Origin of the sequence: Acinetobacter sedimenti (genome assembly GCF_022601685.1) — a bacterium.
GTDB lineage: Bacteria > Pseudomonadota > Gammaproteobacteria > Pseudomonadales > Moraxellaceae > Acinetobacter > Acinetobacter sedimenti.
The window spans coordinates 1-57,671 of the sequence record NZ_JAKUML010000016.1; the positions used below are offsets into that span (position 1 = coordinate 1).

Consider the following 57,671-nt stretch of genomic DNA (forward strand, 5'->3'; position numbering starts at 1 on the left):
ATATTGAGATGTTCTACAATTCAAAACGTAGACATGGTTCCAATGGTCAACGTTCTCCATTAGATTATGAAAAGGCCATCAAAAGATGGTTATGTGTGTCTAGAATTTTGGTGGCTATTCAACCTTTAGATAGATTAGAGTCTTTGTGTTGTCATCATATCTTCATCATTTTGCGATCAAAGCTTCATGTTGGTGGTTTAGATTTTTCCTATTTAATTTATCTATATCGAATGATGAGAAATCTATGCCAAATCTAGTGACACGCCGTGCTTTGATTCAGAAAAGTTTAATGGGCTTTGGGGCTTTATCCATTGCCAGCAGTTTAGTGGGTTGTAATGACGATGATAATAATTCCGAAAATGCACCAAAAGTTGAGTTTTTACATGGCGTTGCCAGTGGTGATCCATTACAAGATCGAGTGATTTTATGGACGCGTATTAGTCCTGAAGATTTAGCACTGCGTCTAAATGTGACTTGGGAAGTTGCTCGTGATGAAGATTTTTCCCAAATCATCGCCACAGGCAAAGTCGAAACCAGTATCGCAGTGGATTTTACAGTGAAGGTGGATGCAACTGGTTTGGATGCAGGTGAAAGTTATTTTTACCGGTTTTTATGCGGTTCAGCGATTTCACCAATAGGTCAAACCAAGACCTTAGCGACACAAACGGATCAAGTTAGCTTTGCTGTGTGTTCATGCTCAAACTATCCAGCAGGTTATTTTCATGTCTATGCCGAGATGGCAAAGCAAGATGTTGATGTGGTGATTCATCTTGGCGATTATATTTATGAATATGGCGCAGATGGCTATGCAACAGAAGATGCGGTGGCTCTTGGTCGTACACTCGCAGAAGATAATAATACAGAAATCGTCAAATTAGACGACTATCGTAAGCGTTATGCGCTATATCGTGGCGATGAAGATTTGCAAGCAGTGCATGCACGTCATCCATTTATCGTGGTGTGGGATGATCATGAATTAACCAATGATACATGGCGTGAAGGTGCAGAAAATCACCAAGAAAATGAAGGTGACTTTTTCGAGCGTAAGCTTGCCGCACTACAAGCCTATTTTGAATGGATGCCAATTCGTCCGATCTCCGAAGATGATCACTTAAATATATATCGTCAGTTTAATTTTGGTGAGCTGGTACAGCTCAATATGCTCGATACACGTATTTTGGCACGTGATGCGCAACTGGATTATGCCGATTATATTACTGCATCGGGTGTGGAGTTTGCCAAGTTCCAAGCGGATTTAACAGCGCAAGATCGCACTTTGCTCGGGCATACCCAACGTGGCTGGCTACAACAACAATTAGCAACTTCAACGGCAACATGGAACGTGTTAGGGCAGCAAGTTTTGATGGCGAAGATGTTGATCCCTGCTGAATTGCTGATGTCATTAAGTGCAATTACCAGTGGTAATGTTACCGCAGAAACCTTGTCTGCAATGAATACGCAAATTAACGAATTGGTCACGATCAAAATGCGAATCGTACAAGGCGATCCAAGCGTAACAGTACAAGAGAAGGCTCGGGTCAATACCGTTGCGCCGTACAATCTTGATGCGTGGGATGGTTATTATTATGAACGTGAAGTGCTGTATGCGACGTTGATGCAATTAAATAAAAAAGTCGTGGTGTTGGCAGGTGATACGCATAATGCGTGGAGCAGTTATCTATATAGTCAAGCGATGCAGTCACAACCATCCAGCTATGTGGGTGTGGAGCTTGCAACCAGTTCGGTATCGTCACCGGGAATGGAAAAATATTTAAATATTCCGCAGGCACAGTTGCAACAGTTTGAAATGGCATTTACTACCTTGATTGATGAGTTGGCATATACCAATCTGAATCAGCGTGGTTATCTGACCGTGACATTTGATCATGCGCAAATGCAAGCCAATTGGATCTTTGTTGATACCATTAAAGATAAAGAGTATTCGGTGGATAGCAGTCGTGCACATCAGTTGACTTTAGATGTAGATTTGAATTTAAAAACTGATTCTGCACAGGTTGCATAACAATCAACACACTTTTGCGCTGCTGCTTTGTTAAGCTTGCTTGAAGTATGCGATGTACTTCATCACTCGGCTACCTCGTATCCGTGCAAAATTGCACTAACTGCAAGGTCTTTGAATTATTGATTTCAGTCAAATTCGTTTGGCTGATTTTTTATTAAAATTGCTATAAATTACAGCGATTTAAAAGATAATAATAAATTTCAGGCATAAAAAACTAGCCGTTAAGCTAGTCATTTTACATCAAACTTTATTTTTTAAATCTGATGTCACCATAAAATGGTGCCCGGGGCCGGACTCGAACCGGCACGCTTTGAGGGCGGGGGATTTTAAATCCCCTGTGTCTACCTATTTCACCACCCGGGCGTACATTCTAATGTTAGCAATTTATTTAATGTCTTTATGCTTAGACTGACCAATTTTGGAGGCGGAGGTCGGAATCGAACCGGCGTACACGGAGTTGCAGTCCGCTGCATGACCACTCTGCCACCCCGCCTTATTGGTGAAGCTCATATTAGCAACCTTTGAGAAAAAAACAATACTATCGGCTGAGAATATGCACAGAAAAACAACATCTAAGCGCATTTTAGAAAGTTTTTCATGTATGATTTGCTCATTAAAATTTTTGTTGAATCGTGGAGACAGGCTGTGGCATTGGTATTGGATGGTCGTGCGTTAGCAAATAAAATTGAAGCAGATTTATTGACTCGTGTAGAGGCATTAAAAACCGAAACTGGTCGTACACCAATTTTAGCGACCATCTTAGTTGGCGATGATGGTGCATCGGCAACGTATGTACGCATGAAAGGTAATGCTTGTCGTCGTGTGGGTATGGATTCTTTAAAAATCGAATTGCCACAAAACACCACCACTGAACAGCTTTTAGCAGAAATTGAAAAACTTAATGCCAATCCTGATGTACACGGTATTTTGCTACAGCATCCAGTACCTGAGCAAATTGACGAACGTGCGTGCTTTGATGCAATCAGCCTTGAAAAAGATGTTGATGGCGTAACTTGTCTTGGCTTCGGTCGTATGGCGATGGGTGAGCCTGCGTATGGTTCTGCAACGCCACAAGGCATCATGACGATTTTAAAAGAATATGGCATCGAAATCGCTGGTAAACATGCAGTAGTTGTTGGTCGTTCGGCGATCTTGGGTAAACCAATGGCAATGATGTTGCTTCAAGCCAATGCGACAGTGACGATTTGCCATTCACGTACGCAAAACCTTGCTGAGCTAGTGAAGCAAGCTGATATCGTCGTCGGCGCAGTGGGTAAAGCAGAGCTGATTCAGAAAGACTGGATAAAACAAGATGCAGTCGTTGTTGATGCAGGTTTCCATCCACGTGACGGTGGTGGCGTTGGTGATATCGAATTACAAGGCATTGAAGCAGTTGCTTCTGCGTATACACCTGTACCAGGTGGTGTTGGGCCAATGACCATTACTACATTAATTCGCCAAACAGTAGAAGCTGCTGAAAAAGCATTTGGCTAATTAGTGAAGACGATTACTCATCTGAGCGCACCACAGCAACTGTTGGATGCACTCCATCAAGTCATTCCAAATTGTGAGTTAACCGCACAATATTTACCTGATACGCCAATCCAGTTGTGGTTGATCCCGCCTGTATTTTCTAATGATCGCTTAGATGATGAAGTCATCCGCAAGATTTGGAATGAAACGCCGTACTGGATTTTCTGCTGGGCGTCAGGTTTGGCGATGGCGCAGTGGCTGTTAGCAGAGCCACATCATGTCAAAGATAAAGTGGTTTTGGACTTTGGTGCAGGCTCAGGTGTAGTGGCGATTGCTGCTAAGCTAGCAGGTGCGAAGCGAGTGATTTGTTGTGATATTGATTTGGTCAGTCTTGATTCATGTCGTGAGAATGCCAAACTGAATCAAGTTAAATTAGAATATTTAGATGATTTGTATCAAGCCGAACAGGTCGATGTACTTTTAGCCGCAGATGTTTTATACGACCAATGCAATCGCTTCTTTCTCGATGAATTTCTAAAATTTGCACCAAAAGTGTGGGTTGCAGATAGTCGAGTGAAAAATTTTAGCCATCCAAACTACATAAAAATTGATGAACGAAGTGCGACGACTTGGCCAGACCTTGATGAAGCCAAAGAGTTTCGCAATGTCAGTTTTTATAAGACGCTATAAATTTTATCAATAGCGTCTTTTTTCATGTATTAATGGTATTTTTTCTGTTTTGGCTTTTAAGCACTACAAGTATAAAGAATGACGTTAAGCGTTCTTGGTTGAGTTTCCAACCCTTGACGAGAAGCATACTCATCAGTGCCTGATAGACTTGGCGTATTAGATAATCCAAATGTTGCACGCGTTTGACCGATATCCACGCCTTGAGCACTTGTATTGGTCACTTGTGTGTTGACCTCGCTACTTCCCAAAATATTGATCATATACGTTTTATCAGAACCAAGCACTTTTTGGCATGCGCTTTGAAGTTTGGCTTGAATTTTTGCTTGGTCAGCATTCGCGGAGAGTGTGTATTTGAGGGTTGTGGTTTGTTTGCTTTGAGAAATGATTTCGTAGCCTGATTTGCCATTGAATTGTTGCGCTGTGGTCTGACAGCCAAAAAAGAGTACAGGGCTGATAAATGTGAAAAGATATGCTAATTTATTCATGTCAATTGATCCCTGCTTCATGATATGACGTTTTGAGTATGACATATCTTGGACGATGATAAAATAATGCTTCAAGGGAAATAATTTTTAAAACAAACATAATTTTTAAGGAGCACCATAATGCACCCGATTGCTTCAATACATGACAATATTTGCAAACTATATGATGGCGTATTTTGGGTACGTGGCAGTGCACAGTTAATGCCTTTGATGCAAATCAATCGAAATATGATCATTATTTCAGTTGAGAATGAGCTGACCTTGATCAATCCTGTACGACTTGATTCGCATGGTTTATCACAACTTGATGCGCTAGGGCGAGTTGTGCGAGTGATACGATTGGGCGACTTTCATGGCATAGATGATGCGTTTTATGTGGATCGTTATCAATGTGAATTTTGGGCGCAAGCGGGGCAATCGACTTATAAAACACCTCAAATCACACATTTGATCGAAACAGAAACGCCAAGTCCATTGCCTAATTCTGAATTTTTTATATTTGAGTCGGCACGTTATCCAGAAGCTGCACTACTGCTCAAAGCACATCAACTTTTAATCACTACGGATAGTGTGCAATATTATAGTGATCAGCACTTATTCTCATTTTTAGCACGTAAAACATTTTCATTGGTGTTTAAGCAAGGCATGAATATTGGCCCTTTTTGGCTAAAACGGGTCACACCCAAAAGTCGTTCATTGCACGGAGATTTCCAAAAGTTACTTCAGCTTGATTTTGATGCGTTGATCGCTGCGCATGGTAATTTAAAGCGTTCTGGAGCAAAGCAAGCGGTGAGGGAAGTCGTTGAAAAAATATTTAAGACGGTTTCGACTATAGATTAAGCATTTAGTTATTTAGAGTCTTGACGAAGTGCTTTGAAAATATAATAATGCGCCCACAGTTTACGGCTATGTAGCTCAGTTGGTTAGAGCACCGCACTCATAATGCGGGGGTCACAAGTTCAAGTCTCGTCATAGCCACCATTTTTATAGGTCATACTCCCATGTATGACCTTTTTTTTTGCTTAAAATTTTATAAGATCGTTTGAGGTTATTTTGCAGACGAATTTAGTGCTCAGTGATTTGCTTTTAGGATTTGTTGTTTAAAACCTGATTGATTTCATTAATCGTCTGTTCAGCTTGGAAAAAAGGTTGAATCATTTGATCAATAAAAGCATCTAACAGATTTAACTCATCTAAACGCTTCAAAATACTTGGTGCAAAGCGTTCTGCTTCAAGTTGTATGTCTTCTATTTTCAAGCCAGTAGCAAGGAACAACTCATAAATTGTTTCTTCTGCGAATGTGTCGTAGAAGTAATGAATGCCTTCATTGATGATCTGCTGAAAAGTATCGTTATGACGAAAATCCTTCCAAAACTCATAACTTAGAATAAATAACTCTTCACTATCTAGTGGCGACGCCATATTGCTAAATTCGGCAACAGATTTGTATTTAATACTTTCCCATAGGCTCATACCCAGTGTGAGATATTCTTCTTTTTCTAAATGAAATAAAAATAAAAGCTGTTGCTGAAAAAGTTGAGCGGCTCTGATTTCGATTTGCTCTTCGAGCTTCTGTGCTTGTGTATGGAAAAAACGCTGTAATGAAACAGGCAGTCGATCTAGTGTTTTTTCAGACACTTGATGTAGATTTTTAGGACTAAAGTGCTCGATATTTTGATTAATCCAGTAAGCGCACAGGCTTCGGATTTGAGGGGTATGTTCGATCTGAGTTCTGATGTAATCAAATACTTCATCAAGTTCTAATATCTTGCGAATCCAATGCTCTATTTGTTGGTCACTGGCGAAATCAGCCAAAGGTGCAGTGGTTTCATTGAGCTTAATATGGATGTTCTGCGCAATCTCACCGATTACAGTGAGAAGAGCAGGTTTAAAATTGATTTTATAGACTTGGCTTTGTACGACACCGACCAGTTGCTCAACGTCAATGATTTGATTGAGCGTAACGGTGTCACTGGTCTGAAAAAAATAAGCAATACGTTCTCGTTGCATTTGTTGGGCATTTTCACCCAACAACATGTCTTTGAAATATTGCTTTTGCAAGCGATAGAGTTGATCTGCGATTTGCTGTGCTTCAGACACCTGCTTTCCATCCATTGACAATCGGGTAGCGACGCTCCCGACCAAATGCACGAGAGCTGATACGTGGTCCAATTGCACCTTGACGACGTTTGTATTCGTTTCGATCTACAAGTTTAATGACTTTACTCACCACGTCTGCGTCAAAGCCTTTACCCACGATGCTATCTTGACTCAAATCTTCTTCGATGTACATATACAAAATCGAATCTAAAACATCATAAGCAGGCAACGAGTCTTGATCTTTCTGATCTGGTCGAAGCTCAGCCGACGGCGGACGAGTGATGACACGCTCAGGAATCACAGGTGTTTTGGCGATCGAATTACGGTGTTTTGCCAATTCAAAAACAATCGTCTTATAGACGTCTTTGAGCGGGGCAAAGCCACCGACCATATCGCCATACAATGTGCAGTAGCCAACTGCGAGTTCAGACTTATTGCCTGTTGCAAGGACGAGATTACCAAATTTGTTTGACAATGCCATCAGTAAAGTACCACGTGAGCGAGCTTGTAGGTTTTCTTCTGTGGTATCCATTGGGCTGTCGCCGAAGAATGGATAAAGCGTCTGCATAAAGCCATTCACAATCGGGTTAATCTCTGCGATGCCAAAGGTAATTCCTAGACGCTGTGCTTGCTCGGCTGCATCTTCAACACTCATCTGAGCAGTATAGGTATACGGCATCATCACTGCTTGTACACGATCTGCACCTAGGGCATCCACAGCGATTGCCAAAGTCAATGCTGAATCAATACCGCCAGATAGCCCAAGCACCACACCTGGAAAGCCTGAATTATTGACATAATCACGAACAGCCATGACCAAAAGTTGATAAATCTCAGGAATGGTATCTAATGCAGGTTCAAACTTTTGCTGTAGATATTGTTTTTTTTCAGCGTCAAAGTCAACTATGAGCAAATCGGATTCTGTGAGTTTGGCACGTGCCGCCACATCACCATTTTGATTAATGACTGTTGATGCGCCATCAAAAATCAAATCATCCTGCCCACCGACTTGGTTGACATAGACGATGCGTAGATCATTTTCGGCAGCAAGTTTGCTGACCAATTGTTGACGTTGTTGAGGTTTGCTTGCCTCATATGGTGAAGCATTGAGTACCAAGATCGTTTCAGCACCGAGTGATTTGAGTTGCTTGGTGTTTTTCTCAACCCAAATATCTTCGCAGATGAGAACGCCGAATTTGTGACCTTGATGTTCAAAGATCAGATATTGATGACCGATTTCAAAATAGCGTTGTTCATCAAATACGCTATAGTTCGGCAAATTCTGTTTGTGATAGCGACCGATGATTAGACCATTATGGAGCAATGCCGCAGCGTTGTAGCGCTTACCTTCTTCATCAACATGCACATAGCCAACAACGATCAAAATATTCTTCGCCTGAGCAAGATGCTTTAGACCTTGTTCGATACGTCCTGTTAGACTAGGGCGCAGTAATAAATCTTCAGGCGGGTAGCCGATCAATGCAAGTTCAGGGAAAACAATGATATTTGCACCTTTCTCGGCAGCTTGATGTGCTTGTTGCAACATGTTTTCAGCGTTTTGCTGAATATCACCGACCAGTGGAGAGAACTGGGCGAGAGCAATTTTAAAATTACGCATTCTAAAAAGTTTCCTATCTTTCAGGATGATTATTTGTGGTTTGGACAAATTTTCTTATCTTGTATTGTCCTAAAACCACCTTAGCAAAAAAATAAAACATGGTACTAAGCATATCTAAGTAAAATGGATACGCAAACAGTGTACAGTTTAATCATTAAAATCCATGCTATTGTATGAGAAAATTCACTTTAAATCCTAGTGTTTTAGGTGGTTTTTTGTTTAAACCAACTATCATTTCGAAAAAATAGCAAAACTTAAGTGGAATACAATTTTACGATGTCAACAATGCTCAGTCAGTGGTTTGTGAGTAAGCGACGACAGCTTACTTCTGGTGAAATTGATTTTGCCAAAACGATTTTTGCCAATCATATAGATTATGCGAAGGTGGAGATCGTTGTGCATCGTTTGGTGATGCCACATTATGCGATCAGTCCAAATGGTCATATTTATTTTAATCGACAGGACTGGAAAGCGGATTTTTCAAAGGAAAGTCTTGAGCTGCAATCTTGGTTGATTCATGAGCTGACGCATGTATGGCAAGTGCAACAGGGCATTTCTGTCATCAAAAAAGCACTATTCGATCGTCGCTATCAATATGTGATCAAGCTTGGTAAGTCCTTTCTCAACTATGGTATTGAGCAACAAGCGCAGATGGTGCAGGATTATTTTATACGGATAAACAGAGGTGAGGAGTGCGAGTCACTTCGACAATGTATCCCTTTTTTACCCAACTCTTTAAACATTAATTCGAAAAAATAAAAACTAAAGAAGCTCCAAAAATCATCTTGAATGAGATTTGAGCATAAAAAAGGCGCCCTTATTGGACGCTTTTTTTATTTCACTGTACAGCTATAACTTAGATGTCACGCTGAGCAGGACCAGTGTACAACTGACGTGGACGACCGATCTTGTATGGTGCAGAGTGCATTTCTAACCAGTGGCTGATCCAACCAACTGTACGTGCAAGTGCAAAGATTACGGTGAACATTTCTGTTGGAATACCGATTGCTTTCAAGATGATACCTGAGTAGAAGTCAACGTTTGGATAAAGTTTACGTTCTACGAAGTACGGATCGTTGAGTGCAATGCGCTCAAGTTCCATCGCCAATTCAAGCTGTGGATCATTGATGCCAAGCGCTTCAAGTACTTCGTCACATGTTTGTTTCATGACTTTAGCACGTGGGTCAAAGTTTTTGTAAACACGGTGACCGAAGCCCATCAATTTCACTTCTTTGCGTTTCACTTTTTCCATGAACTCAGCAACATTGTCTTTTGTGCCGATTTCATCAAGCATACGAAGAACAGCTTCGTTTGCACCACCGTGCGCAGGTCCCCAAAGTGCAGCAATACCAGAAGCGATACACGCATATGGGTTTGCACCAGTCGAACCAGCTAGACGTACAGTCGAAGTTGACGCGTTTTGCTCATGGTCTGCATGCAAAGTAAAGATACGATCCATTGCTTTTGCAAGCACAGGATTGACTTTGTAGTCTTTGTCAGCAGGGGTAGAGAACATCATATATAGGAAGTTCTCGGCATAGTTCAAGTCATTGTTTGGATAAACAAATGGTTGACCAATCGTATATTTGTAGCTCCACGCTGCCAAAGTTGGAATTTTAGCAACAAGACGTACCGCTGTAATATCACGGTGGTCGATATTTTCGATATCCAAGCTGTTGTGATAGAACGCAGAAAGCGCACCAACAACACCCACCATAATCGCCATCGGATGTGCATCACGACGGAAACCGTTGAAGAAACGGCTAACTTGGTCGTGAACCATCGTGTGGTTACGGATTTTCTTTTCAAAAGATTGCTTTTGCTCAGCAGTTGGGAGTTCACCATTAAGCAATAGATAGCAAGTATCTAGGTAATCAGCTTTAGTTGCCAATTGGTCAATTGGGTAACCACGGTGTAGGAGAACACCTTTGTCACCATCAATGTATGTAATTTTAGATTCGCAGGCTGAAGTTGCCATGAAACCAGGATCAAAAGTGAAATGACCTTCTTTCAAAATACCGCTTACATCAATGACATCGGGACCTAATGTACCGCTGTAAATTGGAAGTTCAATTTTTTTGCCATCAAGCTCTAATATGGCTTTTTTGCCAGTAGTTTCAGACATTCAAAATCTCTCCTGTCCTGGTGAAAGTATAAAATCTGATCCGAAATGTGCGTTGTTATACAAAGTCAATCAGACTGTTGCAAAAAACAGTATAAGCTTAGTGAGTGTTCACATTTTGTCAATTCTCAATACATAGAAAATATGACAATTTCATCTCAAAAACGGTTGTTTTGTCTAAAAAAAACACAAATAAGAGCGTACTTGAACAGATTAGTCACTTCGCTTGCTTACTTTTTGGGTGCTGTTTGTACATTTGCAGTAGGCAAGCTTACTGCAAAATGCCAAGAATTGATTCAAACAATTGTAAGGAGATTTATCCTGATCAAAAGCTACTGATCAATATAAAAGCATAAAACAAACAAGTTTATACCGAAAAAGTAGCACATTAAAACATTCAACTTTTGTCTAGGGTATATGTATTTTGAAATGTGCGAATTTAGCCATAAAATGTGGAATTTAATGCAATTTATAATAATGAAAATAATTCTCAATACGGTAATTTTAAACAAGTTTTTCGTTTGTTCGTTTGTATTTTTATGTCCTGCGTTCTATAATTCCCTGTCGTTTAGATGTGGCAAGCTTTGCCTTAAAAATGCCAGCTTTCCTTTGGAATTACTTCAACTAACTCCACTTTTATAATTGAATTATTAATTTGGGGTGTTTACTTACAGGATGCCCGCTGTGAAAAGCAACAGACCTGTCAATTTGTCCATGGGTCAAGTTTTAGCTGTAAACTTAAAATCACCCGTGGCTATTGCATCAATTTTACACCGTCTATCAGGTGTCATCGTATTTTTACTGGTACCAGTTCTACTTTGGATCTTGGATAAATCACTTTCATCCCCAGAAGGATTTGACTACGTGAAGAATGTTGTGTTCGGCAACATCTTTGTACGTTTGATTGTATGGGTGTTTGCTGCAGGTCTAATTTTTCACTTTATCGCTGGCGTTAAGCATTTGCTTGCCGATCTTGGCGTGGCTGAAGAGCTAAAAAGTGGTCGTATTGCAGCGACAATCGCTTTAATTTTGTCTGTGATTGGAATTCTCGCAGCATTTGTATGGATTGTGATCTAATATGAAAAGTGCTACAGGTTTAACAGGCTCAGGCTCTCGAGATTGGTTTATCCAACGTGTGAGTGCCGTGATTTTGGCAATCTATACGGTTGTGATGTTTGGTTGGATTCTCTGCAATGGCGGATTTAGCTATGAGCAATGGTCTGGATTTATGATGACATTGCCGATGAAGATTTTATCTTTATTGTCGATTTTGGTATTGGTTGCACATGCTTGGATCGGGATGTGGCAGGTTTTTACGGACTATGTCACGACTCGTCAAATGGGTCCATCTGCATCAGGTTTACGCCTCGTATTAACGTCTGCAGTGATTATTGCAGTATTTGTATATGCGATCTGGGGTATCCAGATTTTCTGGGCGAATTGATAGGAAGAGATCATGGGCGCAAATACCCCTAAAATAGATTATTCAAATATTCAAACACTATCTTTCGATGCAGTCATCGTTGGTGGTGGTGGTTCTGGTATGCGTGCTTCTTATCAGCTTGCTCAAGCAGGTTTGAAAGTTGCCGTTTTGACCAAAGTTTTCCCAACACGTTCACATACAGTTGCCGCTCAGGGTGGTATCGGTGCATCTCTTGGTAATATGCAAGAAGATAATTGGCACTATCACTTCTATGACACGGTCAAAGGTTCTGACTGGTTAGGTGACCAAGATGCGATCGAGTTTATGTGTCGTGAAGCACCGCATGTTGTGTATGAGTTAGAGCATCTTGGTATGCCTTTTGACCGTAATGAAGATGGTACGATTTATCAACGTCCATTCGGTGGTCACTCTGCAAACTATGGTGAAAAAGCTGTACCACGTGCATGTGCTGCAGCTGACCGTACAGGTCACGCACTACTTCATACGCTATATCAAAGCAATGTGAAAATGGGTACACAGTTCTTCGTTGAATGGATCGCATTGGATTTGATCCGTAATGAAGATGGTGATGTACTTGGTGTGACTGCGTACGATCAAGAAACTGGTAATATTGCGGTATTCCAAGCCAAAGCAACATTGTTTGCAACTGGTGGTGCAGGTCGTGTATACCGTGCATCTACCAATGCCTATATTAATACGGGTGATGGTCTAGGTATGGCTGCTCGTGCAGGTATTCCATTGCAAGATATGGAATTCTGGCAGTTCCATCCGACAGGTGTAGCAGGCGCTGGCGTACTGTTGACTGAAGGTTGTCGTGGTGAGGGTGGTGTACTTCGTAATGACTCTGGTGAGCCATTCATGGAGCGTTATGCACCGACACTGAAAGACTTGGCGCCACGTGACTTCGTATCACGTTCTATGGACCAAGAGATCAAAGAAGGTCGTGGTTGTGGTCCAAATAAAGACTACATCTTGCTTGATTTGACACACTTGGGTGCAGATACCATCATGAAGCGTCTACCATCTGTATTTGAGATTGGTAAAAAATTCGCAAACGTAGACTGTACTAAAGAACCAATCCCTGTTGTACCAACTATTCACTATCAAATGGGTGGTATTCCGACCAATAAACACGGTCAAGTGGTTGTGCCTCATGGTGTTGAAGAGGGTGAATTCTCTGCACACTATAATAAAGAAACCAAAGAATATACTTACAAAGGTACACGTGACTACGTGAAACCTGTAAAAGGTCTTTATGCGATCGGTGAGTGTTCATGCGTATCTGTACATGGAGCAAACCGTCTAGGTACCAACTCATTGCTTGATCTTGTGGTATTTGGTAAAGCGGCGGGTGAAACCATTATTGATTACGTGACTAAGCATCACGGTGATGAGTATACGCCATTACCTAACGATGTTTTAGAACAAACTTTGGCACGTGTACGTAAGCTAGATGAGTCAACTGAAGGTGAGAATGCACAAGAAGTTGCCGATGCGATTCGTAACATTGTTCAAGATCACGCTGGTGTATTCCGTACTCAAGCGTTGCTTGATGAAGGTGTGAAGCAAATTCTTGCGATCGAACCACGTGTACGCAATATTCACTTGAAAGACAAATCTAAAGTATTTAACACGGCACGGGTCGAAGCTTTAGAGGTTGAGAACTTGTATGAAGTGGCGAAAGCGACTTTGATCTCTGCAGCTGCTCGTAAAGAATGCCGTGGTGCGCATACAGTTGTTGACTATGAACTTCCTGCTGATCACCCAGACTATTCTTATGGTCGTCGTGATGATGAGTGGATGAAGCATACTTTATGGTATTCGTCTGACAATCGTCTAGAGTACAAGCCAGTTCGCTTTAGCCCGTTGTCGGTTGAAGCGATTGAACCTAAGCCACGTACATTCTAATTGGGAGAATTCAGATGAGTAGAGGTACACGTACATTTCATATCTACCGCTATGATCCTGATAAGGATAAAGCACCATACATGCAAACCTTTAAGCTTGAGCTTTTAGATAGTCACCGTATGTTACTTGACGCCTTGTTGGCGCTGAAAGTACAAGATGAAACTTTGACTTTCCGCCGTTCATGCCGTGAAGGGATTTGTGGTTCTGATGGTGTCAATATCAATGGTAAAAATGGTTTGGCTTGTCTTTGGAACTTGAATGATCTACCAAATGAGATCACGATTCGTCCATTGCCAGGTTTGCCAGTGATCAAAGATCTTGTTGTGGATATGAATCAGTTCTACGATCAATACAACAAAATTCAGCCATTCTTGATCAATGATCAGCCTGCACCACCGAAAGAGCGTCTACAATCTCAAGCAGATCGTGAGCATCTTGATGGTCTATATGAATGTATTCTTTGTGCTTGTTGTTCAACAGCTTGCCCATCGTTCTGGTGGAACCCAGACAAGTTCTTAGGTCCTTCTGCACTGTTGAATGCGTACCGCTTTATCATTGACTCTCGTGATACAGCGACTCAAGATCGTTTGTCACGTCTTGATGATCCATTCAGCTTGTTCCGTTGTAAGGGCATCATGAACTGCGTATCAGTCTGTCCTAAAGGCTTGAATCCAACTAAAGCGATCGGTCATATCCGTAGCATGTTGCTTGATCAAGCTGGTTAAGATTGTAATTAATATCTTAAAAACGCATCTTCGGATGCGTTTTTTTGTTTTGAGATAGTCTTAATGTGAATTTCTGTGAGCTGTGTGGTATGAAAGATCAAAGCGAAAAGGTTGAAAATGCCAATCGCAAGGCGCAATATATTTATTAACTTAATGAAATTTCTGTAAAAAATTTATCATTTTAGAACTTAAACTATAATTAGAGCGTTAAAAACCTATTATTTTGCACATTCTTGTCTAGATTTAACCGATGTAAAAGATCATTTCCGTCATCCTCATTTACCTTTCTCTATGACAGAATGATTGCTGAAAGATTAAAGCAAAATGGAAGTATTGATGAGTATTCGTATCACAGGGACTGGAGTGTATACACCAAAAGATCAGATCAGTAATGAGGAGTTGGTCGAAAGCCTGAATACTTATGTCGCACGATATAATCGGCAATACGCAGTCGAAATAGAGCAGGGAACAAAAAAAGAATTATTGCCATCGACGGTGGAATTTATTGAAAAAGCATCAGGGATTAAATCTCGTTATGTGGTCGAAAAATCGGGCATTTTAGATATTGATCGCATGATGCCAGTGCTGACTGAACGTGACAATGAAGAACTTTCATTGCAAGCAGAAATGGGCGTCGAAGCAGCAAAACAAGCCATGAAAAATGCCAATATTTCAGCCAAGGAAATAGATGTGGTGATCTTTGCGAGTTTAAGTATTCAACGTGCTTATCCTGCCATCGGCATTGAAATCCAAAATGCCTTAGGGATCAAAGGCTATGCTTTTGATATGAATGTTGCCTGTGCATCGGCGACTTTTGCGATCAAGCATGCCGTTGATGCGTTGAAAAGCGGCTCAAAAGCTGTGCTCATGGTCAATGTTGAAGTGATGTCGGGGCAGGTCGATTTTAGTGCGAGAGATAGCCATTTTATTTTTGGTGATGTGGCAACAGCGGCGATAATAGAGCAAACAACGAATAAAAGTGGCTTTGAAGTTTTAGATTGTTTCTTAGAAACGGTTTATTCCAATAATATTCGCAATAATTTCGGCTATTTAAATACTAGTGAAGATGCGGTGCGAGATGATCGTGTCTTCCGTCAAGATGGTCGTAAGGTTTTTAAAGATATTGTGCCAATGGTTGCTGATCGTATTGCAATGCAATTGCAACGTAATGGGTTGTCGGTAGATCAAATCAAACGCTTTTGGCTACATCAAGCCAATATTAATATGAATAATCTGATGCTGAAGATGCTTGCAGGAAAAACACTTGATCCTGCACGAATGCCAATGGTGTTAGCTGAGTATGCCAATACCTCATCCGCAGGAGTGATCATTGCCATGCACCAAAGTGCCGATCAAGTGGATGTCGGCGAGTATGCACTATTAAGTTCGTTCGGTGCGGGTTACGCGATGGGTTCTGTGATTGTTAAAAAAGTATAGAAAAACCTTGCAGTAGCAATAATGCCAGTCAGTTAAGCATTTGTAATATTGCAGAAGCAAGGTTTATTCGTGGTTTACTGCGATGAGTCTTTCTAGCGAGTAGACATGTAGTTTTATGGTTTTAGTTTAGCTCGCAATATAATTCTGCAATTGCTCGATCAAGGATTGCTGATCTTGAATAATACCTTTGACCAAATCACCAATAGATACCAAACCGATCAATTGCTCATTTTCAACGACAGGTAAATGACGCAAATGTCGATCGGTCATCAGATTTAAGCATTCTTGGACAGTATTTTTACGCTCAATAGTCAGTACTTTGCTAGTCATGATATCTGCTACGCAGGTGTCATAAGATGAGCGTTCCATCAATGCGACTTTACGTGCATAGTCACGTTCGGACACGATGCCTACTACACGATCTTGTTCGGTAACGATCAGTGCGCCAATGCCTTTGTCTGCCATCAGGCTAATCGCCTCTAATACAGTGGCTTCGGGAGTAATGGTAAAAGTGACGTGTTGTGGTTTACTTTGTAAGATGTGTTCTACGGTAAGCATGATCCTGCAATCCCTCATTTATTGTCTTGCTATCACATAGCTATAACGCAATTTGGGAAACTTGCAAAGCAAATAATTATGAAAATTTATTTCTGTAGAGAAGTATTTTGAGAACAATCTGAATTTGTAGGCAATAAAAAAGTGAGCGTTATGCTCACTTTTTAATGTTTTTGACTCAAAGCCAAGCCAAGCTATCAAAGCGATTAGTGGTGATGACCACCTTCACCATGTACGTGACCGTGATCAAGTTCTTCTTGAGTCGCTGCACGTACTTCGACGATTTCAACATCAAAAGTCAAGTCTTGACCTGCAAGCGGGTGATTACCATCAATGATTACAACGTCATCTTCTACTGATTTTACGACAACGAATTGTACGCCACCATCTTGAGCTTGCGCTTGGAACTGCATTCCAGGCTCGATATTGTCTACGCCTTGGAACATTTCACGTGGTACTTCTTGAACCATCTCTGCAACGTATTCACCGTAGCCTTCAGCTGCAGGTACGTTTACAACAAGTTTTTCCCCAGCACTTTTACCTGTAAGCGCATTTTCTAGACCCGGAATAATGTTGCCAGCGCCATGAAGATAAGCAAGGGGATGGGCAGCGTCTGATTGATCTAGTACTTGACCTTCACCATTGGTTAGTGTGTAGCTGAATTTTACTACGTGGTCATTTGCAATAACTGTCATTGTCGGTCTATCCGCTTGTTAAGTTGTAAAGCTCATTATTTTAAAGCCTTAAATGTAAAAAGGCGAAGAAATTTACATAAAAAATCAAGATTTGTGCAAGGAAGTGTAAAAAAGCATCAAAATGGTTTGGTGCTTTCCAATGGGTTGGAATGTTTAAGCTTGCGTTTAGTGCAATTTCACCAATGGTGCAGTGCCTTTGCCAAACAAGTCACGAGCTGTGAGCAAGCCTGCTTTGGTATAGCCATAAATCGCTGCTTGATGGACACGATACAGCGAGTGGTACATGGTTTTTGCGACCAAACCTTCGACATGAATATTGCCGAGTAATTCACCGACTGCGGTATTTTGCGTTAATGATACCAAAGAGCCTTTGTCATTGAATTGGAACATAGGCAATTGACGACCACGTACTTTGGCGATGATTGCATCGACGAGGAAGTTGGCTTGTTGGCTCGCAACTTGAGCACGTGGTGCAAGTACAGGCTTATTCGCGAGTGGTTGGCAGTGCGCACAGTCACCGAATGCAAAAATACTTGAATCATCAATACTTTGTAATGTGGCATAGACTTTGATACGACCGATACGATCGAGGCTAACACCGAAGTTTTGTGTCACCGCAGGCGCTTTGATCCCTGCTGCCCAAACTTTCAGATTGGCATCGAATACCATACCGTCTTGGCAGTAAACATGATCTGCATCAATTTTTTCAACACGATGCTTAGTGAGCACTTGAATGCCATATTTTTGCAATTGTTTCAGCGCACCATCTGCAACTTTTTCAGAAAGTGCAGGGAGGATACGATCAGCTGCCTCAATGACGTTGATTTTTACTTTATTTGGATCAATGCCATCTAAGCCATAGCGGTGGAAATCTTGAGCAGCCTGATGAAGCTCAGCAGCAAGCTCAACACCAGTTGCACCTGCACCAATGATGGTAATGTTAAGTGGTTTCTCACGTGGCATCGCATGCGCCTGCAAGTACAAGTTCAACAAATCACGTTGGAAAGCATCAGCTTGAGCACGATTGTCTAAGAAATGGCAATGTTCTTTTGCACCCGCAGTGCCAAAGTCATTTGAAGTTGAACCGATCGAAAGCAATAAAGTGTCATAGCTAATACGACGCTCATCAGCAAGTTTCATATTGCCTTGCGTGAGTGGTGCAAGGATGATTTCTTTACGATCACGGTCAACAGACTGTAAATAGCCGAGTTGAAATTTGTAATGATTTTTCTTGGCATGTGCAAAATAATTCACTTCTTCATTGGCAGGGTTGAGTGTTCCTGCAGCGATTTCATGAAGTAATGGTTTCCAAATATGGGTAAGGTTTGCATCAACCAAAGTGATTTGAATGCGCTTTTTGCGACCGATACGTTGTCCGAGTTGCGTTGCAAGCTCTAAACCGCCTGCACCACCACCAACGATGACAATACGATGTTTTTCAGCCATTGTGATAGCTCCGAGAGAGTTAAAAATTCGAATAAAAAGTAAATGCTGAGAGATTGAATTCCGACAGTTTTAATAGGATTAAAAATTAACTCATAATGGCATGGAACGTAGCGATTGTCATTTACTGATTGGTCAGTATTTTGATGTAAAAAGTGCCAACTTTTTCACACATGGCAAATCGCTATATGCGCTTCTAATTGATTTGTTTTATCTTAGGATTATTCTGCTTTTTAAAGTGATTCAATTATGGCAATTGGATTGGGTAGGTGACTGCTTTCGGTATATCTGTTTGCCATGCAGAAAATAAATTTTCAAACCAAATTAAAAATTTTTGCCACCATGTTGCTTCTTCAATCTCGACCATTTCTGTGACAGGAATATACTGAATCGTCTGTCCAAATTGTTGCACTTCGATATTTGCAAGTGCGAGGGCTTGACTCGAAATTGGTGCATTGAGGCGTGGCTGTAACAGCTTAATTTGATAATTGAATTGCTGCGGTGTACTCATCGGCTCTAGGGTAGATTGACCAATATGGTCAAACCCAAGATGCGTTAATTGATGCTGATTAATCGTATCTTGATCAACGATAAAACGAAGCGCACCATTATTGAAATGACGTAAGTCTAATGTAATTGCAGGTTGTTCCAGCAAGCTCAGTGTATGCGCATTAGATGCAGGCATTTTGACTGGATAATTGGTGACGACACCATTACTCACTGGAATATCAGCAATGATACGACTTAAGCCTAAATTTGCTTTTGTTGGAATGGTGGTTTCTAGTGTGCGATTTTGCGTATAGATAAATCCTGCATTAAGCAATTTATAAGCTTCATCTGCACGTGCTTGTTTTGATGGCGTGCCCATCACCACGACGACTAAGCGACGATCAAGCAAAGTGTTCATATCTTTGCGTTGTGCTGTGAGTGCCAAGCTGTAGCCAGCAGCTTTGGTATAGCCAGTTTTTAAACCATCAACACTCAGGTCTTTTTTTAGCAGAATATTGGTGGCTTCATGATAAATATCTTTGTAGCGAAACTCGGGTTGTTTGGAATATTGCAAAAACTCAGGCGTATCATTAACAATCGCCGAAGACAAGATCGCCATATCATGCGCAGAGGACAAATGATCTTGCATTGTAATGCCTGATGGATTGCTAAAATGAGTGTGTTGCATCCCAAGCTGATTTGCCATCACATTCATCTGATCGAGAAAGCTTGGTACATCACCTGCGATCAATGAGGCAAGGGTAAGTGCCGCATCATTTGCCGACATGATAATTAAACCAGCAAGTAACTCATGTACACTAATTTGCTGATTTGGCTCAAGTTTGAGTTGTGATTCATCCCATTGCACGGTATTAACGATTTCAGGGACGGTGACTTGCTGATTGAGCTGAATTTGCCCATTTTCAATGGCTTTTAAAGTCAGATAAGCAACCATCATCTTAGTCAATGATGCAGGTGCTCGCGGTACATCGGCATTGTGCTGTGCAATGATTTGCTTGGATTGTGGATCGTAAATCATCCATGCTTCTGCATTGACGGTTTTAGGATCAATATTAAGAAGATCTGCCCAAGCAAATTGGCTAAATTGTGCGCTAAACACAATAGTCGTGATTTGAAGCAATTTACCCCACCGACTGTGTTGTTTGTGCTGATTTGGATTTTCTATTTCCACCTTCTTATTATTTTTTAAATGAAAGCGATGTGAAAGCGTAAAAATAGAATCAGTGAACACGAAACAATCCAGAATATTGGGGATAAAAATATGCGCCCAATCCTAGCCCTTTTTGATAGACAGAGCTAGTGATTCTTCATAATTATTGAATAGGCATAGTACAAACAATCATTATTCGAAAGAGATGAAAATTAAAAGTATGAATTATTCCGCCACACGCTTTCTCAAGTAATGTACTTCATCGATTAAATCGAGCATGAGTGCAACAGCAGTCAAACTGGCATCAAAATCACGTTGTAAGCGATAAGCTCGTCGGGCACGAAGCAAATCTTCGCCAAGATAACGATGTTGACGAGGGCTGACATTCACCGCTTGTAAAATGTCATGTTCGAACAGGGCCAAAACCCAACCATCGTTTTGACCGCAAGCCTGCACGAACTGATGGAAGTCCAAAGCCTGATCGTGTTCAACGATCTCGCAATCACAAGTTTCTAAGATATGAATGTCTCGAATTTGAATATTTGCCATGGTTTACCTCAAAAAATTTTAATCTATTATTTAGCTGTCCATTTCGCTTTAAGCTCTCGGCTGAAAGTCTTTAAAGGCTTCCGCAAAGGCCTGATAGGCTTCACGCTGTGTATCTGTATTTGCTTTAGGTGTGACGATATTTAAAATCAAATACAGATGACCTGCACCTTGTGCATTCGGAATGCCTTTGTCTTTTAAACGTAGCTTTTGTCCATTTCGAGCATCTTTTGGAATACCGATTTGAACACGTCCAGCAGGGGTATTCACCTCAACTTTTTCACCGAGCACAGCTTCCCACGGCGCAATATCAACCGTGCTATACACATCCGCACCTTCAACATATTGGCGCTGGTCTTCTTGGTAAGTGATCTCGATATAGAGGTCGCCATTCTTGCCACCGTTCACCCCTGCTTGTCCTTGACCAGAGAGGCGGATTTGTTGATCTTCTTTCATGCCTTTTGGAATTTTGACATTCAAGGTTTTACGTTGAATTTCAGGTTGACCTTGTGCATTGAAACCTTGAATCTGCAAGCTGATTTGTTGTGTTGAACCTGTATAAGCAACCTCTAAAGGCACTTCGATCTTGGCATGTTGATCTTCACCTTGGAAATTGGTTTGCTGACGACGACCGCCACCAAAGCCTGCACCAAAGCGACCAAAAATATCTTCAAAGCCTGAAAATTGCTCTGCGCCACCGTCAGCATTGCCATTAAAATCATAGTAGTAGGATTGCCCATCTGCTCCACGAAAGCCATTCGCTCCTGCGAAATCTGAATAAGCGTTTTGGTTAAAGCCGTTTTGACCAAAACCACCTTGTCCAAATCCATGCGGATTATCGAGCATCTGATCATATTCAGTCCGTTTTTCGGCATTGCTCAGCGTATCGTAGGCGACATTAATCGCCTGCATTTTTGCTTCGGCATCGGCTTCTTTGCTGACATCAGGGTGGTATTTACGAGCGAGTTTGCGATAGCTTTTTTTGATCTCATCCGCAGTCGCAGAACGCTCTACACCGAGGGCTTGATAGTAGTTTTCTGTCATATATTTCTTCTCTTAATTTGTTAAGTGTTGCTGAAATATATGGGGTTGATTGTTTATTTTTAAAGCAAAATTTTTAGAGAAAAAGAATTTCTACATGCAAACACGCAAGCCAGTGTTAAACTGATCGCTTACATTGAAGGACAGGGCAAAATGATCCACTACCAACTTGAGTTTGATGATTTTTCACAACATTTAATCCATGTCACCATTCGCTTCCTCGCCAATCCACAGCAACAGCTTTGGCTTCCGACGTGGATTCCAGGTAGCTATTTAGTCCGTGAATTTTCCAAACATATCGAGTCGGTCAATGCCTATGATGAAGATGGTCGCCTGCTCAAAATTTCAAAAACTCATAAAAATAAATGGCAACTATTCAATACCGATCATGAGCTGATCACGGTGGAATATAAAGTCTATGCCTATGATTTGTCGGTGCGTGGCAGTTATGTCGATCAAACAAGGCTCTATGTCAATCCAACGACGGTGTGTCTTGGGCTAACTGATCAAGAGCATGCACCGCATGAACTCGAATTATTTGTTCCTGAATCATTGCAGCATTTCACCTACGCAGGGGCATTGCCGTCCAAGTCATTGGTCAAGGGGCGTTACACCTTAAAAGCCAAAGATTATGCGCATTTGATCGATAGTCCGTTTGAGCTAGCGGTGCAAGATCGTTTTGAATTTGAAGCAGGCGGTATCAAACATGACTTTGTCATTTCAGGAAAGCACACAGCCAATCTCGAACGCCTAAAAACCGATGTGGTAAAAATCTGTCAAACTGAAATTGATATGTTCGGTTCTGCGCCATTTCAACATTACACCTTTCTCACTATGGCGACAGGCAATCTATATGGTGGCTTGGAACATTGCGAAAGTACCAGTCTAATTTGCCCACGGGATGATTTGCCTAAAGCTGATGAAGCGGAACAACCGAGCAAGGATTATCAGCGTTATTTGGGCTTATGTAGTCATGAATATTTTCATTCATGGTTGGTGAAATTTATCCGTCCTGAAAATTATATCAATCCTGATTTGCACCAAGAAGGTTACACCTCGTTATTGTGGGTATTTGAAGGATTTACCTCGTATTATGATGATTTGATTTTGTTGCGTAGTGGTGTGATTTCTCAAGCGGATTATCTGAAATTACTCACCGATCAAATCAACCGTTATCTACAAAATCCAGGTCGAAAAATCCAATCGGTGAGCGAGTCGAGCTTCGATGCGTGGATTAAGTTTTATCGTCAGGATGAAAATACAAATAATGCAGGCACGAGCTACTATAACAAAGGCGCATTGGTGGCATTGTGCTTAGATTTGGGTCTGCGCAGTCATGGCTCAAGTTTGGATGAACTGATGCGTGCGTTATATGCCAAGACGCAACAAGATCACAATCTCGCCAGTAACCAAGTCAATGAACGAACCATTTTTGAGCTGTGCAAAACTTTGACGGGACAAGACTGGTCAGATCGCTTGGGCTTCTTGATCAACAGTACTGAAGAGTTACCATTACAAGAAGTGTTGTCACAGTTTGGTGTTGATTTGCAAGAAAATAGTGATGATGCCAAAGAAAGCAAAACCTTACCATTTGGTGCAAAAGTTCAAGAAAAACCTGAAGGATTATTACTCCAACAAGTTTTGCGTGATTCAAGCTGTGCCAAAGCAGGATTGTCGGCGCAGGATGTGGTGATTGCGATTGATGACATCAAAGCTACAGCAAAAGTCTGGTCTGCAAAAGCCAAGACGAATACAGCTACGCAATGCTATGCTTTCCGTCGTGATGAGTTGATGACGTTTGAACTGACTGCGCAAGATTATCCATTGTCGCAAGTTGAGTTAAAAGTCAGTGATCAAGCTAAAGCGGATGCGTGGTTATTGAATTATTAACGATTTGAATCATAGGAATAGCCCATGACGGAATTGTATTTTGCCGAAGACGGCATTCCACGTTGTAGGTGGTGTAGCCAAGTACCTGAATTTTTGGCATATCACGATGAGGAGTGGGGCTTTCCTGTGGCGGATGATCGTCGGCTATTTGAAAAAGTCTGCTTAGAAAGTTTTCAGTCGGGACTCAGTTGGCGCACCATCTTGCTGAAACGTGAAAACTTCCGTCAGGCGTTTTGTAATTTTGATTATCAGCAAGTGGCAAAGTTTACCGAGCAAGATGTAGAAAGGTTGCTACAAAATGCAGGCATCATTCGACATCGAGGCAAGATCGAAGCGACGATTAATAATGCTAAGCAGGTGCAAGCGATCATTGATGAATTTGGCTCATTGGCGAGTTATTTTTGGCAATATGAAGTACGACCTGATAGCGCAATGTCATCGCAAACACAAAGTACCAGTATTGAATCCATTGCTCTATCTAAAGATTTGAAGAAACGTGGTTGGAAGTTTGTCGGTGCAACGACCATGTATGCGCTGATGCAAGCAATGGGCTTGGTTAATGATCATGTTGAGGAGTGTCATAGCCGTGAGAAAGTCGCAGAAGCTCGCCGTGTTTTTGCGAAGCCATAAGATTGTAAAACGATAAGATCATCCAAACATGACTGACCATATTGAAACGCATCCGCTCGAACCTTTTCTACCAAGCAATGCTAGGCTACTGATGTTGGGCAGTTTTCCACCACCGAAAACTCGTTGGAAAATGGATTTTTATTATCCAAATTTTCAAAATGATATGTGGCGAATTGCTGGTGCGGTCTTTTTTGACGATAAAGACTATTTCATCGATCTTGAAAATAAAGCTTTCAAAGAACAACTGCTGAAAGACTTTTTGAATGAAAAAGGCATTGCGATTTTCGATACAGCGTATCAAGTGATCAGGCAGAAAAATAATGCTTCGGATAAATTTTTAGAAATCGTGCAAGTGACGGATTTAGGCGAGTTATTAAGTCAAATTCCACAATGTAACAATATCCTGACGACAGGGGAGAAAGCGACTGTAACTTTGTTGACACAATTTTCAACGCAGACTCAAGCCCCTAAAATTGGACAAATGCGCATTGGGGAGATCAGCGTAGGAAATGCGATTAGAAATATGGCGCTGTACCGATTACCCTCGACATCGAGGGCATATCCATTACCATTTACACAGAAAGTAGAGCATTATCGCCAGTTTTTTCAGCATATCGGAATGCTTTAAAAACCGAAATCAGAGCAGTTAAGCAGGTTCTTCACAGTACAAATCATAAAATGTTTGCATCAATACTAATACTTTTGGGTCAGCGATCTGATAGAAAATCTGCTTTCCATCACGACGAGTACTCACCATTTCAGATTTGCGCAATACGGTAAGCTGTTGCGAAAGCGTAGGTTGGTGGATTTCAGTCAATTTTTCAATGGTTTGTACGTTAATTTCACCATCGATCAAGTGGCGTAAAATCTTTAAGCGATCGGGGTTTGATAACACCTTTAAATGATTGGTTACCACTTCTATGTCTTGGTCGGTTACATCAAAAACGATATCAGGCATCAAAGTTTCAAATTCCTCTTTTAAATGTGAATGAATTATAAGTAGGCTCAAAATTCATATAGATAAAGCGACATTTTGGGCAGTTAGGAGTGATGCATGAGAAAGCCTCATGGAATTTAAATTCATCTAAAAAGCCGAGATCACAAACAAATAATAGTTGCGATCTGCATAATATGCTTACACTAATATTAAAGCCCGAAGTTACCTGAAAATAAGCAGTAGATTGGTTTTGCTTGGTGTGCTTCTTGTTAATGAATTGTTTCAAAAGATGTTAAAGGTTAATGCAAAGTAATCAAAAAAAATCATAATTGTGAAAGTTGTCAAATTTCTATTCATAAAATAGAAATTGCAAATGATTGTTCTTAATAAGAAAAGATTTTCAACTCTATGTTCTTAAGATAGACTTAGATTCAACTTGTAATTTTAACTTTAAGTTTAAAAGCAAAAATAAGGATATAACATGTCTCCACTGACGCAGACTACGACTAAGCAAAAATTAGCCACAAACAAAACCCCAATTATTTTGATTCCAGGGACATGGTGTACCGCAAAGATTTGGGGTGATTTTGTCCCTGCATTAGAAGCATTGGGTTTGCAGGTGTTGACTCCAAATTTACGTTATCACGGTTTGCCTTATGATGAGGTAGCGAAGAAAGTTGGTAATGTGAGTCTGACGGATTTTGTCGATGATTTAAGCGCATTGCTTTTGTCTCTAGATACTCCGCCAATTATTTTAGGGCATTCTTTGGGTGGCCTCTTGGCACAACTACTTGCAGCAAGACATCCTGATAAGCATAAAGGTGTGATTCTGCTCGGTACAGCGCCGATGGCGGGAATTTTTGCTTTCTATCCAGAAACTACCGCAGTGTTTTATAAACATTATATGAAATGGAAATTTTGGGAAAAAACGCTGTATGCAGAAAAATCAAAGTTTGAAAAATATGTGATGAACAATCAAACCCAAGAAGATGTAGATGCGACTTTTGCACAGCTTGTCCCAGAGTCAGGGCGTGTCTATTATGAAATGGGTTTTTGGTACTTAGATAGTAAAAAAGCATCGACAGTCGATACAGATCAAATTCAAACGCCTGTACTCGTCATCACAGGTACCGACGATAAAATCGTGAATGCTAATGTTTCTCGTGCAACTGCAAAGCGATATGCAAATTCAACATTGTGTGTATTTGAAGGTTCAGATCATATGTATGCGATGGGCGAGTTTATGCCGATCACTGTCAATGCGATTAAATCATGGATCGCTGAAAATCATTTGCTGTAAATTGCAAAACTATATTTTGGTAAAGACTAAGCATAAAAATAGCCAGTATCAAACTGGCTATTTTGTCGTTAATCTTGCTAGATTATGCTGAATTTATTCAGCACGTAATAAATCATTCAAACTGGTTTTTGCACGTGTTTGCGCATCTACCTTCTTCACGATGATTGCAGCATATAAGCTATAAGTTCCGCATTTTGACGGCAAGCTACCAGAAACAACAACTGATCCAGCAGGTACACGACCATAGTGGATTTCGCCAGTTTCACGGTCATAAATACGAGTAGATTGACCGATATAAACCCCCATTGAAATCACTGAACCTTCTTCAACAATTACACCTTCAACGATTTCAGAACGCGCACCAATAAAGCAATTGTCTTCAATAATCGTTGGATTAGCTTGTAGTGGCTCAAGTACACCACCGATACCTACACCACCTGATAAATGTACATTTTTACCAATTTGCGCACATGAGCCTACAGTTGCCCAAGTATCAACCATAGTGCCTTCATCAACATAAGCACCAATATTGACATAAGAAGGCATCAATACGACATTCTTAGCTTGGAATGAGCCTTTACGAGCGACAGCAGGTGGGACTACACGTACACCTGCTTGTTGAAATTGTGCTTCTGTCCAACCTTTAAACTTGGTATCCACTTTGTCATAGAATTGCAGATCACAAGATTCGATTGGCTTGTTATCGTTTAGTTTGAAAGAAAGCAATACCGCTTTTTTTAACCATTGATTAACAACCCACTCACCATTTTTCTTTTCTGCAACACGCAGGGTACCATTATCCAATCCTGCAAGTGCCTCATTTACTGCATTGCGAATGTCTTCAGGGCAGTTCGTACTTGAGTAATTTGCACGGTCTTCAAAAGCTTGTTCAATGATTGTAGCGAGTTGCGACATTATAATTTTCCTAAACTAAAGTGAAAAATAAAGGCTAAAAAATGATGAGCCATAGTGTACACTAAGCAATAAATTAGGCATAGCTTAAATATTTTGTTCAAATTTATTACAATAAAAACATAACATTAAAATAAATGTGTCAAAAGATTACAAAGAGAAACAGAAATTCGCTATTATTTGCACAGGGCATTTGTGAAAATGTACCTAATTTCAAACACCCTTTGTTAATTTGGTTTGAGTTTTTTGAGGAGTTAATTATGAAAGTTTTTAAAATTTTAGCTTTGACAGCTTTAGCTAGTACAGCAACTTTTGCGGTTGCTGATGAAAAAGTTGTGACTGAAGACGGCGTAGCGACTTTCTCTACATTTAAGCCTGCGGCTGTACGTGCTGAAGTTGGTACAACAGGTTACGGTGGTGCGATCTCTTGGAATCCTAACCCATACGTTGGTGTGACTTTAGGTTACAATGGTGGTGAAATCTCTTGGACTGACGATGTGAAGATCGACGGAAATACTTATGATTTAGATATGGACAATAATTTGACATATTTGAATGCTGAGATTCGTCCGTGGGCTAATTGGTTTTACGTAGCAGCTGGTGTCGGTTATCTTGATAATGAGTACGAAGTGAGTCGTACGATTAAGTCAGGTAACGGTTTCTCTGTTAATGATAATGATTATATTGCAGTATCTGACGTTGAGATCGCTGGTAATCTTGATTATGACAATAAGATTGCACCATATTTAGGTCTTGGTTTCTCACCTTCGATTACAAATCGTTGGGGGGTATTTGGTGAAGTAGGTGCTTACTATTCTGGTAATCCAAATGTTAACTTGACTTCAACTGGTACTGCTACCACAGTAAGTGGTAATGGATTGGCTAATGATGTACAGTCAGAAGAGAATGAAATTGCCAATGATGACCAATTTGAATGGTTCCCAGTGGCTAAACTTGGTGTAACTTACCGTTTCTAATTGAGATTGCTATTTGATATTGTGCTACGCTGTAGCATGATCAAAATATAAAACGAGCTTCGGCTCGTTTTTTTGTGCTACTAAAACATACGATACTTTTTTGTGCTGTCGATTTCGATTTTAAAACTACAGTACAATTCCACACGAAAAATATCAAAATAAATGACACATTAAAAGCGTTCGGCAGTTGCCATATTCCAGATACGATAATAAAAGTTTTCTTCATCATCCAAATTGGCTTGTAGCAAAGAGTTCCGCTTTAAAAAGAAGTAAATCTGCGCAAAGTTCTTGATTTCGTTGTGATTGACTCGTTGTACAAGATGATGCGCTTCAATATCACGAGGATGCTCTAAGCCAACAGCCGCGATCATCTCTGCAAGAGCGTGTAAAGTGTTGTGATGAAAGTTAGCGACACGTGTCGATTTCAGATCGACATTAAGTGCAGATTGGCGTTGTTGGTTTTGCGTGGCGATCCCAACAGGACATTGGTTGGTATGACAGCTTTGTGCCTGTATACAACCGATCGCAAACATAAAGCCACGAGCGCAGTTGACCCAATCTGCACCGATCGCAAAGGTGCTCGCAATATCAAATGCACTGATAATCTTGCCACTTGCACCAATTTTAATACGATCACGAATGCCTGCACCGACCAATGTATTGTGTACAAACAGTAAGCCTTCACGCAGTGGTGTGCCAATATGGTCACTAAACTCAATCGGTGCTGCACCTGTCCCACCTTCGCTACCATCCACTACGATAAAATCAGGAAATATTTGTTTTTCTAACATCGCTTTGACGATGCCCATAAACTGCCACGGTTGACCAATACAGAGTTTGATACCGACAGGTTTTCCGTTGCATAAAGTGCGAAGTTGTTGAATAAAATCCATCAGCTCAAGTGGCGTATGAAAGGCAGAATGCGCAGGCGGTGAAACACAGTCCCGATCACGAGGTACGCCGCGGATTTGTGAAATTTCTTCACTGATTTTATGCTTGGGTAAAATCCCGCCGTGCCCCGGTTTTGCACCCTGAGAGAGTTTAATTTCAATCATTTTCACTTGTGGAAGTTTGGCTTGATGCTTGAATTTTTCAGGATCAAATTTGCCATCTGAAGTTCGACAGCCAAAATAGCCACTGGCAATTTGCCAAACCAAATCACCACCATTTTCCAAATGATACGGGCTAATACTTCCTTCACCTGTATCATGATAAAAATTGCCCAATTTTGCGCCAGCATTGAGTGCTCGAATGGCATTGGCACTCAGGCTACCAAAGCTCATCGCTGAAATATTCATGATCGAAGCGGAATAGGGCTGTGCGCATTGGGAATTACCGATGGTGATGCGAAAAGTATTGTGGTCGCTGGGCATTTTCGGGCTAAGAGAATGTGCCATAAAGCGGTAATCATCTTCATAGGCATCAATGATTGAGCCAAACGGTTTATCGGCATTTTGATTTTTTGCCCGTTGATAGACGAGATTGCGCTGCATTCTGGAAAATGGCAACGCATCACGGTCGCCTTCAATAAAATACTGACGAATCTCAGGGCGAAAATATTCAAAAATAAAGCGAAAATGCCCCATGATCGGATAGTTGCGCAAAATACTGTGATTGCGTTGAAGTACATCATATAAGCCCAATAGGCTAAGTAATGTGGCGATCACGAACAAGCTATTGAGTACACTATCGGCAAAAAAATAATTCAGATAATGGCGTTTACCTAGCAAAATGACATAGCCAAGAAAAAGGCTACTGGCAATGCAGAAATACCATAGCAAATAGCGTGAAATATAGGTGTTGAGCAGCTTATTGCGAACTTGCTGTGCTGGGTTTTGCATTTTAATTCAATTCCTTGCAGTGCTTGCTATTCTTAACACTGTGCGTGATTGGCAATAAAATCTCAAGCATTGAATTGTTTAAAGCTCGCTTACAAAGTGGTATATTTTTTATGTCGATATATAATCTGAAATTTTAGCCCGAATTAGTCTGTCTTGAATGCTGTCAGGCTGACAATGATCAGGTATACTTGAGCAAAATTGGTAAAGGCAAAATGGCAACATGCAACACGACCCACAATATAAAGATCAGCAAAATAAAGATCAGCAAAATAGTCAAAGTTTAAACTTACAAGATATTCGCCAACAGATTGATTCTGTCGATGAGCAAATACATTATCTGATCAATCAACGTGCCAAACTTGCTGAAACCGTTGCTAAAGCCAAATTTTCTCAAGATGAAAATCCAGTGTTTTACCGCCCAGAGCGTGAAGCGCAGGTGCTTCGTAATGTCATGGCACGCAATCAAGGTCCATTGTCGAATGAAACTATTGCACGCCTGTTCCGTGAGATTATGTCGGCATGTCTTGCATTGGAAGCACCACAGTCGATCGCTTTTTTAGGGCCTGAAGGGACGTACACCCAAGCGGCGGCGATTAAACATTTTGGGCAAGATGCGATTACTCGTCCGATCACCACCATTGAAGAAGTATTCCGTGAAGTCGAGTCAGGCTCAGCGCATTATGGAGTGGTGCCTGTAGAGAATTCCTCTGAAGGTATCGTCAATCATACGCTTGATTGTTTTAAATCCTCAAAACTGCATGTCATTGGTGAAGTTGAATTGCCAATTCATCACCAATTTTTAATTTCGCACAATACCCGCAAAGACAGCATCAAACAGATTTATGCACATCAACAAGCCTTGGCACAATGCCGTAAATGGCTCGATGTAAATTATCCAGGTGTTGAGCGCATTGCACTGAACTCGAATGCTGAAGCGGCTCGCCGTATTCGCAATGAATGGCATTCTGCTGCGATTGCAGGTGATGTGGCGGCGCAGATTTATGATTTGGAAATTTTGCATGCCAATATCGAAGATAATCCTGACAATACCACGCGTTTCTTAGTCATCGGTCGTGAAAAATCGTCACGTAGCGGTCACGACAAAACTTCGTTGTTGATTGCTGCGCATGATAAAGCAGGGGCGTTGATCGAGATTCTTGCGCCGATTGCTAAGCATAATCTGACCATGACCAGTATTGAAACTCGCCCATCATTGCCTGAGAAATGGACCTATGTGTTCTTTATTGATCTCAAAGGGCATATCGAAGATGACGGTGTGCGTGAAGCAATTGAAGAAATTCGCCCACATGTCAAAGAGCTTCGTGTACTTGGTTCATATCCGCTGGCAGTGTTGTAATGACTGACTCTGTTTTTACTTCGAATATGAGTGCCAATAACACGCCATTATTTGAAAAAGTTGCTTTTATCGGACTGGGTTTAATTGGTTCAAGCCTTGCTCGTGTGATTAAAGCACATCATTTGGCAGGTGAAGTCGTTGCTTCTACTCGCTCTGAAAAGACCTTAGCCGATGCCAAACAACTTGGTTTAATTGATCAAGGATTTAGCTCGGCAAGTGAAGCAGTGCAAGATGCGGATTTGATCGTGCTGGCTTTACCTGTACAAGCCACTGAAAAGGCATTACAACAGATCAAACCATACTTACGTGCTGATGCTATCATTACCGATGTCGGTAGCACCAAAGGTAATGTGGTACAAGCCGCAAAAAATGTCTTTGGGGAAAACTTACCCAAAGGTTTTGTGCCGGGTCATCCGATCGCAGGCAGTGAACACAGTGGTGTGCATGCAGGGAAAATTGATTTATTTGCTAAGCACAAAGTGATACTGACGCCACTTGAATCAAGTGATCCGATTGCTGTACAAAAGCTGATTCAACTGTGGCAAAGCGCTCAAGCTGAAGTGATTTGTATGGATGTGGCACAGCACGATGAGGTGCTTGCGCATACCAGTCATTTACCACATTTGATGGCGTTTAATTTGGTCGAACAACTTGCCAATCGACAAGATAATTTAGATATTTTTCGCTATGCGGCGGGTGGCTTTCGAGATTTCTCTCGAATTGCAGCCAGTGATCCGCAGATGTGGCACGACATTTTTCTTGCAAATAAAAAAGCGATTTTGAGTGCGGTTACAGGCTTTGAAGATCAATTACAACGCTTTAAACAAGTCATTCAATCCGAAGATTCCAATGCGCTCATGGGCATGCTTGGACATGCTAAAGCCGCTCGCCAACATTTTAACCATATGCTCGCCAATACACCTTTGATGGAGAACAACGCTGTGACGCAACAATTTACCATTTCACCGGGAAGCCAACAATTTTCAGGGCATTTTTCAGTGCCGGGTGATAAGTCTGTGTCGCATCGCTCGATCATGTTCGGTGCAATTGCAGAAGGCACAACCCATGTAACAGGCTTTTTGGAAGGTGAGGATGCGTTGGCGACCTTGCAAGCCTTCCGTGATATGGGGGTTTCGATCGAAGGACCGAAAAATGGTGAAGTGACGATTCATGGTGTCGGCATGCACGGTCTGAAAAAACCTGCAAGTGCGCTGTATATGGGCAACTCAGGCACCAGTTTGCGGTTGCTTTCTGGCATGCTCTCTGCGCAAGCCTTTGATACTGTGATGACGGGTGATGCGTCGCTTTCAAAGCGTCCGATGGAGCGTATCGCAAAACCACTTCGTGTGATGGGTGCAAAAATCCAAACCACAGGTGAAAAAGGCACACCGCCAGTCAGCATCACAGGCGCACAAGGCTTAAAAGGCATTCATTATGATTTGCCTATGGCTTCGGCACAGGTCAAATCAGGCATTTTATTGGCAGGGCTGTGGGCAGAGGGCGCAACATCGGTCACTGAACCTGAACCGACACGTGATCACACCGAGCGTATGCTTCGTGCATTTGGTTACGACGTAAAAACCCAAAAGCAAGATCATGGTAACCAAATTACGCTTCAGGGTGGCGGAAAGCTCGTGGGGACAAATATCCAAGTGCCTTCGGATATTTCCAGTGCGGCGTTCTTTATGGTTGGTGCGGCGATTAGCCAAAATGCCGATCTGACTTTACAAGCTGTTGGGATTAACCCAACGCGTACAGGTGTGATTGAAATCCTCAAGCAAATGGGTGCAGATATCAGTGTACTCAATGAGCGCATCGCAGGTGGTGAGCCGATTGCAGATATTCATATCCGTGGTGGCAAAACTTTAAAAGGCATTCATATGCCTGAAGATCAAGTACCACTGGCGATTGATGAGTTTCCTGCGTTATTCATTGCTGCTGCATGCGCAGAAGGTGAAACGATCTTGACTGGAGCTGCGGAGCTTCGTGTCAAAGAGTCTGATCGTATCCAAGTGATGGCAGACGGATTAATCGCACTGGGTATCCAATGTCAGCCAACTGATGATGGCATCATCATTCAAGGTAAAGGCAAAACAGGCGAGTGGTCACCAATCTTCACAGGTGGTCAGATCGAGTCGCATCATGATCATCGCATTGCCATGAGCTTTAGTATTGCAGGTTTGCGCTGTGCCGAGCCGATCACCATTCATGGGACTGAAACGGTAGCAACCAGTTTTCCAACCTTTACTGAGCTTGCGAAAAAAGCAGGCATGTTGATTCAGCAGTCTGATGTTTAATGCCTTAAAAATCGAGTAAAAAAGAAAACCGCAGTTCATGTGAATTGCGGTTTTTTTATGTCATGAATTTTTTGTTGAAATCTATTTCTGATATTCCGCTAACACTTCCAAAGCAGCACGGAATGCTTCTTGCGTTGTCGGTGCGCCACAATACGGCAAGCTATGTAATAGCACTTCTTGGATTTCTTCCACCGTTGCACCATTATTGAGTGCACCACGGATATGCCCTTTGAGCTCTGTCGGCGCTTTTTGTGCAACTAAAAAGGCGATAGTGATGAGCGAGGGATATTTACGTGGCAATACGCCTTCACGTTGCCAAGTCGATCCCCATGCATGCTCATTAATCCAGTCTTGCAGTGGTTCGGTGAAAGGCACAGTGTTGTCTTGAGCACGTTTAACGAAGTGTTCGCCCATCACTTCTTTGCGTACTTTTAAGCCGTTTTCATAATCTTGTTTTGACATATTTTCATCTAATTTTTGACAGTGCAACTATTATACGCCCAAATCGTTAATTGCCCTAAAACTATGGGAATTATTCACTGAAATCCCTTGTGATATAAAAATAATCAATAAATTTTGCAGAAATACTCACTGCATTCATGGCATAAAACATGCTATTTAATGATTGAATCAATTTAGAAATTATTTGAAATAAAGGAGGAGCGTTGCTGAGATCAACTCATCAATACGTCGATTCTTCATGATGATTTATTTCACAAGGAAAGAATCATCGACATTTCATTTTAGTGAGGTGCTTATGTCAGAACTACAGGTGATTTTGATGAAATATGACTTTTGGTCAAGAAGTCTGAAGCTGATTTATAATGATGGCTCTGGCGCAATTTATACCAGTGTGCCTGAAATCATTCATCGCAATATGCAACGCTGTGAAAATAAGACCGCTTTTGTGCAGAAATATTTAGAATATGATCTGCAATTTCAGAAGATTTCACTACTTTAAAATCGCTTTAAATTCACTTTAATTGAAGTGTTTGAAATGAAAAGTTGAGCGAAAAAATTGCCTGAATATTTCAGGCAATTGCAATGTCAGAATACAATTTATCAAGGCAACTGATTAAGTCAATTTAATCATACAGCTTAAAGAAACAGCTTAAATATAGTAGCTCGTCTTCGTCATAGTCTTGGAAATTACAGTCATTAAAATTTGTACAGGCTTTGGTAAATCGACACCGCCTGCTTCAAGAGCGGTATCTCGATGATGCAATTCATCTGTATTCATTTGTTCCAAGATCGCCTTAGATCGTTGATCTTGCTCAGGCAGTTGCGATAGGTGAGAGAGGAGATGTTCACTCACTTGACGCTCAGTTTCAGCTACAAAGCCCAAGCTATATTTATCCCCTGCAATACCTGCAACTGCACCCATTGCAAAAGATAAACTATACCAAACAGGATTAAGTAAGCTTGGGATACTATTTAGTTCTTTTAAGCGATCTTCACACCAAGCGAGATGGTCTTCTTCTTCTTGCGCAGCGAGTTGCATTTCGATGCGTACACTGGGCAATTTTGCAGTTAAGGCTTGCCCATGATAGAGCGCTTGCGCACAGACTTCACCACTATGATTAACACGCATCAATCCTGCAACATGACGTGACTCGTTGATACTCAGTTCTGCTGTGCGCTCCTGTGCAGGATTTTCACGATTGGCATTGGTGACACCTGGGACAAGGCTTCTTAATGCTTGATCGAAAGAATTAATCATTTGATCGAATGGGCTAAATTGGCGCATTAAGATTCTCCGATGCGAAGTTTACGACGTAGTGACGTGAGTAAAAGACAGGTGATGATTGCACTAATCACTGCTGTAATGCCAAACAATTGCACTAGGCTTAGGTTCAAACTGCTTAAAATGATAATACAGAAAATCGCTGCCACCACCATAAAGATTGCATTAAAAATATTATTGGCTGCCACCACTCGGGCACGATGACTTTCAGGGGCTTTGGCTTGCATCATAGCGTACAGTGGTACGATATAAAAACCACCACTCACACCCAGTAAGATCACGGCAAAGCAGACATGATAAAAGCTGATGCCTTGTGCAAAGACTTGAGCGATATTGAAAAGATCACCTTGAAAGCTAGGTAACTGCGCCAATGCCCAAGCCAAATATATGGCAAATAGTGTTAAGCCGATTGCACCAAAAGGCACCATCTTAATATTCACATGTTCACCACTCAGCTTTTTACACAGGGCAGAGCCGATAACGATCCCGATAGAAAAAAAAGTCAAAATTAGGCTCGACACATTTTCATTACCATGCAGATATTGTGCGGTCATTTGCGGGATTTGTGTAATCACCGTTGCGCCATAAAACCAGTACCATGAGTTGCCAAGTAACACTAAAAAGATTAGTGGTAAGCCGTAACTGAATTTCACGATCTGCCAGCTAGTGACAAATACGTTCCAATTGACCTTGAGATTTGGATCTGCAATTTTTTGTTTCAAAATCATTCGGCTAGATAAATAACCTAATATGGCAACACTAATCAGGGTTAAGCAAATCCACCACATATTCCCTAAAGAAAAAGAAATAACAATGCCACCAACGACCATCCCAAGTAAAATCGCTAGAGAAGTCCCTGATTGGAAAATGGCATTACCAGTCATGAGTTCAGTTTCTTCAAGGATATCAGGCAAGATCGCATATTTAATTGGACCAAAAATCGCCGACTGTGCGCCCATCATAAACAGTGCAAAAAGTAACAACCAAATATTGCCAATAAAGAAACCAACAGTTGCAATACACATCACTGCGATTTCGCCAATTTTTAACCATCGAATAAGATTTGAGCGTTCATAGCGGTCAGCAATCTGTCCAGCAGTTGCAGAAAAGATAAAAAAAGGCAAAATAAATAATAAGGCTGCTACATTATTGAGGGTGCTGACGCTGATGTCACCTTTTGGAATCCAACCATAGGTGAAGACCATCAGTAACGCATATTTAAAAATATTGTCATTGAATGCGCCAAAAAACTGTGTGGCGAACATTGGTGCAAAGCGACGAGTGCCAAGTAGGAATGGTGTCGATGAGGACATGCGATGACTCACTAATCTTCTTTATTTCACGATAAAATACGAGTATTTAGCGTTAATAGGCTAAGTTTTGTATTTAAGTGTAATAGAGATTGTATTTTTGGGGTATAGCTACTTTACAATTTTACAATAACTTAAGACAATCTAAAAATCTTGAGGAAGTGCTAAGTGGCTATTGGTATTTCAATCATTTATTGCGTTATTAGTAAAAACTTTAGTTAAAACTATAGACCGACATAATCAAGCTTTTATCCTTGATTAATTCATGCAAATCCAATGCTCTGTTTGAGCGTATATGTGTTTGAGTGCAGTATGCTAGATTTAAACAAAAAATTATTCTCTTTTAATGTTTTGAATCAGTCAGTTTTACAGATTATGACAAGGCATGCGGCGCCGTCTGCATTATTGTTTGGTCTGAGCTGTGCTTTTGTACAACTGAGCTATGCTGAGAATGAGTTGGTTATTTCCAACCCTAATGCAGAAGCTGTGGATGAAGCGATTGCGAAAGAAGAACAAGAGCAACAAGAACAAATCAATGAAGCGCTTGAAGATCAGCAAGCGGTTGAGAGGGAGCAAACTAGCTTAGATCAAGCCGTGAATGAATTTCAGGCGGATAAAGTCTATCAATTGCAAGACAGCGATATTCCTGCGCCCGATCAGGCAATGCTGAATGAAATCAATCAAATCGCTGCACAAGCGCAGCAGGATGCTGAGCAACAAGAGCGCTCTGTACCAAGTCTTTCACAGATTCAGGTAAACCAAGAAAGCACGACGGCAAGTGAATTTCAAACGACAACAAGTCAAATGGAAACGGTGAACGTTGATCAACTTGTAACTACACTACAGCAACAGCAAGTCACTGTGCCTGATTTTCAAGAGAATTCTGCTGATCCAAGCCAAGCACAGGCAACGAATATTGAACCAAAAAAGGAAAGAGGCTTTTTCGCAAGACTGTTTAATCGTGATGAAGATGACAGTATTTTGGAAAAATTACCAAAAATTAAGGTTGAAGTTCGTAGTGCAGAAGGAAAGCTTGATGAAAAACTTGAGAAGAATATAGACGCGAAACTGTCTACTTTTACCCAAGAAGCGTTCGAAGAGTTTAATGTTGCATTACCTCAAATCAAAGAAATGGCTAATGTCGCTGCGCAAGCGGTTGGCTATTATGAAGCAGAGTTCAAATTTAGTAAGCCAGATGAAGAGACTCTGATCGTAGATGTCGTGCAAAATGAGCCAGTCTTAGTTGCAGAACAACCAGTTATTGAGTTCACCGGTGATGGTGCAGAAGAGGCTGCATTCCAAGTTGTGAGTGTTGTACCTGATTTAAATGAAGGCGATATTCTCAATCATGGCGATTATGAAAATATGCGGGCACGTATTGATAACGCATCAGATAGTCGTGGTTATTTTGATGGTTTCTGGCGTATGCGTGATGTCAAAGTGACTTTGCCTGAAAACACTGCTGATATTTTGATGAAATATGAAACAGGTGAACGCTACAAACTCAATGCAGTCGAGTTTCGCATGAGTGATCCTAATGAGGAATTTCCACTACGTAAAGAGATCTTGCAACAGCTAGTTCCGTTCAAAGAGGGTGATGACTATACAGAATGGCGTAGTAATTTATTGTCAAGCAACCTCATCAATAGTCGTTATTTTAATTATACGCTTGTCAATGTCGCAAAGCCTGATCCAATCACTAAAGCTTTAGAACTACCACCTGATTTGGCAGCACTGCATGAAGCACAGCAATCCCAAGCGCCTACACCACCAATCACTGACGGCGTTGAAGTAAAAAGTCAAAATGTCGTTGATGAAGGTGAGTTTATCGGTACAGCAGGCAATGAAGCGCAAAACAGCGAAACACAAAATAGCGATGTACAAAGCGGTGAATCAGTAAGCAGTAAATCAATAAACAGCGAATCAATAAACAGCAAGTCAGCAGGTAATGAAAACCAAGCTGAGCAAGACGAAGCTGATGGCAATGAAAACGATAGCAAAAAGCAAGCTTTGGCAAAAAGTCAGTCAGAAGCGGATAAGCGCGCTGAAGAAACCGAAAAGTTAAAAGCGCAAGCACGTGAAACAAAGCAAGTCCCAGTGATCGTGACCTTAAATGCAGATAATCCAAATAGTCTTGAAACAGGTATCGGTTATGGCACCGATACAGGCGTGCGTCTGCGTTCTCAATACCGTCGTGCAATCGTCAATGATCGTGGACACAGCTTGGATGTTAATTTACAACTTTCTGAAAACTATCAATCCATTGATGGGCGTTACAACATTCCGTATAAACATCCATTAAATGACTATTTTAGTGTTGTTGGCGGTTATGAGCGTGAGATCAAAGATAAAATTGGTCAAGGTGTCGAGTTAAATATCGAATCGGCTGTCATTGGTGCTGAGAGAACCATTAAAAAACCAATGGGGCAGTGGCAACACAATATGTCTGTGCGTTATCGCTTAGATAGTATCGAGGCAACAGGCAATGTTGATCCTGCAGACATGCCAGATGCCTTTCGAGTAGTAAGTACTGACCCTGAGCAGGAGTCACTGTTGTTTGGATATGAGATCAGTCGTACTGAACAGAATAACTATGTCAATCCAACCAAAGGTTTTCGTCAGTTTTATCGAGCAGAAGTTGGCTCAGAAAGCTTATTGACTGAAACGGATATGGCTATCCTGAACGCAGGTTGGCGTTTTATTTATTCTTTAGGTGAAAATGCCGATCATCAATTCGTTGGACGAGGTGATCTAGGCTATATCGTGACTGGCGATTTTGATCGTGTGCCGTACAACTTGCGTTATTTTGCAGGTGGTGATCAAAGTGTACGTGGCTATGATTACGAAAGTTTGGCGCCTGAAGAAAATGGATTGCTGTTAGGTGGTCAGACACTTGCGGTCGGCTCGCTGGAATATAATTATCAATTTCGTGAAGGTTGGCGTGCCGCAGTATTTGCCGATGCAGGTAATGCCTATGATGAAAACTTTAGCAATGAAACAAAATATGGCGTTGGTCTTGGTATACGCTGGGCATCTCCAGTAGGACCGATTCGTGTCGATGTGGCGGCAGGTGTGAGTGAAGATAGCGTACCAATCCGCTTACACTTCTTCATTGGTCCACCTTTATAAATCACAACATATTGAACGAAGACAATTTTTAGGAAAAAGAAAAGCGTATGACTGAGCAACAGCCAGAACAGCCAAAGACAAAACTAAAGATACGTACACATGCTGTGCGTACAGCACGATGGTTGGTGTTTGGTCTATTGGGTTTATTGTTGTTGATCATTGTTGCTTTAGGTCTTTTTGCAAGCTCAGATCGTGGTAGTAAATGGTTACTAGAATTTGTCTTAGATCGTCAGCAAACGATTACTTATCAATATGAAGATGGTAATCTCATCCAAGGGATCATCATTAAAGATATCTTGGTCAAGGTCAAAGATGTTGAGGTCAAAATCAATCGTGCGGATGTACATCTCGGTTGGCGTGCTGTGGTGAAAAAAGAGATTCATCTGATGCACGCCAATATTGATACGGTGCATGTGATTAATCATGCAGCTCCTACAGACAAAGAGTTTGAGTTTAAAGAATTAAAGTTACCTTTTGTACTTCGCATGGATGAAGCGTATATCAAGCAATTGATCTTACAAACTACAACATCTACCACCAAATTTTATAATATTCAACTCAATGAAAGCGAATGGTCCGGTGCGAAGATTCAGTTGGTTAATTCATCTATGGCGATGGATTTTCTCAAAGCAGATAATATCAATGGCTATTTGCAACTTGACGGTAAATATCCACTCAGCCTAAGTGCAGATGCGACGATACCTGCCTTAGAAAATTTAAAAATGAACAAGCTGAAATTGGTTGCTCGTGGCGATGTCGATACGCTCAAAGCAGGTTTTGCAGCTGCAAGCCCTGATGTGATCTCAGGATATATGGTGCTCCATCCTGTACGTAAAAATGTCCCAATGTTTGGCAAAGTCTATTGGTCAAAATATCACTGGCCAGTTGCGCCTGAGCAGGAGCTGTATTCTGAGTTGGGTGAGGTCAACCTAGATGGCGATATCAAAAAGCTTAACATCAATGTCGATACCGATCTGAGCGGTAAACAAATTCCGCAAGGTTACTATCAAGCCAAGATGCACACTGATCTAAAACAACTCAACATCGAAGATTTTGTAGGTTCGCTGATGAGTGGTCAAGTTGAGCTTGCAGGGCTTGTCGGATGGCAAGATGGTGTGAGTTGGGATTTAAATGGTCGCTTAAACGGCATTAATCTAAACGATGAGGTCATCCCTGCCTCGATTCGTGAATTTCTACCACCCGATATGAGTGCCAAATTATCCACAAAAGGAAGCATGAAAAATGCTTCAGACATTGTCGCTATGGTTGATTTTGATCGTTATGAGCGTTGGGATGTAAAGCTTCACCAAAATCCTGCTAAACAAAATGCCAATAATGAAAAAATCGCCCAACCGTGGCAAGTGCAAGTCGCTTGGCAAGATATTGATCGCAAGTTTCCATATATTGGATGGTTGAATAGCCAAGAGGGTGATGTTGATTTAGCACTTTCAGACAAAGGGCAAGATATTCGCTTGGCGACCTTGATTCGTGAACATGAATCATCCAGTCTGCCAGCGGGACAATATGCAAGTACATTAAATTTTGCCAATAATATTTTAAATGTAAAAGACTTTAGCTTGACCCAAGGACAAGGTCAGCTTAGTGGTAAAGCAAAAGTCAATTTACCAACGAAAAAAACACAGCTACGTTGGCAAGCAGATTTGCTTGCAAAACGGTTTAATCCGCAAATGATTAGCCCAAGTGCGCCAGTCAACCGTTTGGACGGTAGCATCCATGCAACAGGCTATGCTGAACCGAATAAACAAGTGATACAGCTTAAAGGTATTGACTTAATCGGACAGCTTCCACAAGGCAATAAAACGCAAACGATAGCGCTGACAGGGCAGTCTACAGCTGTTTTATTAATGCATGATGGCAAGTCACAATCCAAAGAACAATCAGGCTTAAAAGGCTTTGCTGTGCAATATGATGGGTCACTGAATGCGCAAAATTATAGTCAAGGTCCATTAAAAATTAATGTTTCGGGTACGCCGAAGCTCATTAAAATCAATGAACTCTTTCATCAAGGTGCGGCAGGTAAGCTTGATGCAAAAGGCATGGTTAATCTTGAAAATGGTATTGGTTGGGATATTCAGGCTGTATTGGATCAATTCAAACCACAATACTTTGTCGGCAATATATCAGGCAATGTAACGGGTCGGGTAAATACGTCGGGACGATGGTCTGAGCAACAAAAAAATATCTCGGTACAAAACTTAAACCTTCGAGGCAATATCAACAATAAACCTTTGCTTGGGAAAGGTAATCTCAGTGTGAGTTTCGGTGAGAATAATAGTTTTGTCCCGCAGCAATTTGAAGCAAACAATTTGGTGTTGAGTTATGCCAATAATATTTTGCATGCGGCAGGCAATGCACAACGACTTCAACTTAACGTCAATGCACCAAACTTAGATGAACTTTATGCAGGGCTTGGTGGAACAATCAAAGGCTTCTTATCAGTACAAAGTCAGCCAACGATTCAAGCAAAATCGAATCTGATCGCAGAGAATTTGAGTTATTCAGATAAGATCAATGTGGAGAAAGTTTCACTGATCGGGACGTTGCCAACAGGTCAAACTGCTTCGCAATTGATCTTTAATCTACAAGGACTTACTAGTAATAAGCGTCGAATTGATCAGGTCAAAGCAGAACTCGTCGGCACACGACAAGCACACTTGCTCAAGCTTGATGGTAACAATGATAAGTCAAAATTTTATGTGCAAATGGCAGGTGGCTTTAATGCACAAAATGATTGGCTTGGACAAATCCAAAAAGGCGATTTCAATTCACAGCGTGTCCGTTTGACACAAAATCAAAATGCTTCGATTATTTATCGTCAAGCAAAAGGACAAATCACAGTGACAGCGCATTGTTGGATGAGTCAAGGTCGTCAGCAAAGCCAAATTTGTCTTGATCAGCCTTTGATTGCAAGCAAAGCACAAGGTGTTATCTCCGCAAAAATGCAGAACCTCGAACTAGCCGACTTTCAAGCATTCATGCCTTCAGGTCTAGCTCTTGACGGTCAGCTCAATGGCTATACGCATGTATCTTGGCGTGAAGGTCAGCCAATGAATGTGGATGCTCAGCTTGTGACACGTCAGGGGCATATTGGGCTTTCTAATGAGGAAGGTATCCCACCAACCTTGATTGAATATCGAGAAGTACGTTTGAGTGCAAAAACTCAAGCTCAGGCATTGGCACTGAAGCTCAATGCAGACTCGCCACTACTTGGAACAGGTTATGTGGATGTCTTAGTGGGAACACAAGGTGAAAATAAATCTGTGTCTGGGCAGGTTGCACTTGATCAAGTAAAACTGAATCTATTTAAGCCATTTATTGCCGATGTTCGTGAGTTAGATGGTACTTTATCTGCTGCAGGACGATTGTCGGGTACATTACAGCAACCAAGCTTTAATGGAGAAGTACGCTTAAAAGATGGCAAGATTGCGATGATTAGTGTGCCGTTAAATTTGCAAAATATTCAACTTGCCACATCGATTCGTGATACGGGAGCTACTCTAGAGGGTGCATTTAATGCAGGAAAAGGTGTAGGGAAAATTACAGGCCTTGCCACATGGGCTGGTTCACCTCGAATACAGTTGAATATTAGTGGTCAAGAATTACTGGTTGCGCAACCGCCGATGATTAGTGCTTCAGTTTCTCCAAATATTGATATTGAAATTAGACCTACACAGCATTTGCTAGTCGTTAATGGAGAGATTAAGGTACCTCGTGCAGTTATTTCTATGCCAGAAGGTAGTGCGAATGTTGTTGGGACTTCGAGTGATGTGCGTGTAGTGCGTAGCAACGAAGATCAATTGGCAATCTTAAAATCGACACGTCCGTGGCGTATCAATGCTGATGTTGCACTGAACTTAGGTGATGCAGTCATATTCAGAGGCTTTAATAGTACAATTCCCCTCGTTGGTCGAATTAATCTACGTCAGCGAGGGACTCAGATTGCATTGCAAGCCAATGGTGCAATCGGCGTAAGCCGTCAGGTGACGATTGAAGCTTATGGTCAACGCTTAGAGCTAAATCGAGCCATTGCTCGTTTTGGTGGAGAACTTGCCAATCCAGGTCTTGATATTGATGCCAGTAAAGATATTCAAAATAGCACGATTGGCGTACGTATCACTGGTCAAGCCTCTAGTCCAAATATTCAGATTTATAATGATGCAGGACTGACAGAGCAAGAGGCACTCAATGCCTTGCTTACTGGGCGGATTAGCTCGGGTGCTGGCTCAGTCAACAACACCGAAGGCTTTAAGTCTGATGTTAATAACACCCTTGCAGCAGCAGGGATTAGCATGGGGCTTGGTGGTACACGTGCCTTGACCAATCAGATTGGACGTAGCTTTGGTTTGAGTGGTTTAGCACTTGATGCACAGGGTTCAGGTAATGATACTCAAGTGAGTGTGACAGGATATATTACGCCTGATCTCTATCTGCGTTATGGTGTCGGTATCTTTACGCCAGTCAATACTTTGACCTTGCGTTATCAAGTCAACCGTCGTTTGTATTTGGAAGCAACTTCATCGCTAGAGCGTGCGATTGACGTGTTCTATAACTGGAAATTTTAGGAAATAGTTCGAACCTGTGATACTCAATCACAGGTTTAAATTTAAAGACTAAAGAAAATTTAAGCTTTCCAAATGCAGAGTGAACACATTTTGATACAAGGTATCGCTAAAGGTCGTAATTCATTATTTGTCGCATTTTGGCAAAATGAATTTGAGGAAGTTGCCTAGAATTTGCCAGTAGAAAAGGATGTCAGAGATCACAAATAGTACAGATTGGTGCATGGTATTTTCTTAAAAAATAATCGTCATCAAGTTTTGTGCACAATGATTGCATTAACTTTTATCGTCAAATTTAGTACAATTTGTCCGTCCGTATTATTTGCAAGGACGCCTTAAGGCACCTTAAACGCAAATAATTTTTTAAATAAGAGGAATAACACCGTGCTAGAAGCTTACCGCCAACACGTAGAAGAACGTGCCGCACTCGGAATCCCACCGAAGCCGCTTGACGACGCTCAAACAGCTGACTTGGTTGAATTGTTAAAAAATCCACCAGCGGGTGAAGAAGAGTATATCGTTGATTTGCTTGAAAACCGTGTTCCTGCAGGTGTTGACCAAGCTGCTTATGTCAAAGCCGCTTTCTTGGCAGCGCTTGCAAAAGGCGAAGCAACTTCACCTTTAGTAGACAAAAAACGTGCTGTATATCTACTTGGCACGATGCTCGGTGGTTATAACGTAGCGCCATTGGTTGAGCTTCTTGATGATGCAGAGCTTGCAGAACTTGCAGCTGAAGCGTTGAAAAAAACTTTGCTTGTATTTGATGCATTCCATGACGTTGCTGACAAAGCGAAAGCAGGTAATGCGAATGCAAAAGCAGTTGTTCAATCTTGGGCAGATGCAGAATGGTTTACGAGCCGTGAAGACGTTGCTGATGAAATTACATTCACAGTATTCAAAGTGACTGGCGAAACTAATACTGACGACTTGTCACCTGCACAAGACGCTTGGAGTCGCCCAGACATCCCATTACATGCCAATGCAATGCTGAAAAACGAGCGTGACGGCATCAAACCTGAACAACCAGGTGAAGTTGGTCCACTCAACCAAATCAAAGAATTAATCGCAAAAGGCAATCCAGTTGCCTACGTAGGTGACGTTGTTGGTACAGGTTCTTCTCGTAAATCTGCAACCAACTCTGTATTGTGGTTCTTCGGTGATGACATTCCGCACATTCCAAACAAAAAAGATGGTGGTTTGTGTCTAGGTGGCAAGATCGCACCGATTTTCTTCAACACGATGGAAGATGCAGGCGCATTGCCAATCGAGATTGATGTGAACGACATGAACATGGGCGACGAAGTGACCCTAAAAGTGAACAAAGACACAGCAACTGTGACTGCGTTCAAAAACGGTGCGCAAATCGCTGAATCTCAATTGAAAACCCCTGTACTTCTAGATGAAGTACGTGCAGGTGGTCGTATCAACTTGATCATCGGTCGTGGTTTGACCAATAAAGCACGTGAAGCATTGGGTCTTGAACCATCTACATTGTTCCGTACTCCAGTTCAACCATCTGACTCTGGCAAAGGCTTCTCTCTAGCTCAGAAAATGGTTGGTCGTGCATGCGGTCTTCCAGAAGGTCAAGGCGTTCGCCCAGGCACTTACTGTGAGCCGAAGATGACGACTGTGGGCTCGCAAGATACCACTGGTCCAATGACACGTGATGAATTGAAAGATTTGGCATGTTTGGGCTTCTCAGCGGATCTCGTGATGCAATCTTTCTGTCACACAGCTGCGTATCCAAAGCCAGTCGACGTAGAAATGCAACACAGCTTGCCTGACTTCATCATGAACCGTGGCGGTGTATCGCTACGTCCAGGTGATGGTATTATTCACTCTTGGTTAAACCGTATGTTGTTGCCTGATACCGTTGGTACTGGTGGTGACTCACATACACGTTTCCCAATCGGTATTTCTTTCCCTGCGGGTTCTGGTCTAGTTGCATTCGCTGCAGCAACAGGTGTAATGCCACTCGATATGCCTGAATCTGTACTGGTGAAGTTCAAAGGTAAAATGCAACCGGGCATCACACTACGTGACCTCGTGCATGCGATTCCTTACTATGCGATCAAAGAAGGCGACTTGACCGTAGAGAAGAAAGGTAAGAAAAATATCTTCTCTGGTCGTATCCTTGAGATCGACTTAACTGAAATGGAAACAGACCTGACTGCTGAACAAGCATTCGAATTGTCTGATGCCTCTGCTGAGCGTTCTGCTGCAGGCTGTGCGATCACATTGTCAGAAGAGAAAGTCGCTGAATACCTACGTTCTAACATCACTATGCTCAAGTGGATGATTTCACAAGGTTATGGCGATGCACGTACTATGGCGCGTCGTATCGAAAACATGGAGAAATGGTTGGCGAATCCTGAATTGCTCAAGGCTGATGCAGACGCTGAATATACCAAAGTCTATGAAATCGACCTTGCCGACATCAAAGAGCCAGTGCTTTGCTGCCCGAACGATCCAGATGATGCAAAATTGCTTTCTGAAGTACAAGGCGACAAGATTGATGAAGTATTCATCGGTTCTTGTATGACTAACATCGGTCACTTCCGTGCCGCGGGTAAATTGCTTGAGAAAGTACCTGCTGGCTCACTTGCTACGCAACTTTGGATCGCTCCGCCGACACGTATGGACGAAGCACAGTTGATGGAAGAAGGTTTCTTCAATACGTATGGTCGTGCAGGTGCGCGTACAGAGATGCCAGGTTGTTCACTATGTATGGGTAACCAAGCACGTGTGAAACCAGGTGCGACTGTCGTATCAACTTCAACGCGTAACTTCCCGAACCGTCTAGGTCAAGGCGCGAATGTATATCTAGCATCTGCTGAGCTTGCATCAGTGGCTGCGGTATTAGGTAAACTGCCTACACCTGAAGAATACAAGCAATATGCGTCGCAAATCGACAGCATGGCGGGTGATATCTATAAGTATCTCAACTTTGATCAAATGGCTGACTACATCAAAGCCGCTGACACTGTAGATACCAAGAAAATCCAAGCAGCTCAATTAACCTAATCTATTGATAAATAGATTGAATTGAGTAAAGATAAGGGCTGATGATTCAGCCCTTATTTTTTGGCAGTAATAAAAATGACAATCTATAATTCATTTTACTATGCTATATTTTGAAGAGATTTAAGAGTGAGAAATGATGTGAATAAGCGCCTTGAAAAATATAATTCTGATGATCGTAAACAGCGATCTGCCATCAAAGCACAGGTGTTAGAGATGCAGTTTAGTGATGATGAAGCGACTAAACGTGTGGTAATGCATAGTGCGAAACGTATCATTCAACAACATAAAGCAGAATTACAAGCGTTGGCATATAAATGAGTCTGATTAATCTGACCTTCGTCGTTGCGGTACACGATGAAATCTTGCGTTGAAAATGAAGAATGTAATTCCAAATGTTAATTTTTCTTAAAAAATATCTACTTTTGTTGAGTTTAAAAAAATATGAGAAAATATTTACTTGTCCGTACCCCACAAAGTTTAGTCAGAGATAATAAAATTGGTATAGGTTGGACAAGTACCGATTTTACAAAGTTCGATAATGCTAAAGAACTTATTCAAACACTAAAGTCGAAGTATCCTAAGTTTGGCAGACGAACTAAACAACTGACAGAGTATTTTAATCTAAAATCAGGTGATATTGTTGTAGTACCTATGACTAAATCTATTCAAATTGCAGAAGTAATTGGTGAAAAGCTATTTGATCCAAATTTTGAGAATGGACATGGAGCGAATCAAATTACGGTTCGTTTTTTTTCGGATAAAAATGGAATTATTAAAGTTCCTCGAGCCGAACTAAAAGAAAACTTTGAAACACGATTAAAATTGCAATTAACAGTAGGAAATCTAGCTTCATTTTCCAATGAAATAGACAACTTAATAGATTCCTTTAAAAATGAAAAAAGTATAAAGATCAGGGATATTTACAATGAAAAAGTTGAGAGTGCAATTGATGAATTTAAAGCAAATTTGTTGTCAGCCTTGAAGAAAGGAGATACTCGAATCAAAGCTGGGGGTAGGGGGCTTGAAGAGTTGGTAAAGCAATTACTGGAGATTGAAGGATACTCTAATGTAAGAATTTTGGGTAAACGCAATGGTGAAGGAAAAGCAGATGTAGATATTCAAGCTCTATCTGAAAATAATCCATTTCTAAAAGATATTTTGGTGCAGGTGAAACATCATAAAGGGAATACGGGCGAGCATGCTTTAGAGCAGTTGATTGCAATTGAAAAAAGTTTAGAATCGGAAATGTATAAGTGGGTTATTACAACGGGGTCTGTTAGTGAAGAGTTTTTAGCTTATGCCGCAACTCATAATATCAATGTGTTAGATGGTGCTAAGTTTGTCGATTGGCTTTATGTGAATCTTGATAAACTTTCCGATAGCACAAAAGCTCAATTGGGGATTATTCAAGTTCCAATATTAGGTTGGGTTTAATTGAAAATCGGTATCTTTTGGTATGACCAAGATCGAGTGATCGGCATAGCGCACAATTTTAATCAGACTGATGCAGATTCGTTGGGTTTAATCGACAGCGATTATAACCATGTGCAGTATTGGGAAAAGTTGCGTGTGGAAAATTCGCACTTAAAATACATCGAATATGAGGAAATTCCACGAGGTCGTGTAATTTTCAATACGAAAAAAGATCAGCCGATGATTTACATGGATTCCAAGTTGTTTAAAACCTCTATTGCGAAGAAAATCGCAATGTTCTTTGAACTTTATTTTAATCAGATTATTTGGAAAAAAGATCCACATTACCGAACAAAGTGACTGCAAGAAATTTTAAACAATAAAAAGCCCTGCATTGGCAGGGCTAGTCGTATACAGATCAAGCCGTATACTGTATGAGGCTCATCTCAAACTAAGCGTATTAAAACATAACTCGCTTTCATTATCCATCGTTTAAAAACCTAGTGCTTCAAAAATCAAGCATTTTAAAAATCAAGCATTTTAAAAATCAAGCATTTTAAAAATCAAGCTCAGCATGCTGATGATTACGAGTTTCCGTCTGTATGGTCACATGCTCAATACCGATCGTTTGCAGTGATTGCTCAACCTCATGGAGTAGGCTTTGGACGTTTTGCATGGTCATCTGATCATCGACCACGATATGACAACTCAAGATATAACGCTTACTCGATAAACTCCAAATATGCAGATCGTGCACATCAAAGATATGATCATTTGCCATGATTTGCGTTTGAATCTCAGCAACATCGAATCGCTCAGGTGTGCCTTGCATAAGCACGTGAGTGGATTGCTTAACTACGCTCCAACCGCTACGCAGTACCAAAAGCGCTACCAACACGCTCGCAACCGTATCCGCCCATTGCCATGCGAAGAAATAAATACACAATGCCGCAATGATTGCGCCAACCGAACCGAGCAAATCACTGAGCACATGCAAAAATGCACCACGCATATTGAGATCGTGTTCGGTATCACTACCTCGAAACATCATCCACGCCACGATGATATTAATCAATAAGCCCAAAGTAGCAATGATCAACATGCCTTGCACATGAATGTCTTCAGGTGTTTGTAACCGTAAAATCGCTTCAACAAAAATATAAATCGAAATCGCCACAAGGGTAATGCCGTTGATGGCTGCGGCTAGGATTTCGAAGCGTTGATAGCCAAAACTTTTACGAGCATTACTGGTTTTTTCACCGAGAAAAACGGCAAAGAGAGCAATACCCAGTGCCACAGAATCACTGAGCATATGTCCTGCATCAGAGATCAGCGCCAAGCTATTAGTCATATAGCCACCGACAAACTCTGCCACCATAAATATGGTGATCAGGATAAAACTGATGGTCAGGATTTTTTTATTATTGGGGATATGGCTATGGTCGTGGTTATGCTTATGATCGTGCTGATCAGTTGCATGGTCGTGTGAATGTTGATGTGAAGAATTAGACATTTTTAATGCAGATATTATCAAACGATTAACTTTGAGCTTAACCATTCACGCCTTGAAGTTCAAGTGCTGTAGATCATTTATACACAACTAATTATTCCGACTCAATGGTTGATTGATTTGACTATATGTTCAAATATTTTTAGATAGATTTGCTTGCGCAGTATCGCCTAAATTACTATCATCTGCACCTGCAAACTTTAATGATCATTAGGTGGAAAGGCGTTGCCGAACTTTTTGCAAGACTGTCTGATTTATCGTGACGACGATGTGATGGTCATCAACAAGCCTGCAGGTCTACTCAGTGTGCCAGGAAAAGGCGAAGCGCTCACTGACAGTGTACAGACACGCCTTTTACAAGAAGAACCAAAAACACTCCTCGTTCATCGTCTTGATCGAGATACTTCGGGCATTTTAGTCTTTGCTTTAAATAAAGCAGCACAGCGTCATATCTCCATTCAATTCCAACAGCGTCAAACGGAAAAAAAATATCACGCCATTGTCGAAGGGCATTTGAGCGTACATTTTGACGATTTTGCCGAGATCAATGTGCCTGTGCGTTATGACGAAGCGCATCCACCGTTGCATATCGCCGATGAATCGCATTCTAAATCTGCGCAAAGTTATTATCAAATTATCGAAAATTTTTATATTCAGGATGTGCCTGTGAGTCGGATTGTCTTAAAACCGATTACAGGACGTTCGCACCAATTACGTGTACACACTCAATATATCGGTCATCCGATAGTTGGCGATACGCTATATGCCACAACACAAGGGCAATCGCTTGCTAAGCGCCTTTGTTTGCATGCGGCGGAGCTAAGTTTTGTACATCCTGTTACAGGGCAAACATTGAACTTTGTTTGCCAAACTCCATTTTAGACTTTTATGATGGTTTTCTAATCGGTTAAAATGCAAACAAAATAGTAATCTGTCATGATGAAGCATGAATGGTAATTTTCAAAAAGCATGGACTGCATTGTCATACTTTTTGCTTATTCATTCTGGAAAATATGTGTTGGATTGGTTTGAATTTTAACTCGATAAAATGCATTCAACTTTTTGATTAAGGTGAAAAACTTGCAACAATTTGCGATCGGACAACGTTGGCTTTCAGATACGGAATCAGAGCTTGGACTGGGCGTACTCATTGATGTCGATGAGCGAGCAATCAGTATTCTGTTCCCAAAAAGTGATGAAACACGGGTCTATGCACGAAGCAATGCACCTTTATCACGCATTGTGTTCAATATTGGCGATATGATCCAAGATCAAGAAGGATTTGAATGGCAAGTGCTGTCAGTTGAAGATCGTGGTGGCGTGATGAAGTATCATGCCAAGCGTAACGATGAGAACGGTGATGAAGTCATCAAAGACCTCAATGAAACTCGACTAGGTGCGCACATCCAATTGTCAAAGCCATTAGAGCGCATGCTTGCCAGTCAGGTCGATTATAAAGAATGGTACGACCTGCGTATCCAAGCTTTGTTGATGCAAGCGAACATGAAACGTAGCCCGCTACGTGGTTTACTCGGTGCGCGTGTCGGTTTGATTCCGCATCAGCTGTATATTGCCAACGAAGTCGGGACACGACTTGCGCCACGTGTTTTGCTAGCCGATGAAGTCGGTTTGGGTAAAACCATTGAAGCAGGTTTGATTATCCATCAACAATTGAAAACTGGTCGTAGTGAACGTGTGCTGATTTTGGTGCCTGACTCGTTGCAATATCAATGGATGATTGAAATGCGTCGTCGTTTCAATTTGCCATTTTCGATTTTTGACCTGACACGTACTGCATCAATCAAAGAGCATGATCCTGAGCTGAATCCGTTTAGCACCGAGCAGCGTATTATTGCCAGTATTGATTTAATGCTTGATCATCCTGATTTGCATGAACAAGCCATTGAAGCAGGTTTTGACCTATTGGTGGTCGATGAAGCGCATCATTTGATTTGGTCTGAGCAAGAAGGTGGCAATGATCGCTACGATTTGGTTGAAGATTTCGCCAATAAAACTGCGGGTGTGCTGTTATTAACAGCAACACCTGAACAGCTTGGCGTAGAAAGTCATTTTGCTCGCTTGCGTTTGCTCGATCCACAGCGTTTTAACGATCTTGATCGCTTCTTGGCAGAAGAAGAACAATATCAACAAACCGCTAAAATCGCCGAAGTGTTGATGTCAGATATGCCTTTAGAAGAAGGGCAATTGGCTTCACTCGAACAATTATTAGGTCATCCAATCCAAGATGAGCCTGAACTACGCAATCGTGCCATTCATGAGTTGCTTGATCGTCATGGTACAGGGCGGATTTTGTTCCGTAATACTCGTGAAGCGATTCAAGGTTTTCCTGGGCGTGATTGTTTGCCTGTGCCGTTGCCACGTCCTGAAAATTGGCAAACCGAAGGCAAACTGCGTGAGCAAATGTGGCCAGAAGAATTACAGATTGATGGCGCATGGATGGAACATGATCCACGTGTGTCATGGTTGATGAATGCTCTACGTCATGAGTTAAAGCATAAAAAAGTATTATTAATTGCCCGTAGTGGTCCTGTGGTCGAGTCACTAGAAAGTGCATTGCGTATCCATGCAGGCATTCGCACCGCAATGTTCCATGAAGGCATGAGCTTATTAGAACGTGACCAAGCGGCAGCGTACTTTGCCGAAGACAGCTACGGCGCACAGATTCTGCTGTGTTCTGAAATTGGTTCGGAAGGACGAAATTTCCAATTCGCCAGTGATTTGGTGTTGTTTGATTTACCTGCCAATCCTGATGTGTTGGAACAGCGTATTGGTCGTCTTGATCGTATAGGTCAGGAAAATCGCATTCAAATCCATGTGCCATATATCGAAGGCACAGCGCAAGAGCGCATGTTCCGTTGGTATAACGAAGGGCTGAATATTTTTAGTCAGATTTCTCCGACAGCGCAGACTTTGCAAGAAAACTTTATTGTTGAGCTCAAAGAAAACTTATTGGCGGATACACCTGAATTCGAACCACTGCTTGAACAAGTCAATGAGCAACGTCTACAGCTTGAAGCGGCCATGCAAGAAGGGCGAGATCGTTTGCTGGAATATAACTCGTGTCGTCCGCAAGTGGCAAAACGTATTGTTAAAGCACTTGAAGATTATGAAGATAATTCACTTGTGCCTGACTTTATCAAACGCTTTATGTCGGCGACCAATATCGACTTTGATGAGCAAAGTAACGGGACAGTGATCATTCGCCCGACTGATCAGATGCAAGTGCAAGGTTTGCAACTTGAAGAAGATGGCATGACTGTGACGTTCTATCGTGATCAAGCGCAGACTCGTGAAGATAGTCAGTTCTTAACACTTGAGCATCCTTTTGTGGAAAGTGTCATGGAGCTGATCAACACCCAATCTTTTGGTAGCACCAATGTTGCTTTACTGAAAAGCAATGCAATCAAAGCAGGCACCATGTTGGTGGAGATGTGGTTTAAAGTCGATGTGATTGCACCAAAAGTACTGAATCTCGGTGCAAGTCTACCAAAACAATTGATCCGTGTCTTGCTCACTGAGAACGGTCAAGATTTGTCAGAAAAAATTGCATCACATATCTTGCAACCTTATACGCAACATCTTGATGGCAATAATGCACGCCAAGTGATCAAAGCTCGACGTGAAGTGATTGAAGCACGTTATGCGCAAGCGCTAGATATGGTCAAAGCGCAATTGCCACAGATTCAAGAAGGTGCACAGCAACATTATGAGAAGCGTTGGCAAAAGGAAATTGACCGCTTGAATTATCTCAAACAGCATAATCCAAGCATTCGCCAAGATGAAGTAGATCGCTTGGTGAAGCATCAACAAGAAGGTTTGGGCTTACTGAAACAGCTCAGCATTTCTCCTGAAGCGATCCGTGTTTTGGTGTCGGTGAATCCTTAATCGGTGATAAAATTAAGTGAAAACAAAAAACGCATTCAACTTGAATGCGTTTTTTGTGATCAGTGTCTGAAATCTAAAATCTAAACTTTGAGCAACTATAGTCAAAGAAATTAAGTGTTCTGACTTTATCTTCAGTCTTCAACAATCACTTCAGGACGTTTAGTCAATCGGCACAGTAACTCATAACCAATTGATTGATTGCACTGTGCAACCTCATCAATAGATTGTGTATCTCCCCATAGTTCTACGATATCGCCTAATTTTACTTGATTTTCAATACTGCTCACATCAACTGTGATCATATCCATACTGACACGACCTACTACAGGTACTTTTTGACCTGCAATAGCGACGAAGTTTTGCGCAAATAAAGAACGTGGATAGCCATCACCGTAGCCAATAGATACTACAGCAATGGTTATATCGCGTTCAGACGTAAAGCTAGAGCCATAGCCAACATGTTCGCCAATCTTAATTGGATTGATCGCAATGATTTGTGCTTCAAACTGCATCACCACTTCAAGACCTAAAGATGAAGCCGTGCGATCAAAGAACGGGGAAGCGCCATACAGCATAATTCCGGGACGGACATAATCAAAATGCAAATCAGCCCAATTAAAAATCGCCGCAGAGTTACAGCAAGATACTTCGATCGGTTCACATGCTTGTTTGATGGATAAAAGTTGGTCAATTTGCGCTTGGTTCATTGGGTGGTCAGGGACATCCGCATTGGCAAAGTGCATTGCAAGTACGCAGTGAAAGCCTTCATTTTTTAAGTGCTGAATCACTTCAATAATTTGATCGGCTTTAAAGCCAAGACGATTCATGCCACTGTTGAGTTTGACCCAAACTTTTAAGCCTGCATTTTTATAATTGTCTTTATGCTCAAGTAGCCAATCTAGTTGTTGCTGATGATGAATGACGCATTCAAATTTTTGTTGAATCGCAATCGACATTTCTTCAGCTTCAAATACACCTTCAATCAATGTAATTGGTTTGTCATTACCAAGAGTGCGAATTTCTAGTGCTTCAGCAAGGCTTGCAACACCGAAAGCATCTGTATTTGAAAATGCCTCAACCGCATGTTGTACACCAATACCATAAGCATTGGCTTTCACCATGCTGATCACCTTGCTGTTTGGTGCAAGGTGTCGAACGCGTTGCAGATTGTGTTGTAGCGCAGATTTGCGGATACGAATAACAGCGTGACGCACTATAACTTCCTTAAAACCGTAATGACACTAAGAGGGTGATGACTTTATTCATCATCTTGGAATTGATTGTAGAACTCTGGAGAAAGGTTACTAAAACGGGTGTATTGACCTTCGAACGCGAGGCGTACTGTACCAATCGGGCCGTTACGTTGTTTACCAATGATGATTTCAGCAGTACCTGCTTCTTTCGATTCTTTATTATAAACCTCGTCACGGTAAATAAACATAATCAAATCGGCATCTTGCTCGATCGCACCAGATTCACGCAAATCTGACATCACAGGGCGTTTGTTTGGACGATTCTCAAGACTACGGTTGAGCTGTGAAAGGGCAATCACAGGGCAATTCATTTCTTTGGCAAGCGCCTTTAGGCTTCGAGAAATTTCTGAAATCTCACCAACACGGTTATCACCCATACCTGGTACTTTCATGAGCTGTAGATAATCGACCATGATACAGCCGAGTTTACCATGTTGCTTGGCGATACGACGTGCACGTGAACGTAGTTCTGTCGGTGGAAGTGCTGACGAATCATCAATATATAGATGCTTTTGCTGAAGGTGAACCATACTGCTGGTCACTTTCGACCACTCATCTGCATCGAGATTACCCGACCGCAAATGCCCTTGATTAACTCGTCCAAATGCGGAAATTAAACGCATGGCAATCGAATCCGCAGGCATTTCCATTGAGAAAACTAATGCAGGCAGGTCGCAGTTAAACAGTACACTTTCCACTAAGTTCATGGCAAAAGTCGTTTTACCCATCGACGGACGAGCTGCCACAATGATGAGATCACCAGATTGCATACCATAAGTTTTATTATCGAGCTCTAAGAAACCTGTGGTCAAACCAGTGATATTGCCTTCAAGCTTGGAAAGTTCATCGAGTTTGGTCACGACTTTTGCCGTGACATCGCTGATAGATTGTGGTCCTGACTGGCTTTGACGGTTATTATATTGTTCTGCAAGTGAGAAGATATTGGTTTCTGCACGATCAAGAATATCACGGACACTTTGACCTTTTGGATCATAAGCTGTACGTAGGATTTCATTGCCGACGGATATCATATTGCGCAAAGTTGCTGTTTCTTTCACTTTTTCTGCGTAGGCAGGTAAATTGAAAAGTGATGGTGGGGATTCGGCAAGCAATTGCATCAGATAGGCTTCACCGCCAGCATCCTCTAGCATGTGTTGATTGGTCAGCCAATCATTAACCATTACTGCATCATAAGGTTGATTTGAATCTGCAAGATTTTTAATCGCTCGAAAAATATGGCGGTGACGTGTCGCATAAAATTCATTCTCAAGCAAAATATCAGCAACACTTTCCCAAGATTCGGCAACTGTCATTAACGCAGCGAGTACAGCTTGCTCCATCGTCAGGTTGTGCGGTGGTGTGCGAAGATTCGGGTTGTTTTCCGAGAGTTCGGTACTGCTCGATTTCTTCGTTTTTTTTGCGGTGGAATCCGTTGCTACCATATTGCCATATGCCTATTGCATGAAATTAAACGATCAAAAAAGTAGTTTGGAGATTTTGTCTGACTACAGATTTAGCGATAAATTCTAGCACTAAAGTGGGTTGATGGGGCAGGCATGATGGATAAAATTGATAGCAGATCCATATAATTTTTTAGAGCGTGCGAAGGTTAAGCTATAAATCTCTATAATTGTAAGTGAATTTAAACACACTTAGCAGTCTTCTTAATTTGTGAAATTTTGACCTGTGGCTTGAT

At 41.4% G+C, this 57,671-nt stretch carries 46 protein-coding genes and 3 tRNA genes; 28 read left to right on the plus strand and 21 right to left on the minus strand.

Annotated elements, in window-relative coordinates; genetic code table 11:
• Both MKI79_RS09750 and MKI79_RS09755 read left to right on the plus strand, forming a co-directional pair.
• Nucleotides 1–257, plus strand: a 257-nt coding sequence (locus MKI79_RS09750; protein ID WP_241572753.1) for a hypothetical protein, incomplete at its 5' end; no start/stop codon positions are given.
• Nucleotides 245–2,023 (plus strand): alkaline phosphatase D family protein, encoded by a 1,779-nt coding sequence (locus MKI79_RS09755; protein WP_241572756.1) that lies wholly within the window; start codon nt 245–247, stop codon nt 2,021–2,023. The genes MKI79_RS09750 and MKI79_RS09755, both read left to right, overlap by 13 nt.
• Nucleotides 2,024–2,300: 277 nt before the next feature.
• On the opposite strand, the gene MKI79_RS09760 is transcribed toward MKI79_RS09755, so the two are convergent.
• Both MKI79_RS09760 and MKI79_RS09765 read right to left on the minus strand, forming a co-directional pair.
• Nucleotides 2,301–2,386, minus strand: a tRNA-Leu gene (locus MKI79_RS09760).
• A gap of 56 nt (nt 2,387–2,442) precedes the next feature.
• Nucleotides 2,443–2,516: transfer RNA gene (locus MKI79_RS09765), tRNA-Cys, on the minus strand.
• Between the two features lie 152 nt (nt 2,517–2,668).
• Here MKI79_RS09765 and folD point away from each other — a divergent pair.
• Both folD and MKI79_RS09775 read left to right on the plus strand, forming a co-directional pair.
• Nucleotides 2,669–3,517, plus strand: a complete 849-nt coding sequence (gene folD / locus MKI79_RS09770; RefSeq protein WP_241572890.1) for a bifunctional methylenetetrahydrofolate dehydrogenase/methenyltetrahydrofolate cyclohydrolase FolD — start codon at nt 2,669–2,671, stop codon at nt 3,515–3,517.
• A gap of 3 nt (nt 3,518–3,520) precedes the next feature.
• Nucleotides 3,521–4,186: a class I SAM-dependent methyltransferase gene (locus tag MKI79_RS09775; protein WP_241572759.1), complete on the plus strand. Its 666-nt coding sequence runs from the start codon at nt 3,521–3,523 to the stop codon at nt 4,184–4,186.
• Nucleotides 4,187–4,242: 56 nt separating this feature from the next.
• Here the strand turns inward: MKI79_RS09775 and MKI79_RS09780 are convergent, their stop codons facing one another.
• The gene (locus tag MKI79_RS09780; protein ID WP_241572762.1) at nt 4,243–4,671 is read right to left on the minus strand and encodes a hypothetical protein; all 429 of its coding nucleotides are present in this window, start codon (nt 4,669–4,671) and stop codon (nt 4,243–4,245) included.
• A 120-nt stretch (nt 4,672–4,791) separates the two neighbouring features.
• Between MKI79_RS09780 and MKI79_RS09785 the strand changes: the two genes are divergently transcribed.
• Both MKI79_RS09785 and MKI79_RS09790 read left to right on the plus strand, forming a co-directional pair.
• Entirely contained in the window at nt 4,792–5,511 is a 720-nt protein-coding gene (locus MKI79_RS09785) for a hypothetical protein (RefSeq protein WP_241572765.1), read from the plus strand.
• Nucleotides 5,512–5,575: 64 nt separating this feature from the next.
• Nucleotides 5,576–5,652: transfer RNA gene (locus MKI79_RS09790), tRNA-Met, on the plus strand.
• Nucleotides 5,653–5,757: 105 nt separating this feature from the next.
• Here the strand turns inward: MKI79_RS09790 and MKI79_RS09795 are convergent.
• Both MKI79_RS09795 and MKI79_RS09800 read right to left on the minus strand, forming a co-directional pair.
• Nucleotides 5,758–6,771, minus strand: a complete 1,014-nt coding sequence (locus MKI79_RS09795; RefSeq protein WP_241572767.1) for a hypothetical protein — start codon at nt 6,769–6,771, stop codon at nt 5,758–5,760.
• Nucleotides 6,764–8,389, minus strand: coding sequence for an NAD+ synthase (locus MKI79_RS09800; protein ID WP_241572770.1), 1,626 nt, complete (start codon nt 8,387–8,389; stop codon nt 6,764–6,766). The genes MKI79_RS09795 and MKI79_RS09800 overlap by 8 nt, the downstream gene beginning before the upstream one ends.
• Nucleotides 8,390–8,674: 285 nt before the next feature.
• On the opposite strand from MKI79_RS09800, the gene MKI79_RS09805 reads away from it, so the two are divergent.
• A complete protein-coding gene (locus MKI79_RS09805; protein ID WP_241572892.1) occupies nt 8,675–9,148 on the plus strand; it encodes a type IV secretion protein Rhs in 474 nt (157 codons plus the stop codon).
• A gap of 97 nt (nt 9,149–9,245) precedes the next feature.
• Here MKI79_RS09805 and gltA read toward each other — a convergent pair whose 3' ends face one another.
• The gene (gene gltA / locus MKI79_RS09810; RefSeq protein WP_241572773.1) at nt 9,246–10,514 is read right to left on the minus strand and encodes a citrate synthase; all 1,269 of its coding nucleotides are present in this window, start codon (nt 10,512–10,514) and stop codon (nt 9,246–9,248) included.
• A 672-nt stretch (nt 10,515–11,186) separates the two neighbouring features.
• On the opposite strand from gltA, the gene sdhC reads away from it, so the two are divergent.
• From sdhC to MKI79_RS09835, 5 genes are all read left to right on the plus strand, one after another.
• Nucleotides 11,187–11,588 carry a succinate dehydrogenase, cytochrome b556 subunit gene (gene sdhC / locus MKI79_RS09815; protein WP_241572776.1) on the plus strand — a complete coding sequence of 134 codons (402 nt, stop codon included), beginning with the start codon at nt 11,187–11,189 and terminating at the stop codon, nt 11,586–11,588.
• Between the two features lies 1 nt (nt 11,589).
• Nucleotides 11,590–11,955 (plus strand): succinate dehydrogenase, hydrophobic membrane anchor protein, encoded by a 366-nt coding sequence (gene sdhD, locus MKI79_RS09820; protein WP_241572778.1) that lies wholly within the window; start codon nt 11,590–11,592, stop codon nt 11,953–11,955.
• Nucleotides 11,956–11,967: 12 nt separating this feature from the next.
• Nucleotides 11,968–13,863: a succinate dehydrogenase flavoprotein subunit gene (gene sdhA, locus MKI79_RS09825; RefSeq protein WP_241572793.1), complete on the plus strand. Its 1,896-nt coding sequence runs from the start codon at nt 11,968–11,970 to the stop codon at nt 13,861–13,863.
• 14 nt (nt 13,864–13,877) lie between these two features.
• Entirely contained in the window at nt 13,878–14,588 is a 711-nt protein-coding gene (locus tag MKI79_RS09830) for a succinate dehydrogenase iron-sulfur subunit (RefSeq protein WP_241572797.1), read from the plus strand.
• Between the two features lie 336 nt (nt 14,589–14,924).
• On the plus strand, nt 14,925–16,025 hold the full coding sequence (locus tag MKI79_RS09835; protein ID WP_241572800.1) for a beta-ketoacyl-ACP synthase III: 1,101 nt from the start codon (nt 14,925–14,927) through the stop codon (nt 16,023–16,025).
• Between the two features lie 126 nt (nt 16,026–16,151).
• On the opposite strand, the gene MKI79_RS09840 is transcribed toward MKI79_RS09835, so the two are convergent.
• From MKI79_RS09840 to MKI79_RS09865, 6 genes are all read right to left on the minus strand, one after another.
• A complete protein-coding gene (locus MKI79_RS09840) occupies nt 16,152–16,583 on the minus strand; it encodes a CBS domain-containing protein (RefSeq protein ID WP_241572803.1) in 432 nt (143 codons plus the stop codon).
• 203 nt (nt 16,584–16,786) lie between these two features.
• Nucleotides 16,787–17,275 (minus strand): FKBP-type peptidyl-prolyl cis-trans isomerase, encoded by a 489-nt coding sequence (locus MKI79_RS09845; protein WP_241572806.1) that lies wholly within the window; start codon nt 17,273–17,275, stop codon nt 16,787–16,789.
• A gap of 165 nt (nt 17,276–17,440) precedes the next feature.
• Nucleotides 17,441–18,721 (minus strand): NAD(P)/FAD-dependent oxidoreductase, encoded by a 1,281-nt coding sequence (locus tag MKI79_RS09850; protein WP_241572809.1) that lies wholly within the window; start codon nt 18,719–18,721, stop codon nt 17,441–17,443.
• Between the two features lie 244 nt (nt 18,722–18,965).
• Nucleotides 18,966–20,459, minus strand: a complete 1,494-nt coding sequence (locus MKI79_RS09855) for a D-alanyl-D-alanine carboxypeptidase family protein (protein WP_241572812.1) — start codon at nt 20,457–20,459, stop codon at nt 18,966–18,968.
• 144 nt (nt 20,460–20,603) lie between these two features.
• Entirely contained in the window at nt 20,604–20,927 is a 324-nt protein-coding gene (locus MKI79_RS09860) for a chaperone modulator CbpM (protein WP_241572815.1), read from the minus strand.
• A 48-nt stretch (nt 20,928–20,975) separates the two neighbouring features.
• A complete protein-coding gene (locus MKI79_RS09865; protein WP_241572819.1) occupies nt 20,976–21,968 on the minus strand; it encodes a DnaJ C-terminal domain-containing protein in 993 nt (330 codons plus the stop codon).
• 150 nt (nt 21,969–22,118) lie between these two features.
• Here MKI79_RS09865 and MKI79_RS09870 point away from each other — a divergent pair, with 150 nt between their 5' ends.
• Genes MKI79_RS09870 through MKI79_RS09880 form a run of 3 tightly spaced genes read left to right on the plus strand, consistent with a single transcriptional unit; the run spans nt 22,119 to nt 25,113 of the window.
• Nucleotides 22,119–23,855, plus strand: coding sequence for a M61 family metallopeptidase (locus MKI79_RS09870; protein ID WP_241572823.1), 1,737 nt, complete (start codon nt 22,119–22,121; stop codon nt 23,853–23,855).
• A gap of 24 nt (nt 23,856–23,879) precedes the next feature.
• The gene (locus MKI79_RS09875) at nt 23,880–24,485 is read left to right on the plus strand and encodes a DNA-3-methyladenine glycosylase I (protein WP_241572826.1); all 606 of its coding nucleotides are present in this window, start codon (nt 23,880–23,882) and stop codon (nt 24,483–24,485) included.
• A 28-nt stretch (nt 24,486–24,513) separates the two neighbouring features.
• The gene (locus MKI79_RS09880) at nt 24,514–25,113 is read left to right on the plus strand and encodes a uracil-DNA glycosylase family protein (RefSeq protein ID WP_241572828.1); all 600 of its coding nucleotides are present in this window, start codon (nt 24,514–24,516) and stop codon (nt 25,111–25,113) included.
• An 18-nt stretch (nt 25,114–25,131) separates the two neighbouring features.
• Here the strand turns inward: MKI79_RS09880 and MKI79_RS09885 are convergent, their stop codons facing one another.
• Nucleotides 25,132–25,443: an ArsR/SmtB family transcription factor gene (locus tag MKI79_RS09885; RefSeq protein WP_241572829.1), complete on the minus strand. Its 312-nt coding sequence runs from the start codon at nt 25,441–25,443 to the stop codon at nt 25,132–25,134.
• Nucleotides 25,444–25,903: 460 nt separating this feature from the next.
• On the opposite strand from MKI79_RS09885, the gene MKI79_RS09890 reads away from it, so the two are divergent.
• A complete protein-coding gene (locus MKI79_RS09890; protein WP_241572831.1) occupies nt 25,904–26,722 on the plus strand; it encodes an alpha/beta fold hydrolase in 819 nt (272 codons plus the stop codon).
• A 93-nt stretch (nt 26,723–26,815) separates the two neighbouring features.
• On the opposite strand, the gene dapD is transcribed toward MKI79_RS09890, so the two are convergent.
• The gene (gene dapD / locus MKI79_RS09895; RefSeq protein ID WP_241572832.1) at nt 26,816–27,637 is read right to left on the minus strand and encodes a 2,3,4,5-tetrahydropyridine-2,6-dicarboxylate N-succinyltransferase; all 822 of its coding nucleotides are present in this window, start codon (nt 27,635–27,637) and stop codon (nt 26,816–26,818) included.
• Between the two features lie 257 nt (nt 27,638–27,894).
• Between dapD and carO the strand changes: the two genes are divergently transcribed.
• Nucleotides 27,895–28,611, plus strand: a complete 717-nt coding sequence (carO, locus tag MKI79_RS09900) for an ornithine uptake porin CarO (RefSeq protein ID WP_241572833.1) — start codon at nt 27,895–27,897, stop codon at nt 28,609–28,611.
• Nucleotides 28,612–28,781: 170 nt separating this feature from the next.
• On the opposite strand, the gene MKI79_RS09905 is transcribed toward carO, so the two are convergent.
• The gene (locus MKI79_RS09905; RefSeq protein WP_241572836.1) at nt 28,782–30,452 is read right to left on the minus strand and encodes an FMN-binding glutamate synthase family protein; all 1,671 of its coding nucleotides are present in this window, start codon (nt 30,450–30,452) and stop codon (nt 28,782–28,784) included.
• Nucleotides 30,453–30,672: 220 nt separating this feature from the next.
• Here MKI79_RS09905 and pheA point away from each other — a divergent pair, with 220 nt between their 5' ends.
• Both pheA and MKI79_RS09915 read left to right on the plus strand, forming a co-directional pair.
• Nucleotides 30,673–31,809 (plus strand): prephenate dehydratase, encoded by a 1,137-nt coding sequence (pheA, locus tag MKI79_RS09910; RefSeq protein WP_241572839.1) that lies wholly within the window; start codon nt 30,673–30,675, stop codon nt 31,807–31,809.
• Nucleotides 31,810–31,835: 26 nt separating this feature from the next.
• Nucleotides 31,836–34,106, plus strand: a complete 2,271-nt coding sequence (locus MKI79_RS09915) for a bifunctional prephenate dehydrogenase/3-phosphoshikimate 1-carboxyvinyltransferase (RefSeq protein WP_241572893.1) — start codon at nt 31,836–31,838, stop codon at nt 34,104–34,106.
• Between the two features lie 81 nt (nt 34,107–34,187).
• On the opposite strand, the gene MKI79_RS09920 is transcribed toward MKI79_RS09915, so the two are convergent.
• Nucleotides 34,188–34,568 carry a carboxymuconolactone decarboxylase family protein gene (locus MKI79_RS09920; RefSeq protein ID WP_241572847.1) on the minus strand — a complete coding sequence of 127 codons (381 nt, stop codon included), beginning with the start codon at nt 34,566–34,568 and terminating at the stop codon, nt 34,188–34,190.
• Between the two features lie 295 nt (nt 34,569–34,863).
• On the opposite strand from MKI79_RS09920, the gene MKI79_RS09925 reads away from it, so the two are divergent.
• Complete coding sequence (locus MKI79_RS09925) at nt 34,864–35,067, plus strand: KTSC domain-containing protein (RefSeq protein ID WP_241572849.1); 204 nt, start codon at nt 34,864–34,866, stop codon at nt 35,065–35,067.
• Nucleotides 35,068–35,217: 150 nt separating this feature from the next.
• Here MKI79_RS09925 and coq7 read toward each other — a convergent pair whose 3' ends face one another.
• Entirely contained in the window at nt 35,218–35,853 is a 636-nt protein-coding gene (gene coq7 / locus MKI79_RS09930; protein ID WP_241572852.1) for a 2-polyprenyl-3-methyl-6-methoxy-1,4-benzoquinone monooxygenase, read from the minus strand.
• A complete protein-coding gene (locus MKI79_RS09935; RefSeq protein ID WP_241572855.1) occupies nt 35,853–37,163 on the minus strand; it encodes an MFS transporter in 1,311 nt (436 codons plus the stop codon). The genes coq7 and MKI79_RS09935 overlap by 1 nt, the downstream gene beginning before the upstream one ends.
• A gap of 309 nt (nt 37,164–37,472) precedes the next feature.
• Between MKI79_RS09935 and MKI79_RS09940 the strand changes: the two genes are divergently transcribed.
• From MKI79_RS09940 to MKI79_RS09965, 6 genes are all read left to right on the plus strand, one after another.
• Nucleotides 37,473–40,289: an autotransporter assembly complex protein TamA gene (locus MKI79_RS09940; RefSeq protein WP_241572858.1), complete on the plus strand. Its 2,817-nt coding sequence runs from the start codon at nt 37,473–37,475 to the stop codon at nt 40,287–40,289.
• Between the two features lie 47 nt (nt 40,290–40,336).
• The gene (locus MKI79_RS09945) at nt 40,337–44,872 is read left to right on the plus strand and encodes a translocation/assembly module TamB domain-containing protein (RefSeq protein WP_241572861.1); all 4,536 of its coding nucleotides are present in this window, start codon (nt 40,337–40,339) and stop codon (nt 44,870–44,872) included.
• Between the two features lie 381 nt (nt 44,873–45,253).
• The gene (locus MKI79_RS09950; protein WP_241572869.1) at nt 45,254–47,893 is read left to right on the plus strand and encodes a bifunctional aconitate hydratase 2/2-methylisocitrate dehydratase; all 2,640 of its coding nucleotides are present in this window, start codon (nt 45,254–45,256) and stop codon (nt 47,891–47,893) included.
• Between the two features lie 138 nt (nt 47,894–48,031).
• Nucleotides 48,032–48,211, plus strand: coding sequence for a hypothetical protein (locus MKI79_RS09955; protein WP_241572871.1), 180 nt, complete (start codon nt 48,032–48,034; stop codon nt 48,209–48,211).
• Between the two features lie 123 nt (nt 48,212–48,334).
• Nucleotides 48,335–49,327 (plus strand): restriction endonuclease, encoded by a 993-nt coding sequence (locus tag MKI79_RS09960; protein ID WP_241572874.1) that lies wholly within the window; start codon nt 48,335–48,337, stop codon nt 49,325–49,327.
• Nucleotides 49,328–49,666 (plus strand): hypothetical protein, encoded by a 339-nt coding sequence (locus tag MKI79_RS09965; RefSeq protein ID WP_241572876.1) that lies wholly within the window; start codon nt 49,328–49,330, stop codon nt 49,664–49,666. It abuts the gene before it with no gap.
• A gap of 196 nt (nt 49,667–49,862) precedes the next feature.
• On the opposite strand, the gene MKI79_RS09970 is transcribed toward MKI79_RS09965, so the two are convergent.
• On the minus strand, nt 49,863–50,819 hold the full coding sequence (locus MKI79_RS09970) for a cation diffusion facilitator family transporter (protein WP_241572879.1): 957 nt from the start codon (nt 50,817–50,819) through the stop codon (nt 49,863–49,865).
• A 222-nt stretch (nt 50,820–51,041) separates the two neighbouring features.
• Between MKI79_RS09970 and MKI79_RS09975 the strand changes: the two genes are divergently transcribed.
• Together MKI79_RS09975 and rapA are read left to right on the plus strand one after the other, a co-directional pair.
• Nucleotides 51,042–51,698 (plus strand): RluA family pseudouridine synthase, encoded by a 657-nt coding sequence (locus MKI79_RS09975; RefSeq protein WP_092615369.1) that lies wholly within the window; start codon nt 51,042–51,044, stop codon nt 51,696–51,698.
• A gap of 189 nt (nt 51,699–51,887) precedes the next feature.
• On the plus strand, nt 51,888–54,722 hold the full coding sequence (rapA, locus tag MKI79_RS09980; protein ID WP_241572881.1) for an RNA polymerase-associated protein RapA: 2,835 nt from the start codon (nt 51,888–51,890) through the stop codon (nt 54,720–54,722).
• Between the two features lie 131 nt (nt 54,723–54,853).
• On the opposite strand, the gene alr is transcribed toward rapA, so the two are convergent.
• Nucleotides 54,854–55,936, minus strand: a complete 1,083-nt coding sequence (gene alr / locus MKI79_RS09985; RefSeq protein ID WP_241572885.1) for an alanine racemase — start codon at nt 55,934–55,936, stop codon at nt 54,854–54,856.
• A 44-nt stretch (nt 55,937–55,980) separates the two neighbouring features.
• Entirely contained in the window at nt 55,981–57,417 is a 1,437-nt protein-coding gene (gene dnaB, locus MKI79_RS09990; protein ID WP_241572887.1) for a replicative DNA helicase, read from the minus strand.
• Between the last annotated feature and the right edge of the window lie 254 nt (nt 57,418–57,671).

Bases quoted from the DNA above. Each gene is read 5' to 3' on its own strand.
- MKI79_RS09875 (WP_241572826.1), top strand. From the start codon at position 23,880: ATGACGGAATTGTATTTTGCCGAAGACGGCATTCCACGTTGTAGGTGG.
- coq7 (WP_241572852.1), bottom strand. From the start codon at position 35,853: ATGCGCCAATTTAGCCCATTCGATCAAATGATTAATTCTTTCGATCAA.
- MKI79_RS09945 (WP_241572861.1), top strand. From the start codon at position 40,337: ATGACTGAGCAACAGCCAGAACAGCCAAAGACAAAACTAAAGATACGT.
- MKI79_RS09755 (WP_241572756.1), top strand. From the start codon at position 245: ATGCCAAATCTAGTGACACGCCGTGCTTTGATTCAGAAAAGTTTAATG.
- sdhC (WP_241572776.1), top strand. From the start codon at position 11,187: ATGCCCGCTGTGAAAAGCAACAGACCTGTCAATTTGTCCATGGGTCAA.
- MKI79_RS09780 (WP_241572762.1), bottom strand. From the start codon at position 4,671: ATGAATAAATTAGCATATCTTTTCACATTTATCAGCCCTGTACTCTTT.
- MKI79_RS09915 (WP_241572893.1), top strand. From the start codon at position 31,836: ATGAGTGCCAATAACACGCCATTATTTGAAAAAGTTGCTTTTATCGGA.
- MKI79_RS09925 (WP_241572849.1), top strand. From the start codon at position 34,864: ATGTCAGAACTACAGGTGATTTTGATGAAATATGACTTTTGGTCAAGA.
- MKI79_RS09860 (WP_241572815.1), bottom strand. From the start codon at position 20,927: ATGGCAAATATTCAAATTCGAGACATTCATATCTTAGAAACTTGTGAT.
- MKI79_RS09830 (WP_241572797.1), top strand. From the start codon at position 13,878: ATGAGTAGAGGTACACGTACATTTCATATCTACCGCTATGATCCTGAT.
- sdhD (WP_241572778.1), top strand. From the start codon at position 11,590: ATGAAAAGTGCTACAGGTTTAACAGGCTCAGGCTCTCGAGATTGGTTT.
- MKI79_RS09890 (WP_241572831.1), top strand. From the start codon at position 25,904: ATGTCTCCACTGACGCAGACTACGACTAAGCAAAAATTAGCCACAAAC.
- MKI79_RS09805 (WP_241572892.1), top strand. From the start codon at position 8,675: ATGCTCAGTCAGTGGTTTGTGAGTAAGCGACGACAGCTTACTTCTGGT.
- MKI79_RS09840 (WP_241572803.1), bottom strand. From the start codon at position 16,583: ATGCTTACCGTAGAACACATCTTACAAAGTAAACCACAACACGTCACT.
- MKI79_RS09865 (WP_241572819.1), bottom strand. From the start codon at position 21,968: ATGACAGAAAACTACTATCAAGCCCTCGGTGTAGAGCGTTCTGCGACT.
- MKI79_RS09870 (WP_241572823.1), top strand. From the start codon at position 22,119: ATGATCCACTACCAACTTGAGTTTGATGATTTTTCACAACATTTAATC.
- dapD (WP_241572832.1), bottom strand. From the start codon at position 27,637: ATGTCGCAACTCGCTACAATCATTGAACAAGCTTTTGAAGACCGTGCA.
- MKI79_RS09940 (WP_241572858.1), top strand. From the start codon at position 37,473: ATGCTAGATTTAAACAAAAAATTATTCTCTTTTAATGTTTTGAATCAG.
- MKI79_RS09885 (WP_241572829.1), bottom strand. From the start codon at position 25,443: ATGCCTGATATCGTTTTTGATGTAACCGACCAAGACATAGAAGTGGTA.
- MKI79_RS09920 (WP_241572847.1), bottom strand. From the start codon at position 34,568: ATGTCAAAACAAGATTATGAAAACGGCTTAAAAGTACGCAAAGAAGTG.
- MKI79_RS09835 (WP_241572800.1), top strand. From the start codon at position 14,925: ATGAGTATTCGTATCACAGGGACTGGAGTGTATACACCAAAAGATCAG.
- MKI79_RS09850 (WP_241572809.1), bottom strand. From the start codon at position 18,721: ATGGCTGAAAAACATCGTATTGTCATCGTTGGTGGTGGTGCAGGCGGT.
- MKI79_RS09970 (WP_241572879.1), bottom strand. From the start codon at position 50,819: ATGTCTAATTCTTCACATCAACATTCACACGACCATGCAACTGATCAG.
- carO (WP_241572833.1), top strand. From the start codon at position 27,895: ATGAAAGTTTTTAAAATTTTAGCTTTGACAGCTTTAGCTAGTACAGCA.
- MKI79_RS09905 (WP_241572836.1), bottom strand. From the start codon at position 30,452: ATGCAAAACCCAGCACAGCAAGTTCGCAATAAGCTGCTCAACACCTAT.
- MKI79_RS09845 (WP_241572806.1), bottom strand. From the start codon at position 17,275: ATGACAGTTATTGCAAATGACCACGTAGTAAAATTCAGCTACACACTA.
- MKI79_RS09785 (WP_241572765.1), top strand. From the start codon at position 4,792: ATGCACCCGATTGCTTCAATACATGACAATATTTGCAAACTATATGAT.
- MKI79_RS09800 (WP_241572770.1), bottom strand. From the start codon at position 8,389: ATGCGTAATTTTAAAATTGCTCTCGCCCAGTTCTCTCCACTGGTCGGT.
- MKI79_RS09880 (WP_241572828.1), top strand. From the start codon at position 24,514: ATGACTGACCATATTGAAACGCATCCGCTCGAACCTTTTCTACCAAGC.
- gltA (WP_241572773.1), bottom strand. From the start codon at position 10,514: ATGTCTGAAACTACTGGCAAAAAAGCCATATTAGAGCTTGATGGCAAA.
- pheA (WP_241572839.1), top strand. From the start codon at position 30,673: ATGCAACACGACCCACAATATAAAGATCAGCAAAATAAAGATCAGCAA.
- MKI79_RS09935 (WP_241572855.1), bottom strand. From the start codon at position 37,163: ATGTCCTCATCGACACCATTCCTACTTGGCACTCGTCGCTTTGCACCA.
- sdhA (WP_241572793.1), top strand. From the start codon at position 11,968: ATGGGCGCAAATACCCCTAAAATAGATTATTCAAATATTCAAACACTA.
- MKI79_RS09960 (WP_241572874.1), top strand. From the start codon at position 48,335: ATGAGAAAATATTTACTTGTCCGTACCCCACAAAGTTTAGTCAGAGAT.
- dnaB (WP_241572887.1), bottom strand. From the start codon at position 57,417: ATGGTAGCAACGGATTCCACCGCAAAAAAAACGAAGAAATCGAGCAGT.